General features: G+C 46.1%; 60 protein-coding genes (2 of these 60 running past the window's edge). 19 read left to right on the plus strand and 41 right to left on the minus strand.

Going from position 1 to position 57671, the window contains the following annotated elements; translation table 11 throughout:
* Positions 1 to 477 carry the 3' end of an NAD(P)/FAD-dependent oxidoreductase gene (locus tag ICN27_RS06475; protein WP_216269412.1) on the plus strand. 690 nt of this gene lie to the left of the window's left edge, so only the last 477 of its 1167 coding nucleotides appear in the window; its start codon lies off the left edge, out of view; the stop codon is at positions 475 to 477.
* Positions 478 to 566: 89 nt separating this feature from the next.
* Here the strand turns inward: ICN27_RS06475 and ICN27_RS06480 are convergent, their stop codons facing one another.
* From ICN27_RS06480 to ICN27_RS06505, 6 genes are all read right to left on the minus strand, one after another.
* Entirely contained in the window at positions 567 to 1160 is a 594-nt protein-coding gene (locus ICN27_RS06480) for a urate hydroxylase PuuD (RefSeq protein ID WP_215307628.1), read from the minus strand.
* A gap of 197 nt (positions 1161 to 1357) precedes the next feature.
* The gene (locus tag ICN27_RS06485) at positions 1358 to 2134 is read right to left on the minus strand and encodes a 3-hydroxybutyrate dehydrogenase (RefSeq protein WP_216269413.1); all 777 of its coding nucleotides are present in this window, start codon (positions 2132 to 2134) and stop codon (positions 1358 to 1360) included.
* A 131-nt stretch (positions 2135 to 2265) separates the two neighbouring features.
* The gene (locus ICN27_RS06490; protein ID WP_216269414.1) at positions 2266 to 4662 is read right to left on the minus strand and encodes a xanthine dehydrogenase family protein molybdopterin-binding subunit; all 2397 of its coding nucleotides are present in this window, start codon (positions 4660 to 4662) and stop codon (positions 2266 to 2268) included.
* A gap of 20 nt (positions 4663 to 4682) precedes the next feature.
* Positions 4683 to 5192, minus strand: coding sequence for a (2Fe-2S)-binding protein (locus tag ICN27_RS06495; RefSeq protein ID WP_215307634.1), 510 nt, complete (start codon positions 5190 to 5192; stop codon positions 4683 to 4685).
* A gap of 42 nt (positions 5193 to 5234) precedes the next feature.
* Entirely contained in the window at positions 5235 to 6089 is an 855-nt protein-coding gene (locus ICN27_RS06500; protein ID WP_216269415.1) for a xanthine dehydrogenase family protein subunit M, read from the minus strand.
* A gap of 40 nt (positions 6090 to 6129) precedes the next feature.
* Positions 6130 to 6606 carry a CoxG family protein gene (locus ICN27_RS06505; RefSeq protein ID WP_215307638.1) on the minus strand — a complete coding sequence of 159 codons (477 nt, stop codon included), beginning with the start codon at positions 6604 to 6606 and terminating at the stop codon, positions 6130 to 6132.
* Between the two features lie 111 nt (positions 6607 to 6717).
* Here ICN27_RS06505 and ICN27_RS06510 point away from each other — a divergent pair, with 111 nt between their 5' ends.
* The 8 genes from ICN27_RS06510 to ICN27_RS06545 all read left to right on the plus strand — a co-directional run bounded on the left by ICN27_RS06510 (position 6718) and on the right by ICN27_RS06545 (position 13887).
* The gene (locus tag ICN27_RS06510) at positions 6718 to 7422 is read left to right on the plus strand and encodes a TetR/AcrR family transcriptional regulator (RefSeq protein WP_216269416.1); all 705 of its coding nucleotides are present in this window, start codon (positions 6718 to 6720) and stop codon (positions 7420 to 7422) included.
* 1 nt (position 7423) lies between these two features.
* On the plus strand, positions 7424 to 7882 hold the full coding sequence (locus ICN27_RS06515) for a VOC family protein (RefSeq protein WP_215307640.1): 459 nt from the start codon (positions 7424 to 7426) through the stop codon (positions 7880 to 7882).
* A 6-nt stretch (positions 7883 to 7888) separates the two neighbouring features.
* Positions 7889 to 9130, plus strand: coding sequence for an FAD binding domain-containing protein (locus tag ICN27_RS06520; protein WP_216269417.1), 1242 nt, complete (start codon positions 7889 to 7891; stop codon positions 9128 to 9130).
* Between the two features lie 101 nt (positions 9131 to 9231).
* Positions 9232 to 10467: an ABC transporter substrate-binding protein gene (locus ICN27_RS06525; RefSeq protein WP_251370801.1), complete on the plus strand. Its 1236-nt coding sequence runs from the start codon at positions 9232 to 9234 to the stop codon at positions 10465 to 10467.
* A gap of 118 nt (positions 10468 to 10585) precedes the next feature.
* Positions 10586 to 11440: a branched-chain amino acid ABC transporter permease gene (locus ICN27_RS06530; protein WP_255535055.1), complete on the plus strand. Its 855-nt coding sequence runs from the start codon at positions 10586 to 10588 to the stop codon at positions 11438 to 11440.
* Between the two features lie 14 nt (positions 11441 to 11454).
* Positions 11455 to 12414, plus strand: a complete 960-nt coding sequence (locus tag ICN27_RS06535) for a branched-chain amino acid ABC transporter permease (protein WP_215307646.1) — start codon at positions 11455 to 11457, stop codon at positions 12412 to 12414.
* Complete coding sequence (locus tag ICN27_RS06540) at positions 12414 to 13169, plus strand: ABC transporter ATP-binding protein (RefSeq protein WP_215307648.1); 756 nt, start codon at positions 12414 to 12416, stop codon at positions 13167 to 13169. Before ICN27_RS06535 ends, ICN27_RS06540 begins: the two co-directional genes overlap by 1 nt.
* Before the next feature lie 13 nt (positions 13170 to 13182).
* On the plus strand, positions 13183 to 13887 hold the full coding sequence (locus ICN27_RS06545) for an ABC transporter ATP-binding protein (RefSeq protein WP_215307650.1): 705 nt from the start codon (positions 13183 to 13185) through the stop codon (positions 13885 to 13887).
* Between the two features lie 16 nt (positions 13888 to 13903).
* On the opposite strand, the gene ICN27_RS06550 is transcribed toward ICN27_RS06545, so the two are convergent.
* Positions 13904 to 14407 (minus strand): YqaA family protein, encoded by a 504-nt coding sequence (locus ICN27_RS06550; RefSeq protein WP_215307653.1) that lies wholly within the window; start codon positions 14405 to 14407, stop codon positions 13904 to 13906.
* A gap of 186 nt (positions 14408 to 14593) precedes the next feature.
* On the opposite strand from ICN27_RS06550, the gene ICN27_RS06555 reads away from it, so the two are divergent.
* Entirely contained in the window at positions 14594 to 15763 is a 1170-nt protein-coding gene (locus tag ICN27_RS06555) for an acyl-CoA dehydrogenase family protein (RefSeq protein ID WP_215307655.1), read from the plus strand.
* Between the two features lie 47 nt (positions 15764 to 15810).
* A complete protein-coding gene (locus tag ICN27_RS06560; protein WP_216269419.1) occupies positions 15811 to 16995 on the plus strand; it encodes a CaiB/BaiF CoA-transferase family protein in 1185 nt (394 codons plus the stop codon).
* Here ICN27_RS06560 and cls read toward each other — a convergent pair.
* The 3 genes from cls to ICN27_RS06575 are packed head-to-tail and all read right to left on the minus strand — an operon-like array spanning position 16992 to position 19413.
* The gene (gene cls / locus ICN27_RS06565) at positions 16992 to 18467 is read right to left on the minus strand and encodes a cardiolipin synthase (protein ID WP_215307659.1); all 1476 of its coding nucleotides are present in this window, start codon (positions 18465 to 18467) and stop codon (positions 16992 to 16994) included. The genes ICN27_RS06560 and cls overlap by 4 nt on opposite strands.
* Positions 18464 to 19213 (minus strand): endonuclease/exonuclease/phosphatase family protein, encoded by a 750-nt coding sequence (locus ICN27_RS06570; RefSeq protein ID WP_215307661.1) that lies wholly within the window; start codon positions 19211 to 19213, stop codon positions 18464 to 18466. Before ICN27_RS06570 ends, cls begins: the two co-directional genes overlap by 4 nt.
* Entirely contained in the window at positions 19213 to 19413 is a 201-nt protein-coding gene (locus ICN27_RS06575; RefSeq protein ID WP_215307663.1) for a hypothetical protein, read from the minus strand. The genes ICN27_RS06570 and ICN27_RS06575 overlap by 1 nt, the downstream gene beginning before the upstream one ends.
* A gap of 66 nt (positions 19414 to 19479) precedes the next feature.
* Between ICN27_RS06575 and ICN27_RS06580 the strand changes: the two genes are divergently transcribed.
* Both ICN27_RS06580 and ICN27_RS06585 read left to right on the plus strand, forming a co-directional pair.
* Positions 19480 to 20175, plus strand: a complete 696-nt coding sequence (locus ICN27_RS06580) for an ABC transporter permease (protein ID WP_216269420.1) — start codon at positions 19480 to 19482, stop codon at positions 20173 to 20175.
* Complete coding sequence (locus ICN27_RS06585; RefSeq protein WP_216269421.1) at positions 20168 to 20878, plus strand: energy-coupling factor ABC transporter ATP-binding protein; 711 nt, start codon at positions 20168 to 20170, stop codon at positions 20876 to 20878. Before ICN27_RS06580 ends, ICN27_RS06585 begins: the two co-directional genes overlap by 8 nt.
* On the opposite strand, the gene ICN27_RS06590 is transcribed toward ICN27_RS06585, so the two are convergent.
* From ICN27_RS06590 to ICN27_RS06645, 12 genes are all read right to left on the minus strand, one after another.
* Positions 20879 to 21148 carry a hypothetical protein gene (locus tag ICN27_RS06590; protein WP_216269422.1) on the minus strand — a complete coding sequence of 90 codons (270 nt, stop codon included), beginning with the start codon at positions 21146 to 21148 and terminating at the stop codon, positions 20879 to 20881.
* Positions 21149 to 21158: 10 nt separating this feature from the next.
* Positions 21159 to 22214: a formate dehydrogenase subunit gamma gene (locus ICN27_RS06595; RefSeq protein ID WP_215307671.1), complete on the minus strand. Its 1056-nt coding sequence runs from the start codon at positions 22212 to 22214 to the stop codon at positions 21159 to 21161.
* 47 nt (positions 22215 to 22261) lie between these two features.
* On the minus strand, positions 22262 to 22498 hold the full coding sequence (locus ICN27_RS06600) for a hypothetical protein (RefSeq protein ID WP_216269423.1): 237 nt from the start codon (positions 22496 to 22498) through the stop codon (positions 22262 to 22264).
* Positions 22495 to 23154, minus strand: a complete 660-nt coding sequence (fdh3B, locus tag ICN27_RS06605) for a formate dehydrogenase FDH3 subunit beta (protein ID WP_215304386.1) — start codon at positions 23152 to 23154, stop codon at positions 22495 to 22497. Before fdh3B ends, ICN27_RS06600 begins: the two co-directional genes overlap by 4 nt.
* A gap of 27 nt (positions 23155 to 23181) precedes the next feature.
* Entirely contained in the window at positions 23182 to 26166 is a 2985-nt protein-coding gene (locus ICN27_RS06610) for a formate dehydrogenase subunit alpha (protein WP_216269424.1), read from the minus strand.
* A gap of 62 nt (positions 26167 to 26228) precedes the next feature.
* Entirely contained in the window at positions 26229 to 26450 is a 222-nt protein-coding gene (locus ICN27_RS06615) for a formate dehydrogenase (protein ID WP_215307676.1), read from the minus strand.
* A gap of 132 nt (positions 26451 to 26582) precedes the next feature.
* Positions 26583 to 27227 (minus strand): molecular chaperone, encoded by a 645-nt coding sequence (locus ICN27_RS06620; protein ID WP_215307678.1) that lies wholly within the window; start codon positions 27225 to 27227, stop codon positions 26583 to 26585.
* Positions 27224 to 29314 carry a 4Fe-4S binding protein gene (locus tag ICN27_RS06625; protein WP_216269425.1) on the minus strand — a complete coding sequence of 697 codons (2091 nt, stop codon included), beginning with the start codon at positions 29312 to 29314 and terminating at the stop codon, positions 27224 to 27226. The genes ICN27_RS06620 and ICN27_RS06625 overlap by 4 nt, the downstream gene beginning before the upstream one ends.
* Positions 29315 to 29324: 10 nt before the next feature.
* The gene (locus ICN27_RS06630) at positions 29325 to 29876 is read right to left on the minus strand and encodes a DUF3306 domain-containing protein (protein WP_216269426.1); all 552 of its coding nucleotides are present in this window, start codon (positions 29874 to 29876) and stop codon (positions 29325 to 29327) included.
* Positions 29876 to 30415, minus strand: a complete 540-nt coding sequence (locus ICN27_RS06635; protein ID WP_216269427.1) for a DUF3305 domain-containing protein — start codon at positions 30413 to 30415, stop codon at positions 29876 to 29878. Before ICN27_RS06635 ends, ICN27_RS06630 begins: the two co-directional genes overlap by 1 nt.
* Positions 30416 to 30421: 6 nt before the next feature.
* Positions 30422 to 31510: an iron-sulfur cluster carrier protein ApbC gene (apbC, locus tag ICN27_RS06640; RefSeq protein WP_216269428.1), complete on the minus strand. Its 1089-nt coding sequence runs from the start codon at positions 31508 to 31510 to the stop codon at positions 30422 to 30424.
* Positions 31511 to 31642: 132 nt separating this feature from the next.
* Entirely contained in the window at positions 31643 to 31837 is a 195-nt protein-coding gene (locus tag ICN27_RS06645) for a heavy-metal-associated domain-containing protein (RefSeq protein ID WP_216269429.1), read from the minus strand.
* Positions 31838 to 31910: 73 nt separating this feature from the next.
* Between ICN27_RS06645 and ICN27_RS06650 the strand changes: the two genes are divergently transcribed.
* On the plus strand, positions 31911 to 34208 hold the full coding sequence (locus tag ICN27_RS06650; protein WP_216269430.1) for a cation-translocating P-type ATPase: 2298 nt from the start codon (positions 31911 to 31913) through the stop codon (positions 34206 to 34208).
* On the opposite strand, the gene ICN27_RS06655 is transcribed toward ICN27_RS06650, so the two are convergent.
* A complete protein-coding gene (locus tag ICN27_RS06655; protein ID WP_255535057.1) occupies positions 34201 to 35052 on the minus strand; it encodes a DUF3047 domain-containing protein in 852 nt (283 codons plus the stop codon). The two genes, ICN27_RS06650 and ICN27_RS06655, sit on opposite strands and share 8 nt — an antisense overlap.
* 3 nt (positions 35053 to 35055) lie before the next feature.
* Between ICN27_RS06655 and ICN27_RS06660 the strand changes: the two genes are divergently transcribed.
* Genes ICN27_RS06660 through ICN27_RS06680 form a run of 5 tightly spaced genes read left to right on the plus strand, consistent with a single transcriptional unit; the run spans position 35056 to position 40594 of the window.
* Positions 35056 to 36552, plus strand: coding sequence for a glycosyltransferase family 39 protein (locus ICN27_RS06660; protein WP_216269431.1), 1497 nt, complete (start codon positions 35056 to 35058; stop codon positions 36550 to 36552).
* A gap of 48 nt (positions 36553 to 36600) precedes the next feature.
* On the plus strand, positions 36601 to 37644 hold the full coding sequence (locus ICN27_RS06665) for a lysylphosphatidylglycerol synthase transmembrane domain-containing protein (RefSeq protein ID WP_216269432.1): 1044 nt from the start codon (positions 36601 to 36603) through the stop codon (positions 37642 to 37644).
* Between the two features lie 18 nt (positions 37645 to 37662).
* Complete coding sequence (locus tag ICN27_RS06670; RefSeq protein WP_216269433.1) at positions 37663 to 38922, plus strand: glycosyltransferase family 9 protein; 1260 nt, start codon at positions 37663 to 37665, stop codon at positions 38920 to 38922.
* A gap of 5 nt (positions 38923 to 38927) precedes the next feature.
* On the plus strand, positions 38928 to 39725 hold the full coding sequence (locus ICN27_RS06675; RefSeq protein WP_215307701.1) for a phosphatase PAP2 family protein: 798 nt from the start codon (positions 38928 to 38930) through the stop codon (positions 39723 to 39725).
* A 2-nt stretch (positions 39726 to 39727) separates the two neighbouring features.
* Entirely contained in the window at positions 39728 to 40594 is an 867-nt protein-coding gene (locus ICN27_RS06680) for a 23S rRNA (adenine(2030)-N(6))-methyltransferase RlmJ (RefSeq protein ID WP_216269434.1), read from the plus strand.
* A 27-nt stretch (positions 40595 to 40621) separates the two neighbouring features.
* Here the strand turns inward: ICN27_RS06680 and ICN27_RS06685 are convergent, their stop codons facing one another.
* The 18 genes from ICN27_RS06685 to bchM all read right to left on the minus strand — a co-directional run.
* Positions 40622 to 40993, minus strand: a complete 372-nt coding sequence (locus ICN27_RS06685) for a phosphate-starvation-inducible PsiE family protein (RefSeq protein WP_215307705.1) — start codon at positions 40991 to 40993, stop codon at positions 40622 to 40624.
* A 55-nt stretch (positions 40994 to 41048) separates the two neighbouring features.
* Entirely contained in the window at positions 41049 to 42017 is a 969-nt protein-coding gene (locus ICN27_RS06690) for a B12-binding domain-containing protein (RefSeq protein ID WP_216269435.1), read from the minus strand.
* Positions 42018 to 42141: 124 nt separating this feature from the next.
* Positions 42142 to 43389, minus strand: coding sequence for a Coenzyme F420 hydrogenase/dehydrogenase, beta subunit C-terminal domain (locus tag ICN27_RS06695; RefSeq protein WP_370624490.1), 1248 nt, complete (start codon positions 43387 to 43389; stop codon positions 42142 to 42144).
* Positions 43367 to 45250, minus strand: a complete 1884-nt coding sequence (gene dxs, locus ICN27_RS06700) for a 1-deoxy-D-xylulose-5-phosphate synthase (RefSeq protein WP_216269436.1) — start codon at positions 45248 to 45250, stop codon at positions 43367 to 43369. The genes ICN27_RS06695 and dxs overlap by 23 nt, the downstream gene beginning before the upstream one ends.
* Positions 45251 to 45256: 6 nt before the next feature.
* Complete coding sequence (gene hemA, locus ICN27_RS06705) at positions 45257 to 46558, minus strand: glutamyl-tRNA reductase (protein WP_216269437.1); 1302 nt, start codon at positions 46556 to 46558, stop codon at positions 45257 to 45259.
* 12 nt (positions 46559 to 46570) lie between these two features.
* Entirely contained in the window at positions 46571 to 47056 is a 486-nt protein-coding gene (locus ICN27_RS06710) for a TspO/MBR family protein (RefSeq protein WP_216269438.1), read from the minus strand.
* The gene (locus ICN27_RS06715) at positions 47053 to 48258 is read right to left on the minus strand and encodes a geranylgeranyl diphosphate reductase (protein ID WP_216269439.1); all 1206 of its coding nucleotides are present in this window, start codon (positions 48256 to 48258) and stop codon (positions 47053 to 47055) included. Before ICN27_RS06715 ends, ICN27_RS06710 begins: the two co-directional genes overlap by 4 nt.
* Positions 48259 to 48263: 5 nt before the next feature.
* Positions 48264 to 49592, minus strand: a complete 1329-nt coding sequence (locus ICN27_RS06720) for a BCD family MFS transporter (protein WP_216861254.1) — start codon at positions 49590 to 49592, stop codon at positions 48264 to 48266.
* 1 nt (position 49593) lies between these two features.
* Complete coding sequence (gene chlG / locus ICN27_RS06725) at positions 49594 to 50472, minus strand: chlorophyll synthase ChlG (RefSeq protein WP_216269440.1); 879 nt, start codon at positions 50470 to 50472, stop codon at positions 49594 to 49596.
* A 114-nt stretch (positions 50473 to 50586) separates the two neighbouring features.
* On the minus strand, positions 50587 to 51528 hold the full coding sequence (gene ispH, locus ICN27_RS06730) for a 4-hydroxy-3-methylbut-2-enyl diphosphate reductase (RefSeq protein ID WP_216269441.1): 942 nt from the start codon (positions 51526 to 51528) through the stop codon (positions 50587 to 50589).
* Between the two features lie 12 nt (positions 51529 to 51540).
* The gene (puhE, locus tag ICN27_RS06735) at positions 51541 to 52299 is read right to left on the minus strand and encodes a putative photosynthetic complex assembly protein PuhE (protein ID WP_216269442.1); all 759 of its coding nucleotides are present in this window, start codon (positions 52297 to 52299) and stop codon (positions 51541 to 51543) included.
* 6 nt (positions 52300 to 52305) lie between these two features.
* The gene (acsF, locus tag ICN27_RS06740) at positions 52306 to 53382 is read right to left on the minus strand and encodes a magnesium-protoporphyrin IX monomethyl ester (oxidative) cyclase (RefSeq protein WP_215307722.1); all 1077 of its coding nucleotides are present in this window, start codon (positions 53380 to 53382) and stop codon (positions 52306 to 52308) included.
* Positions 53379 to 53699 (minus strand): hypothetical protein, encoded by a 321-nt coding sequence (locus ICN27_RS06745; protein WP_216269443.1) that lies wholly within the window; start codon positions 53697 to 53699, stop codon positions 53379 to 53381. Before ICN27_RS06745 ends, acsF begins: the two co-directional genes overlap by 4 nt.
* Before the next feature lie 32 nt (positions 53700 to 53731).
* Complete coding sequence (gene puhC / locus ICN27_RS06750; protein ID WP_255535060.1) at positions 53732 to 54166, minus strand: photosynthetic complex assembly protein PuhC; 435 nt, start codon at positions 54164 to 54166, stop codon at positions 53732 to 53734.
* 8 nt (positions 54167 to 54174) lie between these two features.
* Positions 54175 to 54855 carry a photosynthetic complex putative assembly protein PuhB gene (gene puhB, locus ICN27_RS06755; protein ID WP_216269445.1) on the minus strand — a complete coding sequence of 227 codons (681 nt, stop codon included), beginning with the start codon at positions 54853 to 54855 and terminating at the stop codon, positions 54175 to 54177.
* Positions 54852 to 55616, minus strand: coding sequence for a photosynthetic reaction center subunit H (gene puhA / locus ICN27_RS06760; protein WP_215307730.1), 765 nt, complete (start codon positions 55614 to 55616; stop codon positions 54852 to 54854). The genes puhB and puhA overlap by 4 nt, the downstream gene beginning before the upstream one ends.
* Positions 55617 to 55639: 23 nt before the next feature.
* The gene (locus ICN27_RS06765) at positions 55640 to 57070 is read right to left on the minus strand and encodes a BCD family MFS transporter (RefSeq protein WP_216269446.1); all 1431 of its coding nucleotides are present in this window, start codon (positions 57068 to 57070) and stop codon (positions 55640 to 55642) included.
* A protein-coding gene (bchM, locus tag ICN27_RS06770) for a magnesium protoporphyrin IX methyltransferase (protein ID WP_216269447.1) crosses the window boundary here: on the minus strand, positions 57067 to 57671 show its 3' portion. The gene runs 97 nt beyond the window's last position; the window shows 605 of its 702 coding nt (coding positions 98–702); its start codon lies off the right edge, out of view; the stop codon is at positions 57067 to 57069. The genes ICN27_RS06765 and bchM overlap by 4 nt, the downstream gene beginning before the upstream one ends.

Below are 57671 nucleotides of genomic sequence, written 5' to 3' on the forward strand. Positions count from 1 at the left end.
AACGGAACAGTAATCAATAGTGATGCATTTCTATCTGCTGTCGGCTTAAGACCTCGCATAGATTTAGCTCAATCAGCCGGAATTGCAACAGGCGCAGGTATTACAGTTAATCGTCAATTAGAAACCAGCGCCAAGAATGTTTATGCAATTGGCGACTGTGCCGAAGTTGAGGGCTTGGTTCTGCCTTATGTGATGCCAATCATGCAGGCAGCACGAGCTTTAGCACCCAACCTACTTGGACAAGCGACTACCCTCAACTATCCCGCTATGCCAGTGATGGTGAAGACCCCCGCCCTCGCAACTATTGTTTCACCCCCAGCCAAAGGTGCAGTCGGACACTGGAAAATGAATACAGTAGAAGGCGGTCTTGAAGCGCGCTTTGAATCTAGTGACGGTAAGCTACTTGGGTTTGCCCTTCTGGGCACAGCTACTGCTCAACGTGGCGCACTGACAAAAGAGTTGCCGCCCATCTTGTAATCAAGATGGCTGATTACCATCTCTTAGCGCTCTGTACTAAAGCAAAAGGCCCGCTCAGCGGGCCTTTTAATGTATCTAAGAAGATAAGCTTATGAGGCAATCACAAACCATGTTGTGTTGTGTGACTGAGCGCTCATCAAAAATAGCATTGGGATAGAAAGCATTGTATTGAGACGGGAAGTCAACATTGCAATGCGTGCAGACTTTGCTTTGACGTCAGGCTCAACCGCAACAATGCCGAGGGCACGTTTTTGATTTGGCCAAATAATGAACCAAACGTTGAACGCCATAATCAAGGCAATCCACATACCTAAACCGATTGCACGGAAAGGTGCTTGCAAAGTAAATGCCTGATGCGCATATCCATTTAGTATGGATAAAATCAAACCGCTCAGTACAGTTACTAAAGCAGCCCATCGAAACCAAAAGAGCGCTGTTGGAGCGATTACTTTTCCGATTGCTGGCTTTTGCTCATCCGGAATCTTTGGCATGGATGGAATCTGCACGAAATTGAAATACCAAAGTAAGCCTATCCACATCACGCCAACCATCACGTGAATCCAGCGGAATAAGAATGGCAACTCAATCGAGCTCAGGTTCGCACCTAAGGCTAAGACAATCAATGCGAGTAGCACAAAGCCGGCTAAAACAGTGCGGCCTAATGAGGTAAAGATGGATGACATGAGAGCTTCCTAAAGAAAAAAGTAAATATATCAGGCAGGATTTCAGCAAAATTCTTGCTTGCAAAATCCAATTTCACAACATTATAAAACGTACTAATCTGTAGCTACAACAGCCACAATCGTCCTTACTATAGACGATTCCGAGGAATTTGTTCGGCATAAGGCAAACAAGAGGTGTCCAGTGACCCTTTTTAAGATTACTGAGCCGTCCAGCCACCATCCATATTCCAGGCTGCTCCACGTACTTCAGAAGCATCTGGACTGCAAAGGAAAATAGCTAATGCAGCCAATTGTTCTGGAGCCACGAATTCACCAGAAGGCTGCTTCTCAGACACCAAGGCTTTTTTAGCCTCTTCATTCGAGATCCCTTCACGCTCTGCTCGGGCATCTACTTGCTTTTGAACCAAGGGGGTCAAAACCCAACCCGGGCAAATCGCATTACAAGTAATCCCCGTTTTGGCATTCTCTAGAGCGGTTACTTTGGTTAGGCCAACGATGCCATGCTTAGCGGCAACATAAGCTGATTTTTGAACAGAACCAACCAAGCCATGCACGGAGGCGATATTGATGATGCGACCCCAGTTACGCTGCTTCATTCCAGGCAAGGCAAAGTGGGAGGTATAAAAAGCTGAGCTTAAGTTGATGGCAATAATGGACTCCCACTTATCTGCTGGAAAGTCTTCAATATTCGCTGTGTGCTGAATGCCTGCATTGTTTACTAATATATCTAGCGAACCAAAGCGTTTTTCGGTTTGCTTGATGAGATCTTCAATCTCGGCAGGCTTACTCATATCTGCGCCGTGATATTCCACCTCAACACCACAAGCTTTAATTGCTGCAATTACAGCATCCTTTTCACCAAAACCATTCACCATTATGTTGGCACCCTGCTTTGCCAAACCAATAGCCATTGCCAAACCAATACCACTGGTTGAGCCGGTGACAAGAGCTGTTTTACCTTTTAAATGGGACATATTTTTCTTCGCTATATCAAGTTAGTCGCACATCCCCAAGCAGGGGATGTGCGCATGGTCAAAACTGGATCTTACAGGATGCATCAGCCCCTTGGATACTGGTAATGCACCGCATATAAACAAGCTCTACATTAGACTTTTCCAAGGGCCTTGAGAATCTTTTCACAAGTAATGGGCTGATCAAACACTGCAGTGTTAAATGGTGCCAGAGCATCATTAATCGCATTTTGAACCGCCCCAGGGGCGCCAGCTGTACCAGCCTCACCAGCACCTTTTGCACCCAACTTAGATGACTGAGTTGGGGTCTCAACGTGAGCTACCTCAATATCCGGCATTTCATTGGCCATTGGCACTAAGTAATCAGCCATACTGCCATTTCGTAACAGGCCACTCTCGTCGTAGATACACTCCTCGAAAAGGACGCCACCGATACCCTGCACAATTGCACCACGCACTTGCTCGTCCACCAACATGGGATTCAACACACGACCGCAATCCTCAACTGCCCAGTGCTTTAAGAGCTTTACAAATCCAGTATCCGGATCGACTTCCACATAAGAAGCCTGAACGCCATTAGTAAAAATAAATGGATATTCTTTTTGAGTGTAATGACGTGTCACCATCAGGTCAGCCGAGAATCCTACTGGCAAAGTATCTGTACGGAAATAACCTATTCGCCCAATCTCACTAAACGGTAGGAGCTGCTCACCGCTTGCTTTATCTAAAACATGACCACGGCGAACAGATAACTCTTCAGGCGATCTACTCAAGATTGCACCAGCGAGCTTCAAGATATTCTCTTGAAGTGCTTGGCAAGCCAATAAGACTGCCTCACCACCCACTCCGGCACCACGTGAAGCCCAGGTACCACCTCCGTAAGGAGTCACATCGGTATCACCAGTAATGATGCGCACATCTTTAATCGACAGACCGACGGCATCAGCAGCAATTTGCGCATAAATACCTTCAGTACCTTGGCCCTGCTCACCAACACCGATCAATATCGATACAACGCCGCTTGGATCTAGACGCGCAGAGGCGCCATCCTGAGATGCGATACGCGCACCACCCACGCCATAGAATGCCGGACTTGGGTTAGTTAACTCGATTAATGTGGCAAAACCGATTCCACGATAGATACCTTTTTTACGCAACTCAGCCTGCTCTTTACGCAAAGCAGAATAGTCCATCATCTTTTCAATAGTTCGTAAGCATTGCTCGTGTGAAAGCACTTCCAACTTAATTCCGGAAATTCCCGAGCAAGGGTATGCATCATCAGGAATCACATTACGTTTACGAAACTCCAAAGGATCCATTTTTAGTTTTTGAGCGGCTAAATCAACCAAGCCCTCAGTCACGGCGCAGGCAATAGGGTGACCTACGCCACGATATTGGCAGGTAGGCGTTTTATTCTGAAACACCACATTCAGTTTGGCGCGGTAGTTCTGATGCTTATATGGCCCGCCAACCAAGTTCACCACCTGATTACCTTCGATTGCACTGGTTCTCGGAAACATAGAGTAAGGGCCAATCGCTGTGAGATCGTCGATCTCAAATGCCAAGATATCACCTTCTTTATTGGCTGCAATACGTCCTTTAATCCGATGCTCACGCGCATGAATATCACTCGTAAATGATTCAAGTCGATCTGCAACAAACTTGACTGGGCGCTCCAACATCATCGCTAGACCCACCGTTGCAAAATCATCAGGATACGCATGCACCTTAATACCAAAGGATCCGCCTACGTCTTTACAAATGACATGGACATCAGACTCTGACAAGCCAAACTGACGGCAATATAAATCTTGCATCATGTGCGGCGCTTGTTGCGAGTGATATACCGTGAGGCGACGATCGCCAGGATTGTAGTCAGCAATTTGGCAGCGAGGCTCTAAAGTAACGCCTGTATGTCGACCAAATCCAAAAGTAGCTTCAGCCACAATATCTGCGGTTGCAAATACTTCATCTACCTGGCCAACATCCAAAGTACGGGTAAAGCAAAGATTGTCGCCAAGCTCAGGATGAATTACCGGAGTATCTGCATCCAATGCCGTTTCCATTGAAACTACTGCAGGCAACTCCTCCCACTCAACATCAATGAACTGCAAAGCATCTTCTGCTTGTGCACGCGTCTCAGCAACTACAGCAACTACAGGCTCGCCTTGCCAGCAAGCCCTATCAATTGCTAATGCGTATTGAGGAGCGGATTTCATACCCGCAAGATGACCTAAGGTAGCAACCCATGGCTTACAAAGCTCAGCCATTTTCACGCCATCGACAATAGCTAGAACACCTGGCATCTTGCTAGCTTCTTCAGTATGAATTTTTCCAATTTTCATATGCGCTACTGGCGAACGCCAATAGACGACATGGCCCATCCTAGGCAATTGAATATCATCTACATAGGTACCCTGACCCTCGATAAGCCGACGGGACTGATGTCGAGGTTCGCTGCTACCGATATAGCGCTGGTCATTGGTTACCGGATCAAGCACCAATCCTTTGAGATCTACTGGCTTATTCATAATCAGTTTTCCCAATCTTCTTAAGCGAGAGCAACAACGGGTTTAATTTTTTCACCTTTGGCACGAGCCTCAAGCACAGCCATGATGGCGTCTACTATGGAATGGTAGCCAGTACAACGGCAGTAGTTTCCAGAGATCCATTCACGCACTTCTTCACGAGTAGATTTAGGTTGTTTTTCTACTAATTCGGCCGCAGCAAGCAACATCCCAGAAGAGCAGAAACCACATTGCATTGCGTTATGGCGCATAAAGGCTTCTTGAAGATCTGCCAATGCCCCACTCTTAGTTAATCCCTCGATTGTTTCCACTACACAGCCATTGGCTTGTACGGCCAGATATAAACAGCCGCGAATGATTTTCCCATCCACCTTCACGGTACAGGCGCCGCAAGCACCTTGCTCACAACCAAGATGCGGACCTTTGAGATGGAGATCTTCTCGCAAAAAATCTACCAAATGACGACGCGGCTCAATCTCCGCATTCACTATCGAGCCATTGACGGTCATCGTAATTTTTTTCTTTAAGCTCATTGAAATCTCCGAACTAGATTTATCTTTTTATGTATTGATTGCTCAAGCAATTAAGTGCTTTAGGCCACGCTCTAATAAAACACCAATCAGATGTTGCTTCGTTTGCGCACTGTTAGTGATATCTGCGATCGACTCAATCTCTTCCCTTGCGGCAGCAACTGCATTTGCAATTAATTCGTCATTAAGAGACTTACCATCTACCAAGGCTTGAGCCTTTGTCGCCATGATCGGCGTAGCACACACAGAGAAGAAGGTAAAAGTGCAATCGCTCAGAACATGACCCGCCTTATTCGCAACTAAAGCCACCCCAGCAATCGCATAGTCTCCGTGGCGACGAGCTAACTCATGGAAATAAAAAACTTGATTACCACTAGCAATAGGGATTTCTGTTGCTATAAGAATTTCATTAGGCTCTAAAGAAGTGGTGTAAAGATCAATGAAGAAGTCTTGCGCTGAAATTCGACGCTCTCCATCAGGGCCACCAATCAACATGGTTGCATTCAATGCCAGGCTACAGGCAGGCCATTCAGCCGCAGGATCTCCATAGGCTAGAGAGCCGCCCCAGGTCCCTAAATTACGGATCGCTCTGTGGGCAATATGCGGAGCTGCAGCCTTAAGAAGTGGTGCATGCTGCGCAATTAGTTTGGAGTCCTCAATCTCCGTATGGGTTACTAATGCACCAATACGTAATTGATCTCCGTTAACGGAAATACCTTTTAACTCATCCAAATTCGTAATGTCAATCAGCATGCTAGGCTCAGAAAGACGCAGGTTCAAGGTAGCTAAGAGCGTCTGCCCACCTGCAATCAATTGCGCATCTTCACCAGCTTCGGCCAACATAGCTAAAGCCTCACTGAGAGCCTTCGGTTTTGCATAATCAAATGCTGCTGCTTTCATTGTGTCTCCTCCACTACTTTTATATTGACATCGCCGCGCATTATTGGGCTTGCGGGTCTGACTCTAGTGGCGCTATTTCACCACCTAACTCTTTTGCAAATCGCTGGAAAAAGTCATCCGCAATCTTTTTAGCAGAGGCGCTAATAAGCCGCCCACCAATTTGACCAAGCTTGCCGCCAATAGAAGCCTCAGTCGTATAAGAAACCAGTGTCCCGCCCTCGGCAGCCTTCAACTCCACTCGTGAACGACCTTTTGCAAATCCCGCAGCACCACCAGAGCCCTCAAAGGCCATAGAACAGGATTGATCTGGAATGACATCACTCAAAAATAGCTTTCCTGAGAATCTGGCTCTGACGGGTCCAATTTTGAACATCACCTTGGCATGAATCTCCTCGGGGGAGATGCGACTAATTTCCTCGCAACCTGGAATGGACTTTGCCAGCACGTCAATATCATTCAAGCCCTTCCATACATCTGGGATTGGGGCTGCAATGAGCTGCTCGCCATTTAATTCCATTACATCTCCTTGGGGTTTGTACGAATAGAGTCTTATCTACCAATTGTTCAACAATGTACCATTATTTAACTTTTGGTCAATAAGGCCAAATTCGGATAAACCCTGATGACAATGAGTTTCGATCGAGATGGCAGTGCTAGAGGCAGTATCGCTACAGAAGTAGCTACATCCAGTACGCCTGCACGTCGCAGAATGAGTACTGCAGATCGTAAGCGTCAGATTCTGGATCGTGCTATCCAATACTTTGCAAAGCATGGAATGGATGGGCAACTCAGGAACCTCACAAAGGGATTGGGTGTTACCCACACCCTGCTTTACCACTACTTCCCTACCAAGGATGCTTTAATCAAAGCAGTCTATGAAGATGTCTTCGAGTCACGCTGGAAGCCGGAGTGGGAGCAGCTACTCGACAATAAGACGCTCTCTCCCGAAGAAAAATTTAATGCTTTCTATCTCGACTACTCAAACACAGTACTGACCTACGATTTTGTACGTATTTTAATTTTCTCAGGGCTGAGCGATCATTCCATTAGTGACCGCTTCTTTGAATTATTGCGTGATCGTCTATTGCCGCGCCTGATTCGAGAAACCCGTAAACACTGTGGTCGTAGCTCGCGTAGCAAGCCTTCCCAGCGAGAATTAGAATTTTTGATGGGCCTGCATGGCGGCATCTTTTATATTGGTATGCGACGTTGGATATACGGGCAAGCCATTTATGACTCCGGCAACCCCCATACCGAGCAAGAAATTATTCAAGATCGAGTTAGCTCTTACCTCGCTTCAGCAAAAACTTTATTTAATACTGGTAAAAAATAAAATGACGAACTTAAGCTTAAATCACTTCTCTATTCGTAGCCTAGAGATTGAACAAACTACCAAGTTTTACTGCGATGTCTTTGGATTCACAGTTGGACCCAGGCCTGATTTTCCTTTCCCGGGTGTGTGGCTATACAACGGTGATCAAAACGATTGGGCTAACGCAGTTGTTCATCTCATCGCAATTGATAAGAACAATCCTAATGGCTTAAAACAATATCTTGGGGAACGAGATCCTAGCTCACTCTTTGGCTCTGGCGCAGTAGATCATATCGCCTTCTTTGCCAAGGGATTGGAGGCCAAACTTGCATTACTAGAGAAGTTGGGCATACCTTGCAGACAACGCACCGTACCCGCCATTAAATTACACCAAGTCTTTATGGATGATCCTAATGGTGTTGTGGTTGAGTTGAACTACCCTGCTGCAGAAAAGGCGGCACTAGATGCCAAGGCTGCGTAAGTAAAGATGGCCAAAATACTTGTCATCGGCGGATCACTTGGGGGCTTATTTGCCGCCAATATATTGCTGCGCCAAGGGCATGATGTCACTTTATTAGAAAAAGCAATTGGCTCCCTAGATGGTCGAGGCGCCGGAATCGTGACCCATGACGCTCTTGCAGATGCTTTAAGTGAAGCTGGTATTCAAGTTGATGATAGCCTAGGGGTTGCTGTATCGAAGCGAGTTACCTTGGGGGTTGATGGCGAGAACCTCGGTGAAATGCCACTCCCACAAATCCTGACCTCATGGAGCCGCTTATATCACCTATTAAAAGAGAATTTTCCAAGCGAGCGTTACCTACAAGGCAAGAATGTCAAAGTGGTGACACAGGACTCTAATAGCGTTCAGGTAAGTTGTGAAGATGGCAGCACTTATCAGGCAGAGCTTCTGATTGCATCAGATGGTATACGCTCCACAGTCAGATCCCAAGTAGCACCAAACATCCAACCTGAATACGCAGGATATATTGCGTGGCGTGGCGTTTGTGATGAAAGTAATTTATCAAATTACACCTTAGATACTCTATTTAATTATTTTGGATTCTGCTTACCTAATGGCGAACAGATGCTTGGCTATCCAGTTGCAGGGCCTGGCAATGACACCAGACCAGGCAAGCGTCGCTATAACTTTGTTTGGTATCGCCCGGCATCCGAGGATGATGAGCTAGTCAAGTTGCTGACTGATGCGGATGGCCACTATTATCCGACTGGCATCCCACCGCTAAAAGTCTCATGGAAGCATATTGCCGAAATGCGCACAGTTGCGCGCGATATTCTGGCGCCACAATATGCCGAAATTTTAGAAAAAACACCCTCACCTTTTTTGCAAACGATTTATGACGTCCGTTCGGAGCAAATCGTCTTTGGAAGAATTGCCTTAATGGGGGATGCCGCTTTTGTTGGCAGACCTCATGTGGGCATGGGAGTTACCAAAGCAGGTGATGAGGCCATGGTAATCGCACGTCACATTGCAGCCTTAGGGGCAACTCCTGCAGCACTTGAAGCGTACAGCAAGGAGCGTCTTGAATTTGGGCAACAGGTTGTTGCAAGAGCGCAATACTTAGGGCGCTACATGCAAGCACAAGGTAGCAAAGGCAGCAGAAATAACGATAGCCTGCGTAGAAATGCAGATACCGTCATGGCAGAAACAGCCATCGATATCAGTACTTTGTTGGCGGCTGGAAAAGCAGTGCCAGAGTCACATGAATGAAAACCCGCTGTAGATTTTAGTATTACTAGAAGCATTCAGTTAAGATTTATGCAATACGCAGTAGTCCCATTAATTAACTGTTTTAAATGGAGGAGACAACCATGAAACAAAAAGTAACGAATCAAACAAGAAGAAAAATGTTGATCGGCGGAGCTGCTGCTGCCAGCACTCCACTGTGGATGAATGTAGCCAGCGCCCAGGCTGAACCAATTAAGATTGGTTTTCCAACACCACTAACTGGGCCATTTTCTGCAGAGGCACAAGATCAAGTTAAAGCAGCTGAATTAGCCATTAAAGAATTTAATGACGCCGGTGGCTTTAATGGACGCAAAGCCGAACTTTTAGTTCGTGACGACAAACTCAACCCAGGTGAAGCTGCAACGCGCACTCTCGAGTTAATTGAAAAAGATAAAGTGAATTTTGTTGTGGGTTCACTATCGGCCGCAACTCAACTCTCTATCAATGCCGTTTGTAAAGAGCGTAAAGTTCTCTTCAATTCAATTAGCCAATCTGATGCGATTAACGAAGCAAAAGACTGGAGTGTTTACACATTCCACGAGGCACTCAATCCAACGATGACAGCAGGTGCAGTGGCGCGCTATGCCATCCCCCGTTTCGGCAAGAAGATCGTATTCCTGACCGCCGACTATGCTTATGGCCATGAGATGGTGCGCGCTTTTGAGCGTGCAGGCAAGGAAATGGGTGCCACTACATTGGCCGATATTCGTCATCCCTTGGGCGCATCTGATTACTCTGCATTCTTGCCGCGCATTAAAGCCTTAAATCCCGACATCTTGGTACTTTGCAACTTTGGTCGCGACCTCGTGAATGCAGCTAAACAATGTACTGACTTTGGTCTAAAGTCCAGCATGAAAATTGTGACCCCAGTCCTGCTCTACACTGCGCGCCTTGCTGGTGGACCAGAAGCATTTGAGGGTATCGTCGGCGGCACTTCTTATTACTGGGGACTTGAGGATCGCATCCCTACAGCCAAGACCTTTAATGACGCATTCCGTAAGATGTACAACGGTTCAGTACCGTCAGACTACGGCGCACTAGGTTACGCCGGGGTAAAAACAGTTCTCGCTGCTGTGAAGAATGCTAAATCCACCGATACAAATAAGGTAATCACAGCACTAGAGAATCTCAAGTACGACTTTTATAAAGGTCCTGAGTACTATCGCAAGTGTGACCACCAAGCAGTGCAAACGGTCATCATTGTGGAATCCAAATCTAAGAATATGAAGGATAAGTATGACGTCTTTAATATTCTGACGATTGAACCGACTACCGAGAAGAATATGCGTAGTTGCGCAGAGTTAGGCCACAAGGCTTAAATCTGAAATTCCAGGGCAGATCATCTGATTTGCCCTGAGCACCTCCCCTGATAGCAATGGCTGCAGGGGAGTTTTTCTGAGTATATATATGACCGGTCTTACATTTGAACTTCTCTGCATGCAGCTACTCACAGGAATTGCCCTGGGTAGCATCTACGCTCTTCTAGCACTGGGTTTGTGCCTGATTTTTGGCATGCTCAATGTAGTGAACTTTGCACACGGCGCCTTCTTCATGGTTGGCGCATTTATGGGCGTCTATTTTTTAGGCATAACGGGAAACTTTTGGTTCAGCTTAATTCTCACGCCGCTTGCCACTGGAGCCCTCGGATTATTAACCGAGCGATTCTTAGTGCGCCCCCTATACGGTCGCGGTATTGACTACCCGCTACTCCTCACCTTTGGATTGTCTTATGTCCTGATTGAGGCAATGCGCGTTACTTTTGGCATAGAAGGTTTGCCTTCCGTTACGCCTGATGGATTGAAGGGTACTTTAGATGTTGGCATTGGCTTCTTTCCAAAATATCGCCTGTTCCTGATTGCGGCTACCGTTGTCATTATTTTTGCAGTCTGGTTTTTCATTCAAAAGACTCGCTACGGCCTCATCATCAAAGCAGGCGCCGCTGACCAAGAGATCGTCAAGGTACTTGGCGTAGACATTGCTAAGGTGTGGTTAATGGTATTTGGACTAGGCTGTGCGATCGCCGGCCTCTCTGGAATATTGGCCTCACCTACTCGCTCGGTGAATCCAGAAATGGGCATTCCGATCTTGGCAGAGTCCTTTGTTGTGACGGTTGTGGGTGGCATGGGCTCAGCAGTCGGCGCGGTTGTCGCAGGCCTCTTGGTTGGCGTGGTTTACAGCATGACCTCCCTATTCTTTCCAGACCTTGCAGAGCTTTCGATTTTTGTGCTGATGGCAGTAGTACTCTTAATTCGCCCGCAAGGTTTATTTGGCAAAGCGGGGGCGATGGGTTAACCCTCCGAATATTTATGAAATCATTTTTCCAACTCGTTGAACGCCATCGCGTGCTAGCAAGCAGCCTTTTCTTGATGGTTTTTCCTTTCATCATGCCGTACGAAGCGCTTGCTATCAATATCTTGATCTTTGGCTTATTCGCCATGGGATTCAATCTCTTGTTTGGCTACATGGGACTACTATCCTTCGGACATGCAGCCTTCCTTGGTATTGGTAGCTATCTCACTGGTATTGGCATCGTCCATTACTCCATGCCTTGGGGCGCAGCAATATTGGTAGGCGTCATTGGTGCGGCTATCGGCGGACTGATTATGGGCTTTCTAGCCATTCGCACCAGAGGCATTTACTTCTCCATGGTGACACTCGCATTGGGTCAAATTGTGTTTTATTGCTTTTACAAGGCTGAGGGTTTGACTGGTGGGGAGAATGGCTTAAGAGGGGTACGAGTTGACACCTTTAATATTCTCGGCTTCCCAGTTGATTTTTTAAACCCCTTGGTGAAGTACTACATCATTCTCTTTTTTGTAGTCATCGCAATTTGGCTCATATCCCGAATCTTGAGCTCACCTCTGGGCGCCGTGATGGAGGCGATTCGCGAGAATGAAAAACGTGCCGCAGCCTGTGGCTTTGATGTCGCCCGCACCAAACTATTGGTTTTTGTGTTGTCAGCTGCAATCTGCGGTTTAGCGGGTTCATTGCGCGCTCTACACCTTTCTATTGTTCCAATAGACTCACTCCACTACCTCCAATCTGGACAAGCGGTAATGATGAGCATCTTAGGTGGTATGGGCACTTTCTTTGGGCCATTCATTGGCGCAGCTGTCATGCTCTATTTAGAGGATGTGGTTACTACCTTTACCAAGCATTGGATGGCCGTTATCGGACTGATATTTATGTTCTTCGTTTTGTTCTTCCCTAAAGGAATTTGGGGAAGCATCTTGAGCAAGCTAAACCTCAATCAGGATTTGAAATAATGAGTAGCTCAAATCAAACCCCCATTCTAGAAGCTCGTAATGTCAGTAAGAGCTTTGGGAAATTTAAAGCCTTACAGAATGTCTCAACCACATTTATGCCCGGCTCCCTTACAGCAATCATTGGACCTAATGGCGCAGGCAAAAGTACCTTCTTTAATGTTCTTAGTGGCGCATTTCCACCGTCTAGCGGCCAAATCTTATTTAATGGCAAAGATATTACCGGCATGCAGCAATATGAGTTTGCCCGTATCGGCATCTCTAAGAGCTTTCAGATTACCAATGTATTTAAGCAACTCACCGTTCATGAAAATGTGCGCGTTGCCGCCCAAATGGAAACGGCGCGTTATAACTTTTTACGTAATGCACAAAGTTATCCAGAGCCCATTGAGCTTGCAGACCAGTTGTTACGTCGCGTTAACTTAGAGCATCTCAGAAATAAAAAGACGGGGGACTTAGCCCACGGTCAACAACGCGCTTTAGAAATTGCGATGGCGCTCGCATGCAACCCTAGCCTTCTTTTACTGGATGAGCCAACCGCAGGCATGTCTCCTGAGGAAACGCTCGTCATGATGGATCTCATTCGCACGCTTGCAAATGAAAGAACGGTGATTTTGGTTGAGCATAAGATGAAACTCATCATGGGTTTATGCAAACGCATCATTGTTTTACATCATGGTGAGTTTTTAGCTGAAGGCACTCCAGAAGAAATTCAGAATAATGCAGAGGTACGACGTGTGTACCTAGGTCAAGGTTAAAGAAGGTGTATATATGTTGCGTGTAGAAAATTTAAATGCCTGGTACGACCGCAGCCACGTTCTGCAAGGCGTCTCCTTAGAAGTCAATAGCGGTGAAATCGTTACCTTAATGGGCCGTAATGGTGCTGGCAAGACTACTACCCTGCGCTCCTTAATGGGTCTGCTGTCAAAGAGGGAAGGTAAAGCTTCTATTGATGGCACCTCTTTTTTAGATCTCGCGGCGCATGAGCGCTACCACTTAGGCTTAGCTTATGTCCCCGAAGATAGGCGGATTGTTCCAGGATTAACCGTCAAAGAAAACTTAGAGCTGGGTGTGATTGCCAAGAAAAGTCGTGGCGATATGAATGCCCTGGTTGATGAAATCGCAGAAACCTTTCCTCGCCTGAAGGAGCGATTGCATCAGGATGGTACTTCGATGTCTGGTGGAGAACAGCAGATGCTAGCGATTGCTCGCGCCATGATTGCCAAGCCAAAAGTAATCTTGTTGGATGAACCATCAGAAGGGATCATGCCAGTCTTGGTTGAAGAAATGTTTGAACTATTTGCCAAACTAAAGCAGCAGGGTTTAACTATTCTGCTTGTGGAGCAAAATGTTCAGCAAGCACTTAAGATTTCCGATAGAGCTTATATTTTGGATCAAGGTGAAATTGTTTTCCACGACACCGCTCAAAATCTGTTGAATAACGACGAGATTCAGCAAAAATACTGCGCTGTTTAATCTTTCAAATCCCCGCTTAAATTAGACCTAGCCAATGTCCTAATTGGTGCCAAACGCTGGTGGGCACCAAAGTTAACAACCAGGTCATCGTGAGATAGCGTAGTAACTTACCAATAAACATATAGATTAAGCATGGGCCCCAAGCCAGCCTGAGCCACCCTGCCGCCAAACACAAGGGGTCGCCAAAGCCAGGCAACCAGGATAACAAGAGCATCTTTGGCCCCCGCTCTTCGAGCCAGCGCTGCATTCTGCCATTACTGGGTCCTTTGAGGGACTCAAAGCTATTACGGCTTATTAGTCCGAGCCACCAGTCAAGCATACCCCCCAATGTATTGCCGATCGTGGCAACCATAATGGCGATCCAATATAAATGGGGATTAACTGAGACGTAGCCAAACAGTATGGGCTCAGAGCCGACAGGCAGTAAAGTTGCGGAGATAAAAGCGCTGATAAATACCGCTGGCAAACCAATCGATGGCATCCCAAAGAAGTCAAAGAATTGACTGAGCATTTGCTCCATTACGCCAGAACTCCGGACGGTTTAGAAAGTAAGTACTTGGTCATCTATCAAGTATGCCCCAATAGACACTCAGGTCGGCCGCGGCCCTTAGGAATGAGGTCTTTTTTGACCTGCCCTGAATTCTGAATTCTTGCTTAAACTGTAGGTCTTAGCATTAATTAACCTCCCCCTACTTTAGATAGCCATATGAATCACCCCATCCCCAAGCCAGACCAATATCAAGATATGCGTGAAGCTTTGCGCGACCTCTGTAGCAGCTTTGACTCTGCTTACTGGCAAAAGGTAGATCATGAGCGTGACTATCCAGAGGCGTTTGTAGATGCCATGGCCCAAGCGGGCTGGTTAGCGGCATTAATTCCTGAGGAGTATGGTGGCTCTGGATTGGGTTTGGCTGAGGCTTCAGTCATCATGGAGGAGATTAATTTCTCCGGTGGCAACGCTGGCTCTTGCCATGGACAGATGTACAACATGGGCACCTTGCTACGCCATGGCTCTGACCTACAGAAGAAACTCTACCTCCCAAAAATCGCAACCGGTGAATTACGCCTTCAGAGTATGGCGGTGACCGAACCCAGCACAGGCACGGATACCACCAAACTCAAAACTACTGCCGTCAAAAAAGGTGATAAGTACATTGTGAATGGTCAGAAGGTTTGGATCTCCCGCATTCAGCACTCTGATTTGATGATTCTGCTAGCGCGCACTACGCCATTAGCAGAGGTCAAGAAAAAATCAGAGGGCATGTCGATCTTTATCGTCAACCTGAAAGATGCTATTGGCAATGGCATGGCAATTCAGCCGATTGCTAATATGGTCAATCATGAAACCAATGAAGTCTTCTTTGATAACTTAGAAATTCCAGCTGAGAATCTCATTGGCGAAGAAGGCAAAGGCTTTAAGTACATCTTAGATGGCCTCAATGCCGAGCGCGTCCTCATTGCAGCTGAGTGCATTGGTGATGCTTATTGGTTTGTAGATAAATCACGGCGTTATGCCAATGACCGTGTGGTATTTGATCGCCCTATTGGCAAGAACCAAGGCATTCAGTTCCCTATTGCCGACTCGTTTATTGAGACCGAGGCAGCTAACTTGATGCGCTTTAAAGCATGCGAACTGTTTGACAATAATCAAGCTTGCGGTGCAGAGTCGAATATGGCTAAGTACTTGGCTGCAAAAGCCTCTTGGGAAGCGGCCAATGTTTGTCTACAAACGCATGGTGGCTTTGGTTTTGCGAATGAATATGATGTTGAACGCAAGTTCCGCGAGACCCGTCTCTATCAAGTTGCGCCTATCTCTACGAACTTGATCTACTCTTATGTGGCAGAGCACATTTTGGGTCTGCCACGCTCCTTTTGATGTGCTAGATCTTTTGATTGATTGAGTTTTTTTAGACAAGTAATGACATGAGTATTCGCCCCTTAGATGGCATCACTGTAGTTTCCCTAGAACACGCTATTGCCGCCCCTTTTTGCACGCGCCAATTAGCTGATTTAGGTGCGCGTGTTATTAAGGTTGAGAGGCCTGGTGCCGGAGACTTTGCCCGCGCCTATGATGAGCGCGTCAATGGCATGTCCTCTCACTTTACTTGGGTCAACCGCTCCAAAGAAAGTTTGACCTTAGATCTCAAGCAAGAATCTGCGCTAGCAGCACTGAAGATGCTACTCAAAACAGCTGACGTCCTAGTACAAAATTTGGCGCCTGGTGCCGCAGCACGCATGGGACTGACTGCAGAGCTCTTGCAAAAAGACAATCCGGGTTTGATTTTGTGCGACATCTCAGGTTATGGAAATAACGGCCCTTATCGTGACAAAAAGGCTTATGACCTGTTGATTCAAAGTGAAGCTGGGTTCTTATCTGTTACCGGCACACCAGAAACTCCTAGTAAAGCAGGTAACTCGATTGCTGATATTGCTGCAGGCATGTATGCGTACACCAATGTACTGGCGGCACTATTACAGCGGGGTAAGACTGGCAAGGGATCTACGATTGATGTTTCTATGCTCGAGTCTTTGGGTGAATGGATGAGTTATCCACTCTATTACGCTTATGAGGGTGCAACACCCCCTCCTCGCAATGGTGCATCTCATGCCACGATCTATCCTTATGGGCCATTTAAAGCTGGTGATGGCGGCACTATCATGCTGGGATTACAAAATGATCGTGAGTGGGTTTTATTCTGTGAAGTGGTACTTGAAAATCTAGCCCTCGCCAAAGATGAGCGCTTTGATAAAAACTTCAAACGTAATGAAAAGCGCGATGAATTACTTTCGATCATTGATGCGTGTTTTAGCAAACTCACTACCGAGCAGGTCATAGCAAAACTGGATCAAGCTCAAATCGCCAATGCCCGACTAAACGATATGCAGGGTTTATGGAATCACGATCAACTCAAAGCTCGCGAGCGCTGGGTACAAGTCGGTTCACCGGTAGGTCCCATTCCCGCAATGCTTCCGCCTGGTAGCAATAACAGCTTCGACTACCGCATGGATGCCATTCCTGCGGTGGGGCAGCATACCGAAGCAATCTTATCTGAACTTGGTATTGCTGCAAGTGAGATTGAGGTAATGCGCAGCCAAGGGGCGATTTAAAGTAGAGGTGATGCTAAGTGTGCCGCGTTCTCTAGTAAGACGCGCCAACGTGGTCGCTTAGCCCAACTTACCGGATCAACTAAATCCGATTGGGCTAAGTAGGATTCAATCAGGGTCTCTAGCTTGGCACAAAACTCATTGTTGTAGACAATTAAACTGATCTCAAAATTGAGGCGCAAGCTGCGCTGATCAAAATTGACTGATCCAAAAATCGCCACTTGCTGATCTATTAGCAAACTCTTGGTATGCAATAAACCACCATGAAATTCAGCGATATTGACACCCGCATCCATCAGGTCAGCATAAAAGCTATGGCTACTCCAGGCGACTAAGGCTGAATCGTTCAATTTAGGAACAATTAAAGTGACCTTCACACCACGACCAGCTGCTGCCATCAACGCCTGAATCAAGCCATCATCTGGACCAAAGTAAGGCGTGGTGATGATGAGCTCTTTGCGTGCATCCATGATGGCGGAGAGCAATACCTGATACAAGATGTCATCGCGATATACCGGACCGGAAGAAAACTCTTGGGCAAGTACTCGCCCCTCAATCGGAGTGGGAGTGGGAGCCACAGCATTAAAGTGGGTAATCTTCGGATTGTCGACACTCCAGTCAAAAGAGAATGTCAGCTCAAACTGAGATGCAACCGGGCCTTCAATTCTGACCATGGCATCCACCCACTCCCCCACACCGGAGTCTTGCTTAAAACTGCGTGGATCGACCATATTCATACTGCCAGTCCAAACCACGGTGTTATCGATCACAAATATTTTTCGATGTAGCCGGAGATCCGCACGACGAAATTGAAAGCGTCCAATTTGAATTGGCAATGCCTCAGTGACTTGAATGCCAGCATTTCTAAAGCGATTAGGCCAGCTGGATTTAAACCAATCTTTACTTCCCAATGAATCTAGTAACACCTTACAGGCTACACCCCGTTTAGCCGCCGCAATTAAGGCCTCGCCAACGCGATCAGCATCACCACCTAAGGCCCAAATATAAAACTCCAAATGCAGTGATTTTTTTGCCTGGTTAATTTCGTCAATGAAATGCTGCAAAATCTCAAGTGAGCTGGTAAACAACTCTATCTTGTTACCAGCAATCACGGGGGATCCGTTTTTGGATTCAGCTAATAAGCTAAGAGCCCTGCCTTCGATAGGTAGTTGTAGCTTATCAGCTTGATAGTGCTTGCGCATTTCTGCTGTGATGGCCGCATATTCCTTATCCATCCGAATAATTTTTCTCGTGAGTTTACGACCTACAGGGCGCTCACCAATCAGGATGTAGAGACTGATACCTAGAAGCGGAAACAAGACCACAATCAAAAACCATGCAATCGCAACACCGACTGGTCTTCTGACGGAAATTAATCTAAATCCAAACAGAATCACAATGACCGCATGAACTATGGGGACCCAAATTAAAGAGAATCCAAAAATAGATCCTAATAAATAATTTAATATGCTCATATGATTTCCAGTTCAGCAGTAATACCTAGATGATCTGAGAGCTTCAACCATTCATGCAAAACTGCTGCCGAATGAATCTTCAAGCCTCGTACATAAATTCGGTCCATTGAAAGCATGGGCTTCACACTGGGAAAGGTTTTTGCAGGAGCACCTGTAAGTACCTCAAAAACCTCTTGAAAACCAGCGGCACGCATCGGGGCGCTAACACGATTACGCCAATCGTTAAAGTCACCCGCCACAATAGTGGGTCCACCCTCTGCAAGAAAATCAATGTAGCGAATAATTTCATCTAATTGACGCTCTCGCCCCCTCTCAAATAAAGCTAGATGCACACAAAAACAATGGATCGGCGTTGAATTTCCTTCTAGCTGGGCAACGCTATGGAGCAAGCCTCGCCTCTCGAATCGATAGGCAGAGATGTCGTAGTTTTCACCTTTACGCAATGGCCTCTTTGAAAGGATTGCGTTGCCATGATGGCCGTCTGGATACTCAACATTTTTACCGTAGTGCCAATCATGCCAAAAGTCTTCGGATAAAAAATGGGTAAGCTCTGTTAGTGGCCATTGGCTAAATCTCCTAATCCGCCCACGATGCTCTTGTTGCAGCTCTTGTAAAAATAGCAAGTCTGGATGATGACTGCGCATTTTTTGACGCAACTCATAAATAGTGGATTTTCTGTGCAAGGGTGATAGCCCCTTGTGGACATTCATAGTCATGATGCTAAAGCGACCTAGCACTTGTGTCATCAAAACTGTCCTGCAGCACGCTGCCGTCGCACGCGTGCTAAATAGATTTCACCCTCGACTAAATCCTGACACTGCATACATTTATTACAAATGGATGCCTGCTCGCGTAAGTCATCAATCGAGTCAATTGGATGAGTATCGAGATATTCGCGCAGATCAACATCGAGAACCTCATTACAGAGGCAAATGACTTCGGCCATGAGTTCAAAAAGGGGAAATTGTTTGCATTCATGCTATTTTGCCATCCCCTTGCTAGAATCTAGCCCATGTTGACGACCTTTCAAGATGCTTTCAGACTACTTTTGCATTTAGATGCAGGGGTCATTGGCATTGTGCTGGTCTCACTTCAGGTCAGCTTGAGCGCATTGATCCTCGGCACCATACTAGGACTACCAGTTGGTGCCCTATTGGCCACAGAGGAATTTAAGGGTAAACAAACAATTACACTGATCTTAAACACCCTCATGGGCGTTCCAACTGTGATTATTGGTGTCATTGTGTATCTACTGCTATCGAGGACAGGGCCTTTAGGAGTATGGGGGTGGCTATTTACACCCAAGGGCATGATCCTGGCCCAAACACTGCTCACAACCCCCCTAATTGCCGCCCTGAGCCGCCAAATCCTAGAGGATTCTTGGAGAATTCATCGGGATGCTTTCATGGCACTTCGCTTACCCAGGCTTTCCGCCCTGAAATGGCTTTTATGGGACTGCCGCTTCTCCCTCACCATTGCCATCCTTGCTGGACTCGCTAGAGCGATATCCGAAGTGGGGGCCGTCATGATCGTCGGCGGTAATATCGATCAATCTACTCGTACCATGACAACAGCAATTGCCCTAGAAACTAGCAAAGGCGATCTCCCCTTAGCACTTGCTTTGGGTATTGTTTTGCTTGGCATTGTTTTGTTGGCAAACCTCTTTACATTTGTAGTTCGCCAAATTGCGGAGCGTCGCTATGGTTAATCATTCTGAACAATTCCAGCAATTTATTGAGTTCAAAGACGTCATTGTCAAAAGTGATGGACGCATTATCTTAGATATCCCTCATGCAATGATTCCTGCAGATCGAATTTGCGCTTGCATTGGACCTAATGGCGCTGGCAAAACAACCCTCCTCAAATTAATAGATGGCTTAATCAAGCCAGACTCGGGCACCGTTAATCACTCAAGCGGCCCCATTAAATCATCTCTGGTATTGCATCACACGCCGATGATTAAAGCCTCAGCACGAACGAACATGTCGATGGTGAAAGACTCAGATCCCTCAATTTCTTCTATTGCTATTGATACGGTGATGGAGCAGATCGGCTTAAGTCACCTTGCCAATAGTCCTGCGCACAAACTTTCGGCAGGTGAAAGACAAAAACTTTGCTTAGGTCGAGTTATTTTGCAAAAACCCAACTTGATACTGCTTGATGAACCTACGGCTAATTTAGATCCGAACACCACAGAACAAGTCGAAGAGATCATTCGCCAATTTAAGTGCCAAGGCTCTGATGTCATCTTTACATCCCACCAACTTGCACAGGTACAAAGAATTGCGGAATACATCATCTTCATTGATCAGGGCCAGATAAAAGAAAAGGGACCCGTAGGTCCCTTCTTTGCCAATCCCCAGACACAAGCAGCTAAACGCTACTTACATCAAGAATTACTCGTTGACTAATTACTTGGCTGCTGGTGCCGCAGCTACAGGAGCAACAAACGGTGGCGGAGCTACACAAGCTGCGGGAGCTGGTGTACCAGCAACCCTGAAGCGATCAGCCACTCTATTTTGAGCTTGACATAGCTGGAACGCGCCCATTCTGTCGCCATAGGCAGTCTTGGCTTTTGCCAAAGCTGCAGCCTCTTGAGCCTCAGGTGTCAACGGAGGCAAGGCAGCAAATACAGCTGTGCTTGCGAGTGAACAGAATGTGAGAGCGATGATTTTTTTCATAGCCATATCCTTATTTGTTAACTTTGTCGTACCAGAGCTCATGGTGCTCTTTAGCCCAAGTAGCATCAACATAGCCAGTCATCATGCCGTCCGATGAGCCTTGCATGCCGATAGAACCAATGTAAATGTGGCCCATTGCCATTGCAGTCATCAAGATAGAGGCAGAGCTGTGAACAATGTTGGCTAACTGCATAGTGCCACGGAGATACTGCACGTCCATGAACGGTACGATCATATCGAGCACGAATCCTGAAGCTGAGATAGTTAAGCCTAATACAACCATACCAAACCAGAACCAGATTTTTTCACCCATATTGAAGAAACCTGCAGGTGGGTGCTTACCGGTCAATGCACCGCCAAGCGTCATCAACCAGGTAAGGTCGCCCTTGCCAGGAATATTGCGAGTGGCAAACAGCAAGAAGAAAATCACAACGCTCAAAGTAAACAATGGGCCAGAGTAGTTATGAATATTCTTGCAAATCATCAAGAATGATCCGTAAGCCGCACCACCCATCAAAGGCATTGCAAAGTACTTACCCCACAAAATCAACATACCGGTTAAGGCTAAGCCGATAAAACTGGCAGCCATTACCCAGTGCGTGAAGCGCTCAAAACCATTGAAACGCTTGATTTTTTGACCCGACATAGGAGCGTGAAGCTTGATTGGACCCTTGACCAAGAACAGAGCAGCAATACCAAAGAAGGCAATTGCTAGAATCCAAGCACCGTAAACAGTGATGACACCATTACGAATCAAACGCCACTGTTGACCAGCACGCTGAATCAACACACTAGACTCTTTATCAGGAATACTGACATAGTTATAAGGGTCGCTGTTTGCGGTATCCCAAATAGCGCCTTCCTTAGGCGCTGTATTTGCGGGTTGCGATTGCGCTTGGGTACCCTTTGAAATCTCGTTGAGATTCTTTGGGAAATCAATTCCGCTTGGGCTAGGCAGAGGCGGCATTGCTGCACGTTCTGCCAAGGCAACGCCACTTAAAAGACTTAGCGAGACACCAAGAGCTAAAGCCCAGGAGCGACTGACACTAATAAATGATCGATTCATACAAATATCCTTAAACGTTTTCGTTTTATTTATTGTTGTTTAACTGATCACTTAGCGCGTGAATATTCAGATTGACCCTGATTGCGCTTGTTAATCGCTTCTGTCCAACTAGCTTGATCTCCAGGCTTCCATCCCTTAGTCATAAACCCATTGTCAGCACCCATATATGGTGCGACATCTGGACGCTTAGCTGCATAGGCTGCAACTTCAGGTGGTTCAGAGCAAGCGGATAACAGCGTACCTGCTGCCAGACCAATGGCGAGAATTTTGAAATTCAATTTCATGATTTCGCTCCTGGAATTTTGGCAGCTGGTGTTGGGGCTGGGGCTGGTGAGCCAGCAGGGCCATAAGCAGTTGACCAACCGAAGATGTCATTGCTTGGATATCTACCATTCGCTTCGCGCACAGAAACGCGTTTGGCGTAAATACTAGAAATCACGTCGCCATCTCCGCCAATCAATGCTTTGGTAGAACACATCTCTGCGCATAAAGGCAACTTACCTTCAGCTAAGCGGTTACGGCCATATTTTTCAAACTCAGCAACGCTACCGTTAGCTTCTGGGCCGCCACTACAGAATGTGCACTTGTCCATTTTGCTGCGAACACCGAAGGCGCCCTTGCTCAAGAACTGAGGTGCGCCAAATGGGCATGCAAATGAGCAGTAACCGCAACCGATACAGATATCTTTGTCATGCAAAACCACACCTTCGTCGGTACGGTAGAAGCAATCCACTGGGCAGACAGCCATACAAGGCGCATCTGAACAATGCATACATGCAACTGAAATAGACTTTTCTTTGCCGACAATACCGTCGTTAACCGTAACAACACGGCGACGAGTAATACCCCAAGGCACTTCGTTGTCGTTTTTACAAGCAGTAACACAGCCATTGCACTCAATGCATCGTTCTGTATCACATATAAATTTCATTCTTGCCATTGTGTTCTCCTGACTTTATTTTTTAACTTAGGCAAATTTTTCGATTTGGCACATGGTGGTTTTGGTTTCTTGCATCATCGTTACCTGATCGTAGCCATAGGTTGTAGCAGTATTCACCGCCTCACCTAACACTACTGGGGCAGCGCCCTCTGGGTAATATTTGCGCAAGTCGTTACCCTGCCACCAGCCAGCAAAGTGGAATGGTACAAAGGCTGTGTCTTGGTCAACCCGCTCAGTAACCATTGCGCGCACCTTGATCTTGGCACCCGTTGGAGACTTAACCCAGACGTAGTCCCAATTCTTAATGCCACGAGCTTCTGCAGCCTTAGGATTGATCTCCACAAAGTTCTCTTGCTGCAACTCTGCCAACCATGGGTTAGAACGAGTTTCGTCTCCCCCACCCTCGTACTCAACCAAACGACCAGAAGTCAGAACGATTGGGAACTTTTCATAAAGCTTGTCGCTCAAGTTCTTGTCTTGAAGCGTTTTGTACAGAGTTGGCAGGCGCCAGAAATTCTTCTTATCCGCAGATGTTGGGTACTTACGCATCATTGGCTCATTAGTACTGTAGAGCGCCTCGCGGTGTGTTGGTATGGCATCTGGGAAGTTCCATACCACTGCACGTGCTTTCGCATTGCCAAATGGATGGCAACCGTTTTTCATTACCACACGCTGAATACCGCCAGAGAGGTCAGTCTTCCAGTTTTTACCTTCAGCAAGCTTTTGCTCTTCTTCAGTTAATTGATTCCACCAGCCGAGTTTTTTCACAAGTACGTGATCAAACTCTGGATAGCCAGTGGTGATCGCTGAGCCCTTAGAGCAAGAACCGTCTTCGGCCAACAAATTCTTACCGTCTTTTTCCACACCGAAGTTGGCACGGAAGTTACCGCCACCTTCCATCACACTCTTACTAGTGTCATAGAGGTTTGGTGATCCTGGATGCTTAATTGCGGCAGTACCGTAGCAAGGCCAAGGCAAACCGTAGTAATCACCTGTTGTGTCATAGCCAGTTACTGGATCAACACCGCCACGTGACTTCAATGTCTTCGGATCAAATACTCCCGCCATTCTCATGTGCGCTTTCAAACGCTCAGGGGTTTGACCGGTGTAACCAATTGTCCAGACAGAGCGATTAATTTCGCGCAAGATATCTTCGATCTGCGGCTCTTTCCACTGCTTGCCAGCAAACTTCGAATTGAGCATCTTGTAATTCTTGGAGAGCTCTTCACCGAAACCAAGGCGATCAGCAAACGCTTGCATGATCACATGGTCAGGAACAGACTCAAACAATGGGTCGATCACTTTCTCGCGCCACTGCAATGAGCGGTTTGAGGCAGTAGCTGAACCCGTAGTTTCAAACTGAGTTGTCGCTGGCAATAAGTAAACATTACGATTTTTGTTTACAGACTGGCCTTCAGCTGGAGGCATTGCTGCCATAGCCGCAGTCGCACTTGGATAAGGATCAACCACCACCAACAAATCCAATTTGTCCATCGCACGCTTCATGTCCAAACCGCGTGTTTGTGAGTTTGGCGCATGACCCCAGAAGAACAAACCTTTGACATTGGTCTGCTGATCAATCATGTCATTCTTCTCAAGTACCGCATCAACCCAACGAGAAACCGTAGTACCAGATTTCTCCATCATATCAGGAGCGTAGCGACCTTTGATCCACTCGTAGTCAACACCCCAAACTGTTGCGTAGTGTTTCCATGAGCCTGCTGCCAAACCATAGTAACCAGGCAAGGAATCTGGATTAGGACCTACGTCGGTTGCACCTTGAACGTTATCGTGACCGCGGAAAATATTTGCGCCACCGCCGGACTTACCGATGTTGCCCAAAGCTAATTGCAGAATGCAAGATGCGCGCACCATGGCGTTACCAATGGTGTGTTGTGTTTGACCCATACACCAAACTAAAGTGCTTGGGCGATTCTTCGCCATCGTTTCAGCAACTTTGTACATCTGCGCTTCTGGAACGCCACAAGCCTCTTCTACATTCTTTGGAGTCCACTTCTCCATCACTTCTTTGCGGATCTCGTCCATACCGTAAACACGGTCATTGATGTACTTCTTATCTTCCCAGCCATTATTGAAGATGTGATAAAGAACACCGAACAAGAATGGAATATCAGTGCCCGAACGAATGCGAACGTACTGATCAGACTTCGCTGCAGTACGGGTGTAGCGTGGATCAACTACGATCACCTTGCAACCATTTTCTTTTGCATGCAATAAGCTGAGCATAGACACTGGGTGCGCTTCTGCAGCGTTAGAGCCAATGTACAAAGCCGCCTTGGAGTTCATCATGTCGTTGTAGCTATTAGTCATCGCACCATAGCCCCAGGTGTTAGCAACACCGGCAACTGTTGTGGAGTGACAAATACGTGCTTGATGGTCTGTGTTGTTGGTTCCAAAGAAAGAAACCCACTTACGCATTAGGTAAGCTTGCTCGTTATTGTGTTTTGAAGAACCAATAAAGAAGAGTGAATCTGGACTGTACTTGCTACGCAAATCTTTCATCTGCGCAGTGATTTCAGTCAAAGCCTGATCCCAAGAAATACGTTGGTATTTACCGTCAACCAACTTCATTGGGTAACGTAAACGGAAATCACCGTGGCCATGCTCGCGTAAAGATGCACCCTTAGCGCAGTAAGCACCCAAGTTAATCGGGGAATCAAATGCGGAGTCTTGACGAACCCAAACACCATTCTCAACGGTAGCGTCAGTCGCGCAACCTACGGAGCAGTGGGTACAAATGGTTCTCTTAACCTCGATCTTGCCCTTGCCGTCCAGCATTGCTTTGCTTTGCTCAGCAGATGCCTTTTGTACCAGCGTTAATTGGCTTGCCGCGATACCAGCACCAACACCTACTCCGGAGCGCTTGAGGAAGGTACGGCGATCCATCGTTCGCACGGCGGACTGAAGTCCCCGTGACAAGCTACCGATGAGGCGTGATGCAGGTGTAGAGCGACCGCTCTGTGGGGTATTGGATTTACGAGTCAGACTCATATGTTGTCCCTGAGAAATATTTTTATTTAATTATTTGGAAATGACTTCTTTAGCAACTTGATTTAAAGCATGGTGGTTTCGTAATACTTACGAATGTGCGCTGTGAGTTGATAGCCATCATCTTTACCCTGCACTGTGCTGCCAATTTCTTGAATCACTGCTTTGCCAAGCGGAGTTTGGGAGGCTATGGCTACGGCACCAACAGTGGCACCCGCTCCGATGAAAAACTTCCTACGGGAAGGCTTGTTTTCTTCGTTTACTACGGCTGTAGATTTGGTGCTCATCGCATGCTCCTCTTTAGTGCAAATTTGATATGCATCAAGTGTAATTGGTAATTGCATTTTTGACATATTAGAGTTACAAAAAAATGATTCTAGGGGGGTAAACCCTAGTCTTTGTGTAATGCACTACAAGATTTAAATCATGTCGAAGCTTTGTCCTTCAATCGCAAGAAACTCCCGAGTCAAGGCAGCTACTGGATGGTAGAGATGCATCTCTGGGATATCTTCTATTGCATCGCAGAGTTCGTCATACCAAGGGCGAATATGGCTATTGAAAAAAACCCTTTGGTTTGTAAGGTTTGAAATCTCTACGTCATCCCCTGCAATGAGGTACCTCATGACCTCACATAAGGCTGAAATATGGTCCTCAGTTTCTGTAACTTCTTCCGCAGATTCCAAACCAAAAGTCTGAAGAGATCGACGGATCTCGACTAAAGGTTTTTCATTTAAATGGCCAGCCATGTAAAAAGAGCCATTCAGAATAATGTTGGGTCGCCCCACGCTAATGAAGTTCAGGTCAAACTCCTCGTGCCAGGCCTGAGCGGGATTATTTTTAGCAACCTCAACTACGCTATGCCAAACCTTCGCCAGCGGAGCATCTTCTGCCTGAATCTCTTCTCCATCAGGAATGGAGGCGGCAATTTGATTCAGTAATTCCTGATCTGGCGCTTGATGAAAAAGTCGGGCAATCAAACCATATAGGTCAGCACGAGCCAGATCCTCTGGCAAACCCTCATCCCCAACCGTGGTTACGGTACCTTCTTGTGTCTTTTCACTCATTGTTCTTTATTCACCATGTCAACTACACGACAATCACTGCACATCTTGAGCCTCTCTAATGCGGCGCCAGCAAATGCCCCATGAGCACCCAACTTGGAGAGCATCAAATCGACCATCTTGGAGGTTCCAAAAACCTTTCCACAGCTAATACAGTGAAAGGGTTTGGTTTCATTCAGCTCAACCTTTTCCTTGCGCTGCTCCACTGAAAGCAAGCGTGGCGATAAGGCTAAGGCGTGCTCGGGGCAGGTTTGAACGCAGATACCACATTGAACGCAGTGCTTTTCGATAAAAGAAAGCTTCGGCTCATCCAGGTTATCCAATAGCGCGCCCTCAGGGCAACTGCCTACACAAGACATGCAGAGTGTGCAAGCGTCCTTATTTATATTGAGTCCGCCTAAGAAGGATGACTTTGGCAAGACTGCTCCAGCTTCTGGAAGTGGTGTTTTGGCTTGCTTTTGCAAATGCTCCAACACCATCTCTATGGTTTCGCGCTTCTGATTGCCCAAACCAAAACTGGCAGGCGAACAAATGGCTGGCAGAGCACCGCGCTGACGAAGCTTGCCCATTGCAGACGATACCGTTTCCAGATCCCCTAGGGAGTCGATTTGTATTAATGAGAATCGGGCATCAAATCCATAAGCAGCCAGAATGGCGTTCCCTAAATCGATTTGCGTCTCTAGTGCGGCGCGATAAGCAGGGTCCTCATCTCCAGTCAGCAATAGAATCACTTCGCCAAAACCATAACTGAGGGCACCCAGCCATAAATCCAACCCGGTAGAAGCAATATGCTCAATGCCATAAGGCAATACAAAAGATGGCAATCCTTCAAACTGCTTTGGCCTCAAGTGCGCCATACGTCCCAGAGAATCTAAAGCTTGGCTTCCAGCTTGAAGTGTATGCAATAGCAAAGCAGGTGCTTGCGCTTGTTTAGTCTTGGCACTCTCGAGGGCAAAGACATTGGCGAGAGTTTTAATCTCTTTACCTTGATGGGGCACGCTTGGGTAGTTGTAGCGCATTGCGCCGGATGGGCAGACTGTCGAGCAAGCTCCACAACCCATACACAAATTTGGATTGACTTCTACAGTACCCTGTCCATTCTTAAACACAGAAGATATAGCGCCTGTAGAGCAAACATCGATACAAGCATTGCACCCAACTTTGCCATTACGGCCATGCGCACAAATCTTTTCGTTATAGACAAAGTACTTTGGCTTTTCAAACTCACCAACCAAACCTAATAGTTGGGTGGCAACCAATGCTTGCTCTAAGGGATCATTTCCGGGAGCAAAGTAACCTTTTGGCGTCTGACTCATGCGCATCTGCGGATCAACACGCAGATCCATAATCAAATCAAACTCAGCACTGCGCTGACGCTCTACTCGATCAAAATTGATCGCACCGATACCAGCACAGGCCGTAATACATGCACGATGAGATTTGCATTTATCTAGATCAATCTGAAATGCGTCATCAATTGCGCCTTCAGGGCAAACCTCAACGCAGGCCCCACAGCGGGTACACATCTCTGGATCAATGGGGTTTTGCAAATCCCAATCTACCGTGAAATTCCCTAGATAACCATCTAGCTTAGTAGGGCTACCGGTATAAATCGGAAAGTTTCTGGCGATGGGTAGTGCACCCGGTTCGGTACATAAAACAGAGACTTCAAGAGAATCGCTCAGCTTTTCGGCCCAAGGTAAAGCTTGCTTACCAGGACCAACAATCAGTAAGCGCCCTTGGCTTTCATAATTAACGACCGGCACGGGCTCTGCTTGCGGCATCTCAGCTAAAGCTAAGAGCGCGGCGATCTTTGGGGTGGAAGCTTTAGCTTCTTGTGTCCAACCTGCTACCTCACGAATATTGACGAAACGCAATGGCGCAACCAAAGGCTTGGCTGATTGTTCGGCTAGCTCACTAAATAATGCGCTTTCTTGAGTGCACGCAATCACGATGGCATCGCTACCATCAAATGCCTTCATCACTGAACCCACTTCCTGCCTACATAAGGAGGTGTGCATGGTGAGGCCCAAGGCCTTGCCATCCAAGGGCATAGTTCCGTTGCAATTACAGACTAATTTTTGACTCATTGATTTCTTCTTAACTGGTTTTTTTATCCACGGGCAAGGGGTCTTTATCCCCTACTTCCTGAATAGTCGTTGGTGTGGATGTTAAATCAGTCTGAGCACTTAGGGGTAAAGCCTGTTCTACTGGCTCAGGCGGCACCTTGGCAACAGTTTTCGTATCGTCAGCTTCCTCGTCGCCATCCTTGCGGAAAATGTTGAGCATGTCCGATTGCACCATGCGCTTGAGCATTTCCAAGGGAATGGGGTCAGGTTTGGAGTAGTCATCAATGTAAATGTCCAGGCCATCCATGATGTTGAAGTGCGGGTCCGAGAACATCTTCTTCATGGCAGCTTGCTGAACTGCTGGATCTACATCTGGCTTCATAAAGGCAGAAAAGTCAGGTGCAAAACGATCGATCTTCTCGACATCGTCCAAAGTTGCTGGTGGGGGTGTGTCTGCAGAAGCTTGCTGCACTTCAGGCTTAGCTGTTAACGCTTGCGTGGTCTGCTCGACTGGTTTTTTTTCAGGCTCTAACTGCTCACCAGCCTTCAGACGTGACCAACGGCCCAGAAATCCGCCGGCCATTAATCTTCTACCCCACGATTAGCGCCTTTGAAAGACTCAGGGCGATGTCGCTTCTTGGGCTCAGGACGGTAATGCTCATTGACATACTCTTGCAACCAAGAGGCATGCTCTGAAGAAAGTGGCACGCTATCCACTGACTCGCCACCATCCAATAAACGCCCTGCTTCGTTATAGCTGACGCAAATGCGGTGCGGAACTGCAATCGACGTTTCCGATTTAGCTAGCTCAATAGACTGGGCATCAATATAGCGCTCAATATCTTCTTCTAGGCGCCACATTACAAACCAACACGGTTCAGTAGCTGAAAGATTAAGGTAGTAGCCCTCACCCTCATCTGGGAAGAGCTTGAGTTCGTAGCCAGTAAATAACCAAGACTCACCTTGTTCATCGCGCCCTAAAAACTGCCCCACGAATTTGTTCTCGACACTGGGTATATTGGTGAACTGCCCAAAATCCGGCAATACCTCATGAGGTACCCACCGATATGAAATCCACGGGTTATCAACAAACTGCTTGCGCATGATCACAGCAAAACGCATAAGGCCTTAGGTGTTTTGAACCACAATGTTTGGAAATTTATTACTCATATCCTTAGACAGTGCTGCCACTTTGATGGCGACTCGTCTTGCAATCGTTTTATAAATTTCGCTGATAGCGCCATCAGGATCTGCGACTACGGTTGGACGACCCGCATCCGCCTGCTCGCGTATCGATAAGTTCAGGGGCAATGAACCCAAAAAGTCTGCGCCATATTCTTGGCACATCTTTTGGCCACCGCCAGTACCAAACACATGCTCTTCATGACCGCAACTTGGGCAGACATACGTACTCATATTTTCGATGATGCCCACAATCGGCACCCCAACCTTCTCAAACATCTTCAGACCCTTGCGCGCATCCAGCAATGCAATGTCTTGTGGTGTAGTCACAATCACCGCACCTGTAACAGGCACCTTCTGAGCAAGCGTTAGTTGAATATCGCCGGTACCAGGAGGCATATCCACAATCAAATAATCGAGATCGCGCCAACGGGTTTGACGCAGTAGTTGCTCTAAGGCAGAGGTCACCATAGGGCCACGCCAAACCATAGGGGCATCGTTATCGATCAAAAAACCAATTGAGCTCGCTTGAAGGCCATGACCTTCCATTGGCTCCATGGTGTTTTCTTCAATGGATTCTGGTCTACCGGTAATACCCAACATCATCGGCTGGCTTGGTCCATAGATATCCGCATCCAACATGCCTACTTGAGCACCTTCAGCGGCCAAAGCTAAAGCAATATTCACGGCGGTAGTCGACTTTCCGACCCCACCCTTGCCACTGGCTACAGCAATAATGTTTTTTACATTAGGCAATAGTTTGACGCCACGCTGAACAGAATGGGCAACGATTTGACTGCTCACATTGACGCTGACGTTTTTAACATCAGGTAATTCACGGAGCACGGCAATCACCGATTTACGAATCACATCAAATTGACTTTTTGCTGGATAACCCAAAACAATATCCAAACTAACATCACCGCCATCAACGCGTAAATTTTTCACACTCTTCGATGTTACAAAATCAATTTGGGTATTAGGGTCAATCAGACCTTTTAGTGCAGCTTGCACAGTCTCTACAGTAAGCGACAAAACTCTCTCCTATTCAGTGGAGCAGGCTTTTGTGAAGCCGGCTCTACCTTTTTTATTAAGTCCAATGATGAAAAATCAAATAGTGCGTAGATTAACCGCACATACAAAAAATTGCTAAAGCCAAATTAAGGGTTAATGTGAAACTGGAAATCCAGCCTCTGTTATGAGCCCCGAGGCTAATTCTGGGGAGAGGGTCGTTTCTAATGTGACCAACTGTGTCGCCAGGTCCACCTGAACCTGAGCCTGGGGATCTTGGGCTTGCACAGCACGAGTGACAGCGTTGACGCAACCACCACAAGTCATTCCTGAAACCTTGAGCGTAAACATGGCCACCCTTTCAAAACAGTCAAAATACAGTAGTTAATGGCTTTTTTTCACCATGCGGTAGATTATCTTCTACATGAGCACTACAGAATCCCCTAATTCAGAGTTTTATACCCTCGACATCGGCGGGATGACCTGTGCTTCCTGTGTTAGCCGAGTAGAAAAGGCTTTAGACAAGATTCCTGGGGTAGAGGCAGCAAGCGTCAATTTAGCGACCGAGCAGGCAAGAATTCGCGTTCGGCGGGGTTCCTCAAGCCTAGGGGACATCATCGCGCTTGTTAAAAAGACAGGCTACGAAGCTAAAGAAAGTTCCATTCGAGGTAATCCGGATCAGAAGATTGGCAAGCCATTTTGGGCTGCCGATGGTTTAGGCCGCGTGGTTCTGAGTTTTGCACTGTCAGCACCCCTCTTCTTGCCGATGTTCTTTATGCCTTTTGGTAATCATTGGTCTTTATCAGGATGGTGGCAGCTCGCTTTGGCAACACCAGTCCAATTCATTTTGGGATGGCGTTTCTATGTCGCAGGCTATAAATCCTTAATGGCTGGCGCGGGCAATATGGACTTATTGGTTGCCTTAGGTACTAGCGCTGCTTATGGGCTCAGTCTGTATATCTTGCTCACTTCAAACCATGCACATGAACTTTACTTCGAGGGATCTGCAGTCATCATCTGTATGGTCTTATTAGGCAAATGGTTGGAGGCACGAGCCAAGCAACAAACCAGTGAAGCGATTCGCGCCCTGCAAAAACTCTGGCCAGAGCATGCCAAAGTTTTCAACGCGGATGTTGAGCTACAGGGGAATGCAGGTATTAGCGCCGATCAATATCGCGACTTACCGCTAGAACAAGTGCTACCTGGCGATCAAGTCTTCATACTTCCCGGTGAACGCATTCCGGTAGATGGCGTCATTATTTTGGGTAGCAGCCACGTTGATGAATCCCTGCTCACCGGCGAAAGCGAGCCCGTTAAGAAATCAATTGAATCAAAAGTCATTGGGGGCGCCTTAAATGGTGAAGGTGCACTAGTAGTAATGGCGCAAGCTGTTGGTGTTGAAAGCGTACTCTCACAAATCATTCACTTGGTAGAGGAGGCGCAAACACAAAAAGCGCCGATTCAAAAGTTAGTTGATCAGGTGAGCGCGATATTTGTGCCTACCGTCATTGTGCTTGCGCTCTTAACTGGCCTAGGCAACTGGCTTTACTTAGACTCCGTTTCCACTGCTATCTTGCGCGCCGTATCGGTCTTAGTGATCGCTTGTCCTTGCGCGCTTGGCTTAGCTACTCCAGCTGCAATCATGGCAGGTACTGGCATAGCCGCACGTTTCGGCATTTTAATTAAGGATCCGCAAGTATTAGAGTTGGCGCATAAGCTCAATATCGTTGCCTTTGATAAGACCGGCACATTAACGATAGGCAAGCCACGCATGCTCGCACTACTAGCTTTAGATACATCACTTGCCGATGCCGATCAGATCCTCGCCACTGCTGCAGGCTTGCAATTGGGAAGTGAACATCCTTTGGCAAAAGCATTACTAGTTTCATCCAAGGAAAAAGGTATCGCGCCGATTACCACCTCGTTTAGTAAAGGCTTGCCTGGTATTGGGATTGAAGGTATTCCGAGTAGCGGTCCTTTTGCAGGTCAAACACTGCGTTTACAAAGCGTAGCTTCGCTTGAAGCTAGTCCTCAATACGCTATGGTGTTGCAAAAAGCACAGGCGTATTTTGAACAGGGTCAAACTGTTTCTGTGCTGATGAGCTCAGGTAGAGAAACTAATGGCGCACCTTCACTAATTGCTGTCATTGCTTTTGGAGATGAACTGAAAGTAAATGCAAAATCAGCGGTCGACGCATTGCATACATTACATATTCGGACGGTGATGCTATCGGGCGATAATGTATCCGCCGCTACTCGCGTGGGAAAAATAATCGGTATTGATGAAGTCTTTGCACAAATTATGCCGAGCGATAAAGCGCAAATGATTCATCAGCTACAAAATCCACCTGCAGCTCAGAAACAGTATGTTGCAATGATTGGTGATGGCGTCAATGATGCGCCAGCATTGGCGATGGCGGATGTGGGCATGGCGATGTCTACCGGGACTGATATAGCCATGCAAGCCGCTGGAATCACGCTAATGCGTGGCGACCCTACTTTGGTTGCTGATGCAATTGATATTTCCAAAAAAACTTGGAATAAGATTGCCCAAAATTTATTTTGGGCGTTTGCGTTTAATACGATTGGTATACCGATGGCAGCCTTAGGCTATCTATCACCCATGTTGGCTGGGAGTGCAATGGCGCTCTCCAGTTTTTGCGTGTTGAGTAATGCCCTACTCTTAAAGCGCTGGCGCCCCAATAACCTATCAGCTATTTAGAATTCTTACGCAGTAACTCAATATCGCCGTACAGGGCACGGGTTTCTGATTTTGTATTGTCGGTATCCGTCAGCAGTGCAATACCAATGACATTACCTGGCACCTCTCCATAAGCCAACTTGTAGTCCGCCGCTAAATCCCGCTCATGCTTGCGCCACTCGCCCAGACTATCCCAACCAGAATCCACCACAATCATCTTTACACGCGAAGTATGAGCATTGTTCAAAACTGTATTGACTGAATTCTTACCCGACCAGATGTACATCACTGTGGCGTAAGGCATTTCTTGACCACTAATCAAGTTGGCCATCTCAAAGGTGAGTTTTTCTTTGAGGGGAAGTTTGGATTTGTTGCCATCAAAGGCTACTAAGATACGCAGTGGTGCATCGTCATGCTGACTATCTGCATTGTCTGCCTGGGGTATTGCACCTACTGCCTTCCACTCCCATTGCAACCATAAGTTCTGTGCTGAGCGGGGACGAAGTTTTACCGCGAGACCAGATGCTGATGTTTTAGAGTTAGCAGCCAGCACCGTACGACCTTGGTATTTCTCCAGTCGGTAAATGGTGTTCTTTTTATAGGGTGCGATGCGATAGAAATGCCAACCATCTGGCATGCCATCACGCGGCTTCTCAGCAGAGAACTTGGGTAAATCCTCTTGAGCTGGTAATTGATCCGCATTAAATGCCTGCCCTGCCTCATTCTCAATAGAGTTTCCAGTCAAACCTGCACAGCCTCCTAAAGAGATGGCTAGGATGATTAAAAGCAAATGGGATCGAAAACAGGTTTTACTTGGCATAGCATCAATTGTCCCAAAGAATGACTTACTTAAGTCTAAAATCATGACATGCGTCACCAATCACCTTCAAGCTGGGCTGTCATCAGCATTTGCATTGCTACGCTAGTACATTTTGCACTTGGTTTTTCGATCGAGTTTTCCGTCGATGAAGCGCACTACGCTTTATATGCAAAACATCTTGCCTGGAGTTATTTTGATCATCCACCACTAGTTGGCTGGATCCAGTGGCCGCTCGTGAGCCTGACTTCATCCGAAGGAATCATTCGCTTGATTCCGGAGTTGCTCTGGGTACTCTCCGCTTTCTTGGTATATCGAGTGACCCTAGAAATTCACCACTTGATACAAGGGCGTAATGCGGGTTATCTAACTACAGCACTTCCCTCCGCAAACCTGTGTGGACTGATGGCTGTCTTGGCCATCATCGTAGCGCCATTGCCCCACGTTTTAGCAATCGGTCTCTTGCCCGACACCCTGCTTGCCCCCTTAAGTTTGGGCTTGATGTTAATGGCCTTGCGTTGGAGCAGAAAAGATCACTTCACTATTGAGGACTGGATCATTACTGGCTTAATACTTGGCTTAGCAGGTCTAAGTAAGTACACCGCTGCATTTACTGCATTTGCTTTGCTCTTCGTATTTTTAGCTTCACCCAAAAAAGTCTGGATTACTAAAGCTGGTTTTTGGCTTGCAGCAGCAATTGCCTTGATTGTGATTAGCCCCGTACTCTATTGGAATTGGGTCAACGATTGGATCTCATTCAAATATCAAATTGCTCATGGCAGTGGTGGCACTTGGGCTTGGCGAAGAGTCGGGACCTTTTTAGGTATTCAGATTATCTGCTTTGGGCCCCTCTTACTTTTGGGTGCCTATACTTTTCTGAAGGATTGCCTCCACTCACAGAAGTTGGTTCTGATTGCCCTGCTCAGTTTCTTCGCAATTCCCTTTGTGATTTTTGCTGCACTATCTGGAGGCGGTGGCCTGCCCCACTGGACTACCCCTGCCTGGTTTTGTCTGGCACCATTTGCCGGTATCGGTCTAGCTAAAGCATGGGCCATACAACATCGTGTGGCAATTCGGATATTGCTTCTTGGGCAGTTATTGATTTGCTTGCTTGGTTTTGGTTTTGTTTTGGCTGGAGGCCTTACTAACTCAGCTGTGAAATCAAACCCTATTGCCGACCTCTATGGCTGGAAGCTTGCTGGCCAAAAAGCTGCTCAATTAGCGCAGGCGACAAACGTCAATGGGATAGCAGTGCAAAACTGGACGTTAGGCAGTCGTACTGCCTGGTACGCCCAAGATCTTCCGGTTTTTGTACTAGACCAAAGACAGGATCAGTTTGACCTTTGGTTCGGACAATTGCCGGTCGGCGCAAACGTCTTACTAATTAACTGGTCGGGAATGGCTTTTAGCCCACCCGTAGGTGGAAATCGGGCCTTTGAAGTCTGTGAACCACTGGACCAGCTAGAAATTATTCGATTTGGGCAAGTTTTATCTAAATTTGACTACAGCCTCTGCCGAAACTGGCGAGATGCTGGCGCAGTGCGTTAATTCCCCAAATTCAAGACCTTAGGAGCCGTAGGCATTATCCTTATGCCTATGAGTGCACAACCCCAAGCCACCCCCAAAGCCACATCTGGGTGGAAAGTAATCCTGAAGCGAGCTTGGCCCACCATTCGCGTTTTATTGTCGGTCGCTCTTCTTTGGAAGGCTACCAGCGGAATTGATTGGCACGCCATATTAGATTCAGATATTCAGATGCAGCCATGGTGGTTTTTGGCGGCTGGATTAACCATGATCTCAGCGTTTATCTGTGGCGGACTACGCTGGGGATTTTTGATGCGCAAGGTTGGCTTTCAAGGCAGCCTCGCCAATTTTGTCTCACTCTACTTTGCTGGCGGACTCATTAATCAAGGCTTACCCAGTACGCTAGGTGGCGATAGTTATCGCGCCATTACCGCAACCCACTTAAATAGTAGTGGTAAGTTGATTGAGGCAAAGGAACTGAATGAAGAGCTGCATCATTCAGTTGACCTAGAGCACGCAACCCCTAAACTGCGCCTGAGTTTTTCCATGGTATTGGTGGATCGCTTACTGGGCTTAGCGGGAAATAATTTACTGGGCGGACTTGGCCTCATTCTGGGTGGCGCGACCTTAGCCGCTTGGGGCACTGATTTAGGTTATGCAGTCATCGGCATGATGGTGGTAGCGGGCTTATTGCTTGCGGCTATTTTGGCATGGGGACCTAGCTGTCATTTGTTGCAAAAATTACTAGACCGTGTACAAATGAATCATGCCCTGCCGGGTATTAAGCTCGCTTTTTCTTGGCCCATGAATGTGGCTCAAGCTGCATTTGCAATTGGTATTCACTCTCTCACTATTTTGACGCTGCTCTTCTGCCTCAAGGCTTATGGAGTTGATGCGCCGATTGAAGCCCTCATGATTGGCCTACCTGCCTTGAGTCTTTTATTGATGCTACCCATCAGCATCTCTGGCTGGGGCTTGCGTGAAGCTACACTCTCTTCTGTACTGGCATTGTGGGGCGTGAGTCCGTCCATGACAGTATTAGCATCCATTAGTTATGGTGCCATTACCGTCCTATCGGTATTACCTGGCGCTTACTTTTTATTAAAACGGAAATAATTCTTTTAGAGCCCCACTATGAGTATTAGCGTCAACACCATGCGTGCAATTGACCACTGGGTCGGCGTACCACTTTGCGCAATAGCAAGCCCAGTAGTTGCTTTGATTGATGGCGTGAAGAATATCTTTTCTCGCAGCCCAGAAGCACCCCGCAAATTACTCTTTATTGAGTTATCCGAAATGGGTAGCGCAATCTTAGTGGATCCTGCCATGCGTAATGCACAAGCTCGTGGCGCTGAATTATTTTTCCTGATCTTTAAAAATAATCGTGCCAGCCTGACTTTGTTAAACACAGTAAAACCTGAGAATGTCTTTACGATTGATTCCTCTAGCCTAGGCGGCTTAATTAAAGATACGCTTCAATTTTTACTAGTAGCCCGCAAGCACCGTATCGATACCGTCATTGACTTGGAATTATTTTCTCGTTTTACCGCCCTGTTAACTGGCTTGTGTGGTGCACGCCGTCGTGTGGGTTATCACATCTTTCATGGTGAAGGTTTATGGCGCGGATTTATGCTGACACGTAAAGTTCATTACAACCCGCATATTCATATTACTAAGAATTTTCTCTCTCTGATTCATGCGGCATTTGCTCAAGAAATTGAAGTTCCATTCAGCAAAATACATATTGCAGATTCAGAAGTTCATTTAGAGCAAGCGGTAATTGATCCAGCAGTATTAAGCAAAGTTCGTGAGCGCATTGAGAAACTGAGCGCAACATTTAACATTGCGTTTAAGCAAGGCGAGCAACGCCTCATTTTGGTCAACCCCAACGCTAGTGATCTGTTGCCACAAAGGCGCTGGGCTCAACAGCGTTTTTCTGAGCTGATTCAGGGATTAAATCAACGCTATCCAAATGATCTTATTCTGATCACTGGCTCCCCAGCTGAATTTGCCTATGTTGAAAAAGTTCGCGCAGTTGCCAATGTTAAAAATGCCCTGAACTTTGCAGGCCAGGTGAGCTTTGCAGAATTACCACCGCTCTACACCCTGTCTGATGTGATGGTAACGAATGATTCTGGGCCTGGCCACTTCTCTGCCGTCACTTCATTGCGGACAGTTGTCCTCTTCGGACCAGAAACGCCAGCGCTTTATGGCTCTATTGGTAAATCAATTGCCATTACAGCCAATCTGGCATGTTCACCGTGCGTTAGTGCAGCCAATCATCGCAAAACACCGTGCCATGACAATGTCTGCATGCAAGCCATTACGGTTGCTCAGGTACTAGAAAAGATGGTGCATCAATTAAATGAAGCCGACCAAGAGCGAGGACGTTAAGTCGCATGGCTGAGCAGCACAAATCGGCTTTAGCAATTGCATCAATTTGGGTTTGGTGTATCCCGCTTCTGCCGCTAAGTCTAGCAATCGCCATTTACTTTGGTGAATTACAAACCCCAACATTTTTATTTATTAATCGGTATACCCAGTTACTTCCAGATACTTTATGGGCATGGCTCACTTTTATTGGTAATGGCTGGGGCATCTTTGCACTGTGCTTCCCCCTCTTGCTATTAGCGCCTCGATTACTGAGTGCCGGACTTTTGGCATCCTTGATTGGCGGCGCTATCAGTCAAATCATCAAGCCTTTTTTAGCCCTTCCTCGTCCTGCTGGGGTACTTGCTTTAGAAGACTTTTATCGCATCGGCGAACCTCTATTGCAAAAAGCGATGCCCTCCGGTCATACCCTGACTGCTTTTGCGGTAGTTTCTGGAATCTACTTTGCTAGCGATCGAGATAAAAGAGCCTCTTTGTGGTGGATCTTCCTCATTGCCGGTTTTGCGGGCATCTCTCGCAATGCGCTGGGTGCTCACTGGCTTACTGATGTTCTAGCAGGTTGCGCTATTGGACTGTGGTCTGGAATGCTAGGTGCAATATTGGCTAGGCTTATTCCGGAGAAACAGATGGCGCCTAATCAGATCGGGCCGCGCTTACTTGCTCTGGGCGGACTTGTAACTATCTATATTCTCCTGACGCAAACCTTAGATTCAGAGCTTAATCAGTCATTGCAATATGCATGTGTGACATTAATTGGCATTACTTTAGCTTTGTTTATTAAAGCGCAAAAACCCAAGGCCATATAAAGATGTTTAGTTATCGCCACGCTTTTCATGCGGGCAGTCATGCTGATATTCTGAAGCATCTCGTGATGATTCATTTAGTTGAATATCTACAAGAAAAGCCTGGAGCTTTGACGATTGTTGATACGCATGCTGGTGCTGGTATCTATAGTCTGACCGGTGGCTTTGCCACTGTCAGCAAAGAAGCTGATCAAGGAATTTATCGCTTGGCTAAATTTGCTGAGGGTAATTCGATAAGTTCTGGGATAGCTAGTTATCTCGAACACATTCGTTCCGAAAATAATACTAATGAGATTGCCGTCTATCCCGGCTCTCCATTTATCCTGGCGCATTTGCTGAGAGCACAAGATCGACTGAAGCTCTTTGAGTTACACCCCAAAGAAATTGATATCCTGCGCCACAATATCAGCCAACTCAAGCAATCAAAACAAGTCGACATTTATGCGGAAGATAGCTTTACAAGACTGAAAGGCTTAATGCCACCACCTAGTAGGCGTGGGCTGGTATTAATTGATCCCTCTTATGAGGATAAGCAGGACTATCGTTATCTCGAAACGGCGATGGAAGAGTCTTTACATCGTTTCGCTACTGGATGTTACGCAATCTGGTATCCATGCCTCTCCAGAAGAGAATCAGCCTCCCTGCCGGATCATATGAAAAAGATTGCTGCAAGCCATAAACGTTCTTGGTTGCAAGTTGAGCTGCGGGTTGAGAATGCTCCAAAGGAGCGCCGACTGCAGGCTAGCGGCATGTTCATCATCAATCCACCGTGGACTCTAGAAAAGCAGCTATCTGAAAGCTTGCCCATTCTTGTTAAGGCGCTTGGACAAGATAGCGGGGCATTATTTTTATTAAAGAGTTTTGAGGCCTAAGCTATCAGCCGGCATCAATTAAGAGATTTATACCTCTGTATCTTTAGTGCTCATGGCTTTTTTAATAATGATCGCTGAAAGAGCTAGCAACAATACCGCCCCACTCTCATATATCAAGTCAACCGTACTAATTCCCTTGCCCTGCAAAATAATGAGCCTGCAGAGGGCTGTAATGGCAATGAAGATTGGAATAGTGATTGGGATCTTGTTGTACTTATAAAAAGCTGCCACCATACCTAGTACCTCGGCATAAATGAACATCAACAATAGATCGGTTAAGGCAATTTTTCCGTTTAGAAGAACGGCATACATCTCTATACCGACACTAAAAATAGTAAAAAATGCAATAAGAATTAAGATTCCTTTTTCGGCTGCAGTAATCCAATCGTAAATTTTCATACTATGAGTACCTTAGTCATCGATATCAGAAAAATGTATCCACACTAAACTACAGCTAGCGTAATCGCTCAACATAATAAGTCGCCTTTTCCAAGGCATCTGCTGCATCAAACCCAACCATATCAGCACCCAATTCATCTACCAACTCTGGGCATTGATTGAAGACAGGGCTGCCAACAATCAGGCCAACACGTGGGTTTTTTGATTTGAGCTTAATCTCTTGAATCAGGTCTTTTAACTGTGGGAACTGCTCGCGAACACTTGCAGAAAGGCCGATCACATCAAACCACTCCGTCTGCGCCATGGAAACAATGTCCTCTTGAGTGGCGGCCAACTCACCCCATATTCTCCAGCCGGCTTTGGCGAAGAACTCAGAGACCATAAATAAGCCTAAGTTATGTTGTGAGCCTGGCAAAGGAACAAGCATGATGCTAGATCCGGTTTTATTTTGCTCTGCATACTGCTGAAAAATGGGGCTTAAGTCATACATGAGCTGCTTGATACGCCAAAGTGCAATCGTGACGTCGGTAAAACTAGACTCATCTTCCTCCCACATTTCGCCCAATTTTCTAGCGACAGGGGTCAATAAGAGCAGATAGATATTTTCCAGACTAACGCCAGAAGCATGGATATCTTTGACGTACTTCACAGAGGTTTTCGCATCCTCTTGCAACACTAATAGTGTTAACTCATTCACCGATTGTTGCGGAATAAGGTCGACAGGAGGAGCCTTTAAAGCAGAGGAAATCGATGTCTCGAGATGCTGCTCAACTATCAACGGCAAGATATTATTTTCAATCGTCTTGACTAGCGACTCAAGATATTCCTCTTCCGTACAGGCTTTTTCTAATGGATGTGGAGTATCGTTTTTTTCAAATGTAGCTTTTGAGGGTGCATTTGAAACCAAGCAGTCCTCCCAAATACTATCGGACTTACTGGGAGTGGAGCTCCGGTTAGGGCTGGAGTCGTCTTGGCTAGATCTCTTTTTAGATTTAGCGATGCTCACTAGTCTGGATAAATTCATGAACATCACTTGATCTGGTCACAGTCTCAAGTCATTACTTGAGATCGCCGTGACTGCCTAAGAGCCTATAAATGGGAATGTTTACTTTATAGGCTCATTTTTAGGGATACTCAAATGAAATATCTTAAGTACTTTCCCTAGACGCCCTTTTTTCATCACTAGAAGGTCGTATTTCATATTTTTCAAGTAGAACCCAGGTGGCTTTAGGCACCATGTTTTTTATTTTGTGCGGAGCAACATTACGTAAATGAATCACCGATTCAATTGCCTTCATCTCTACCCTTGCTTTAGCAAACTCGAGCCCGCGAGGCCCAAATCTCGGCATTACCCAGGCAAAAATACTTCGCATGAAGTTTGGCATCCGCTGTAATGGCAAGCCACCTGCAGCAAGCTCCACATTTTTCATAAAGCCTTTAACAGGACCTAAACGATTGCCAGCGGAACTCACTGGCTCAAGCGATAGCTCGGTAGAAAGGAGATTTACGAGCTCTTGACCTTTTGGGTTTCGAACAATAATCCATTGCTCTCCCGTGCCTGCCATATACCCCACCGTGATATCCGATAGGGAGTTGACGTAATCAACGCAGGTTTTACAAGTCGTTGGGAAAAAATCTGCGGGCAAAGTGCTAAGAGGTAACTTTAAAAAAGGGATCTCTTGCACTTCACCATTTTTAAATCTCAATTCAACATGGTAGTCGGCTCTAAATTCTAAATACGTAATATCTTCGGGATTGGGACTCAGCAGGCCTAAAAACTGATGGAAGTTTTCTGTTGTTGTGTTGTCAGAGCAAGGAGATCCAATGATGAGTAACTTCTCAAATCCAAGCTCTTTTTCTAATGCTCTTGCAGCGTAGACTTGGCACGGTATTCCCACCATCGCTACTTTTTTATATCCTAACTCTCTTGCCTGCTCAAGATGCTGAATGATAGGTGCATAGCCCATCTTCATACCTCGACACTGAGCCATATCCTCTGCTTTAGTGACGATGACTGGGCTTGGCTTCCAGCGATCCTTGGGGTCAGAACGCATGGTAATAACAGCATCTATTTCCCCTCTCTCCAACAGAACCTCACATAGCCTACTAATAATCCCTGTCCATTGCGCACCAGGCAATGGGTTAATTAGTCGAGCCCTAAACATGTGGAGATAGGCGCCAAAAAATACCTCATCCGAGTTTTCTAGCTTCCGCTCTCTCCCATGAACTGATAGTTCGTATTTTGGGTAATCAGGTTGAATAAATTGACAAGCAGTAGCGCAGCGCTTGGGAGCTGAGGTGCGTGACACTCCACAATCAGTGCATAAGTCCCGATAGGGAAGATCTTGAGTTAAATCATTTCCTACCAATGCTTTATCCAAATCTAGAAATAACACTCTGCTTTATCTTTTGAGCGGAGAGTCCGTAATGATCTAATAGCAGATTGACATCGCCGTGCTCTACATACTCATCAGGCAATCCAAGTTGGAGGGTTTCTATTTGAATATTCTTGTTAGACAACACCTCAAGGCAAGCACTTCCAGCACCCCCCTGAATTGCGCTATCTTCAATCAAGACCAGAGCGTCGTGAGACTGGGCAATAGTCAGAAGTAACTCTTCATCAAGCGGCTTAACAAAGCGCATGTCTACTACAGTCGCATTAATCTCTTCTGCTACGTCTAAGGCGGAATATAAGATTGGTCCAAAGCAGATGAAAGCGATTTTTTTCTTTGGAGGCGCTTCATGACTAATGCTGCGGACTATTCTGCCCTTACCGATGGGTAGCGTTTCTAATGAGGATTCAATTGGAGTTCCAACCCCGGAACCACGCGGGTAGCGTACAGCTGCTGGGCCATTATGCCTATAAGCAGTGCTTAACATTACACGGCATTCTTGCTCATTCGAGGGGGTCATCAGAACTAAGTTTGGCAGGCAACGTAAGAAGGCAACATCAAATGCACCAGCATGCGTTGCACCATCTGCACCAACAATTCCAGCGCGATCAATCGCAAAAACAATCGGGAGATTCTGCAAGGTGACATCGTGTATTAGCTGATCATAGCCGCGCTGTAAAAAGGTGGAGTAAATCGCAACTACTGGCTTTAAGCCTTCACAGGCAATTCCAGCGGCAAAGGTAACAGCATGCTGTTCTGCAATTCCAACGTCATGGTAGCGATCTGGGAAGCGCACCTCAAACTCATTTAATCCAGAACCCTCACGCATGGCTGGCGTAATCGCAATCAGTCGCTCATCAGCAGCCCCCATATCGCACAACCATTCACCAAATACTTGAGTAAACGTTTTCTTACTGGCTTTACCTGCTTGAATTCCTATACTCGCATCAAATTTACCTGGTCCATGATAAAGAATGGGATCCTCTTCCGCCCTAGAATAACCTTTACCTTTTTTCGTAATGATATGAAGAAACTGGGGCCCCTCAGTTTGAGCAAGATGTTTGATGTTTTCTAGAGTAGGAATTAATACATCTAAATTATGTCCATCAATCGGGCCGTAGTAATCAAATCCAAATTCCTCAAAGATCGTGGCTGGACCAACCATGCCTTTTGCATGACCCTCGAGTCTTTTTGCAAACTCTCGTATTGGGGGAGCAACAGATAGCACCTTATCGATACCTCTTTTGGTTGCCGCATACATCGAGCCTGAAATGAGTTTGACTAAATATCGATTGAGTGCTCCAACTGCTGGTGAAATCGACATCTCATTGTCATTGAGTATGACTATCAAAGGCACTTTTTTATTGACGCCAGCATTGTTCATGGCTTCAAACGCCATACCAGCACTCATAGCGCCATCACCAATAATAGCCACCACGCTGCGCTTTTCATTTTTAGTCTTCGCTGCTACAGCCATTCCCAGTGCAGCTGAAATACTCGTTGAAGAATGTGCAGTTCCGAAAGCGTCATACTCGCTCTCGCTTCGCTTTGGAAATCCTGAGATGCCACCGTATTGACGCAGAGTAGACATTCCCTCACGTCGCCCCGTCAATACTTTATGGGCATAGCTTTGATGGCCTACATCCCAAATCATTCGGTCATGAGGGGTATCAAATACGTAATGCAGGGCAATAGCTAGCTCTACCGTTCCAAGATTAGAAGATAAATGTCCGCCAGTACTAGAAACAGAATTGAGAATAAAGCTGCGTAATTCTTGAGCTATTTGAGGGAGCTGATTAGATTCATAGGCCCTCAAATCAGCAGGGCTAGTAATCGTCTCGAGAAGATTGGTGACCTTGAGCATAGTAATTTACTTTGACGTATAGATTGTCGAAATAATCTTTTTGAAATCTTCCAGATTTTCATGGCTAGAATTCTGAAGCGCACAAATTGGGGCGTGCATAAATTTGTTGGCTAGTGCGCTAGCCATTTGAGAAAGAACAATCATTGGATCCTCTCCTTTGGCAATTCTTCTGCCTGCTTTTTCCAGTTCAATTTTTTGATACCGCTCACCCACATCCTGAATGGATTTAATGATGGGCACTACTGCTCTTTTTTCTAGGGCTTGATAAAACTCAATCACTCCCTTTTCAATGATTTTCTCTGCCTCATGAACAGATTCTGTGCGATTGGCTTTGCCTGCACTCACAATCTCGCCCAGGTCATCGATAGAATATAAATAGGCATCTTTAACACTCTTAATCTCAGACTCAAAGTCTCTTGGAACTGCTAGGTCTATTAAGACCATGGGGCGAAACTGTCTTGCCTTCAAGGCCGTTTTAACCATACCTAGACCGATAATGGGCAATGAACTTGCTGTGCAAGATACCACTACATCGTATTCATGTAGATGCTGGGCTAACTCGTGCAAGGGGAATGCTTCAGTGACTAAATTTTGATCAGCGAAGGCTTTAATTAATTCACTACCCCTATCCACCGTGCGATTAGAAATCGCAATCTTTTTGGGCTTCTTGCCCGCAAAATGACTTGCACAAAGACCAATCATTTCTCCTGCGCCGATGAACAGCACATTACATCCATTGATATCGCCAAAAATACGCTGAACCAGTTTGATTGAGGCGCCAGCCATTGATACTGAGTGAGCACCAATTTGTGTGTTGCCACGAACCACTTTAGCTACAGAGAAAGTCTTATCAAATAATGGCTTTAGATATGCGCCAACAGTTCCTACTTGATTAGCACAGTCAATTGCCTTCTTCATTTGCCCCAGAATTTGGGTCTCTCCCAGCACCATAGAATCTAGCCCACTACCCACCCTAAAGGCATGCTTGACAGCATCTGCTGATGTTGCAGAGTAAATATAGGGTCGCAGTGCATTACCTTGAACATTATTTTGCGCTGCTAACCAATCGAAAGCTCTTTTTTCAAAGTCGTTATCTGCGTACTCAATATCATTTGCAGCACAATAAATCTCCATACGGTTGCAAGTCGATAGAATTGCCACTTCAGGGCTACTGTTTGAATTTTTCCCCTGCAAGTACTTACGCAAATCAATCAATGAGTCCTGCAAAATCTCAGGAGCTACAGCAACACTCTCTCGAATATCTATCGGAGCAGTGTGATGATTGACACCAAGATTGAGTAGTTTCATGCTGGCCATGATTTAATAAGCCCCCGGATTGAGAACCAGGGTCTCCCAGTTCAAACACATCGCGATAGTGACCCAAATCAAATAGGGCAACATTAAAAAGGCAGCCAATTTACGAATTGGCCACATGACCGCCATGATTCCTAAGACTGATAGCCACAGAAAACCAGCTTCTATCAGAGACCAATCTGGGTGGTGCATGCGAAAGTAGAAGATGCTCCAGAGGATATTTAAGAAGCTATTGAGCACAAATAGCCCAACCAAAGAAATTCTCTGCGACCTTGTTGGGCGATTGTTAAAAGCAATCATCCAAGCCGCTGCCGATAGTATGAAAATAATGGTCCAGATCAAACCAAACGCCCAATCTGGCGGTTTCCATGCAGGCTGCTTTAATGAGAAATACCAAGGCCCGATTTCTGTCGCCAATCCACCCGCAACAGAAGTAATGATCATCCATGCGGCAATCATCAGCAGGTACTTGCGTTCAAAGAAAATTCTCATGCCTTAGCTAATCCCAATAAATGCCCCATATCTTTAAAGAAGATCTTGATATGAGCTAAAGGCTTTTTGCGCACGAGTTTTTTATTCATATAAGACTCGAAGGTCAGCTTCTGAACATCCTTGTCTTCACACATTTTGACAAAACTCTCGCGACGCTTGTCAGTTGTGTACCAGAAATACTGCATGATCCCTAAAACCCAGAAAGTCATGCGATGCTCTTTCATAAAGCGCTTTCTAGCCAACTGCAACTTTGCGGGATCATTGCTCTCTACAAATTCATATACAGCCTCACCTGCTAACTGACCACCTAGCATGGCGTAATAAATCCCCTCGCCAGATGCTGGCGCGACCACGCCTGCTGCATCACCAGCCAACACAACCTGCTGTCCATCATCCCATTTTTTAAGAGGCTTCATTGGTAAAGGTGCGCCCTCATGGCGGATGAGTTCTGCACCCTCAAGACCCACATCTGAGCGCAGCTTAGCTACGGCATTCCTCAAGGAGAAGCCTTTGTCAGCACTGCCAGTACCAATACTGATCGTATCCCCGTGAGGAAATACCCAGCCATAAAAATCGGGTGAGATCGGCTTTTGATACACCACATCACATCGGGTGGAATCAAAATGATGTGGCGTGTTTGGAGGTGTTTTAATAATTTCGTGATACGCAAAGACGTAATTGGCTTCAGCACAACCCTTTACTCCAGCACTTCTGCCCACTTGAGACTTAGCACCATCAGCACCAATCACTGCTTTAGTAAGAACGCTTTTAATGGCACCAGAATCACCATCACGCGCACCTCTTGTGCGGTAATGAATACGAGCAAGTGGACCTTCACGTGTCAGGCTTTCAAAAAGGCCATCTTCTCGAGTCGCTCCAGCAGCGACAGCGCGCTTGCGCAGCCATTCATCGAATTGTGCTCGATCGACCATGCCAACAAAACCATTCTCAATCGGAATGTCAACCGCTTTGCCAACAGGCGAAACCATACGTGCTGATTTTGCCTTGGCAACTAAGAGCTCATCGGGAATCTCAAAGTCTTTGATTAAGCGCGGAGGAATAGCTCCACCGCAGGGTTTCACCCTGCCTCGCTTATCCAGCAATAAAACTTGCTTTCCTTTTTTAGCCAGTGTTTGGGCTGCCGTAGCTCCTGCTGGACCGCCGCCAATCACCACCGCATCATAAATAAATTCTGTTCCCATTCGCTTTACCTCGTTTGACTCATAGTGCTATTTTTTCTCTCAACTAGAGAGGCCATATATGCTGAAACAACGAACAACAGTGCTTCGATAAAAAAGACGCTGGAGTATGCAAAAGCAGGGTTGGTAAAAATGGATCTTGCTAAATCACTAGCTCCAGCACCAATTAATCCACCCAAGCCAAAGGCAATAGCTTGCGCACCACCCCAAAGCCCGATGCGCACACCCTCTTTGCCGGCTCCACCCACTACTGCTAATCGCATCATGGAGGCAATCGCCGCAATTGAAAAAGCGCCGTTTGCTAATCCAAGCAGAAATACATTAGGCTTTAATGGCCAATCACCTTCTAGCAAACCAGCGAGCACCAATCCGAACATGGCCAATGCGGATGCGAGACAACCGTAAATCATCCATGAACGTAGCGAGCCAAAATATTTGCGTAATCGACTCGATCCACAGACGGCGACTAATAACATTCCGGTCAAAACACCAGCATGCTGAATACCTGAGAGGCTAGTTGTCTCACCCAAGGTGTATTTAAAAACCATTCCTGCAAATGGTTCCAGAATTAAATCCTGCGCACTAAATGCCAGCATCGATAAAAAGATAAAGATCGTAAATCGTTTGGTATCTGGATCAGCCAAGATATCGCTCAAGGCTTTTTTGAAGGAGACTTTTTTATCTATATTTGCTCTACTATTTTGTAGATCATGACCTTCTAGTTTGAACAGAGCTACAAAAGAAAGTGCCATAGCAGCAAGAGAAATGATGCCGGAGATCAAGATCACTTTTTCTGGTTCATACGGATCTAAAAATTTTCCAGCAATCCCGCTTGTCATAGCAAAGCCAAAAATCATCATGAGCCATACCGTTGTAGCAGCAGCTGCTCTACGCTCGTCGCTCACACCCTTAGCTAGTAGAGCTAACAGGGATGTACCGCTCATACTGACGCCAACACCAATAAAGAAGAAAGCAATAATGGCGGAGGCAATCCCTAAGAGAAGATGCACTCCCATTAATGCTGTCGCGATAGCAGCACCAAAACCACCCATCGCCAATAATGTGATGCCACCTAATATCCAAGGCGTTTTCTTAGCCCCACTATCGGACTCAAAGCCCATTCTTGGACGAATGACTTGCACAAAATAATGAATCGCCACTAAGAAGCCTGGGAGACTCGCTGGCAAGGCTAGCTCGACCACCATGATTCGATTTAGAGTTGATGTGGTCATCACCACAATGGCTCCGATACAAGCTTGAACAAGCCCAATACGTACGATACTCAACCATCCGAATGTCGAGAGATTTAATAGTGGTTGACTGATTGCTATGCTCATATTAGCCATCCATTCCTGTTACTGCAAAAGCAGAAACCATCATTCCGGTAACTAAGACAGGCACTCCAAAGCCACTATAAAAAAGTGCTTTCTCTATGGGCCGCTTTAAAAAACCTCTTAATAAAATTACTTGCACCACGATCAGTAGACCGATGACTAAGGCATATATTTCCTTATTCCAAGATAGCAGCAGGCATAGCACCACTACCTGCGGAATCAACATGAATGCAGCTGCAACTTGCGCCGCTCTTTTGGCTCCGAGTTGAACGGGTAAGGAGCGCACACCCATTTGCCGATCACCCTCAATCGCTTTAAAGTCATTTAAAGTCATGATGCCGTGAGCACTTGCGCTGTAAAGGCCGGCAAGTATTAGCGATGGTTTATTTGGCATTAGGCCACCTGATAGCAAGGTGGCACCCGTGACCCATGCCAAACCTTCGTAACTAATTCCGCACGCAAGATTACCAAGCCAACCGTTATTTTTAAAGCGGATCGGTGGCATGCTGTAGAGCCAGGCAAGCACTAAGGCTAATAAGGTTGCGGCGAATCCAATCGGACCCAAGTAACTTCCAACCCAGATAGAAATCAAAGACCATATGATTGCGATGTATAAGCCCCAACGACCAGGTATGCGACCAGAAGGTATTGGCCGCATAGGTTCATTGATCGCATCTACGTGTCGATCAAACCAATCATTGACCGCCTGACTAGAAGCACAAACTAGCGGACCAGTGAGAGCCAATCCGACAAGAAAAATCGGTAAATTGTCAGCAATTTTTTCACTGCCAGTGATAGAGCCACAAGCAAAGGCCCACATTGGCGGGAACCAAGTGATGGGCTTTAAAAGCGTCAAAATTGCTTTAGGATCAGGCAGATTCATGTAAATGATTTTGTCATTGACATTTAAAAGTGTCAATTAAATTTGACACTTTTATCGCCTGTTTTTACAAGTGAAAACCCTTATAGAACAGCACTTAGGAGAAAAAAGAGAGGTTTAGGCTGCCCTGAGAAGCTCTTTTGGGAGAGAAAAATTCACCGCTTCTTCAATTCCCTGGAGTGGTGAAACAGTTCCACTGGAAAATAGGCCAATAGCTTCGACGATTTGCGCTGTTAATGCCTCTGGGGCAGAAGCCCCTGCTGTTACGCCAATATTGCGAACCCCTTCAAACCACTCGCCTTGAAGTTGAGATGGGTCATCTACTAAATACGCGGGTACATGCATGCTTTCAGCAAGCTCTTGGAGCCGCTTAGAGTTAGAGCTATTTGGACTGCCCACCACTACCACTAGATCTACCTGAGGAACCATTGCTTTGACGGCATCCTGACGATTCTGAGTGGCATAGCAAATGTCTTGGCGTTTTGGTGCATGAATATTCGGGAACTTTTCCACCAATGCTTGAGTGATTTCTTGTGTTTCATCAACCGATAAGGTTGTTTGAGTGACATAAGCTACTGGCACATTTTCTTCAAAGTACAGCTGGGCAACATCTTGTACGCTCTCAATGAGATAGATCGAAGAATCAATCTGACCCATCGTACCCTCAACTTCCGGGTGACCACGATGTCCAATCATGATGATTTGATATCCACGCTCTTTTAAGCGGACCACTTCAGCATGCACCTTGGCTACCAAAGGGCAAGTCGCATCAAATACCTTGAATTGACGATTATCCGCCTCAATTCTGACGGCCTGTGAAACCCCATGCGCACTAAAAATCAGAATGGCGCCCTGAGGAGCATGCTCCAATTGATTAATGAAGACTACACCACGAGATTCGAAATCTTTAACAACATAGGCGTTGTGAATGATTTCATGCCGAACATATATTGGGGCACCATAAATTCTGAGCGCCTCCTCAACTATCAAAATAGCCCTTTCAACTCCGGCACAAAAACCGCGGGGTTGAGCTAAGAAAATAGTTTTTTTTGAAAGCATATTCGAATCAAATTAGTGATTTTTTTTGTAGCCCCACTTCCAAAGTAATTCACTTGGAAAGGGCAGAATTAAAAAGAGGTGCTCTAATAAACCAAGGGCTAACAGGGTTCCTAGCAAAGCATACGAGGCCCTATCGAAGGGCGAAGAATCCAATCCTGCACTTGACCAGATCGGGATCAATATCATCACCGAGACTAAAACAGAAAATGGCATCAGGAAGTTCATTGCCCTACGTCTGAAGTAGGTGACTAAGTACTGTAGGTGCTGTGGCAAGAAAGACTCATTAAAATTAAGGACGCCCAAAAAGATATTGATCTTCGTACTCTGGCGCATTCCCCATAGGATGACAAAGGTCCAAAATCCAGTTTGATTCACTGAATCTAAATTAATGAAAAAAAGAATCATTCCTAAGCTCAGCAATGCCAGCTCGTGATAATTGATCGTCTGAAATGCATACCATGCTCTGGTCATGGGGCTCAGCCCACTAGGACATTCTGAACGTCGTGATCCAGTGATGTAGCCCAAAAGAAAGGCCAGCTCTTGCCATCCCCAAATGATGATGGCACAAGTGAATGAACAGTAAGCACCAGCAATAGTCGCCTGCTGACTGGAGATAGACAAGCCCCAAAAGGCAAGCAATAAAACGCCAACCGAGACTACAAATATGGATTTAAAAAAACGCTTTGGAAGGCTATGCACCTTCAAAATAAGCCCTGTGCTAAACCACCATATAAAAACGGTGAATATCAGCGGGCTTATCCAAAAATACATAGTGAATTACCAAACAGGTGCCATACGAATATCACTCGGTAATTCATTTGGCACTACTGGCAACATATAAAGACGTAAGAAGGTAGCAGTAGCCGCAATTGCTAGAGCACCTCGTTTGATAGCTGAAAAGACACCACCAACCTGCTTCAAATGATCTACTTCATCTGAAATTTTTCTCAGCTTTTCAAAACACTCCCAAATTCTTGGATCATCTAAATTGATAGTGAAAGGGAAAACCTGCTTAGTGATATCAGAAGTAATTTCTAGTACCTTGCGGTCATAGTCTGTTGGTGATACCCCAAGCGCTTTATGAAACTCAGGCCTGGAATGATCACGCACATACATCGTTGCGTATACCGCCAATAAGAAGAATCGAATCCACAGTCGATTACCACCACTGAGCAACTTCGGAGTGGAACGCATTAATAAAGCAAAGGCCTCACCATGACGGAATTCATCATTACACCATTTCTCAAACCAGAGAAAAATCGGATGAAAGCGCAATTCTGGTTTGTTTTGAATAATTCGATAAATCGTGATGTAGCGGGCATAGCCGATTTTTTCAGATAAGTAGGTTGCATAAAAAATAAACTTTGGTTTAAAGAAGGTATATTTTTTAGTTCTTGCCAAAAATCCTAGATCAACCCCAATACCAAAATCTTTGAGCCACTGATTAATAAAACCGGCGTGTCTACTCTCATCACGAGCCATGTATGAGAACAGGTCTTTTAGGTCGGGATTCTTGATCGACTTTTTAATCTCTGAATAGAGAACACAACCTGAGAATTCTGAAGTAATTGAACTAATTAAGAAATCTAAAAACTCTTGATACAAGCCCTCTGGCAAGTGGGAGTAGTCCTTAGACATATCATCAGGACGCTGAAAGTGAGCCTGATTAATATCGGAATCAAATTCTTGCATGAGCTTATCCCACTCGGGCTTTACTGAGCTGATATCAAAACGATCCATCTCATCAAAATCAGTGGTGTAAAACCGAGGACTTAGGATCGTACTCTCTAGTGCGCGATCGGTTGATTCATTAATGGGGCGAAGCGCTTCCATGGTGGGGGCATTAGCACTCATACTTCAATACCTTTAGTCACAATAAGGGGTTGGGTGTGCACTACTGGGCGCACTCTGGGATATTTTTTCGCTTGACTGAATCGAGTAGTAGAAAAGCTGACCTCGTATAACAAGGTAATTTCGAGTCTTGCAGTGAGATATACCCACAAACGCGATAACCAGCCAGCCTTAGAGACAGTTGCTGTTCTTTGATAGCTCAAGACCTCACCAAACGGTAACTCTACAATCGGATCATGGACGAGTACCTGATCTCCTGGGCCGACTTGAACGCCGTCAAGATCCACATGAGCATATAGATACTCTGAAGTATTGGACATATCTACAGAACATTTAACCAGCTGTTTAGACATCATTGCCCCGCGCTATTTAAAAATGCAGCAAACTGCGCTGCGTTATCTCGACCAAATGACTCCAAATCAATGCGATTGCCTGTTGCTAGATCTACCAAAGTCAATCTACCATCAGAACGACTAATTAATTCAAATGCATCATCGCTGGTAATTTGGCGAATGCGACGTTCACGAGCCAATGCTCGTAAAATCCCCCTTACAAAACCAGCCTGACCCTCTACTTGTGCAATCATTCTCCCATTAGAAGCTGATATAACCCCTACTGAGCCATCAGGGAGATCCCTAAAAAACAATGTTTTTTTCGCGATCACACTGGCGTCTACCTGCGTTTCCGCTTTACCAGACTGAACTGCATTGGCAACTACGAACACTACTCCCACCAAAACCATGACCACAAATACTGCAATATAGTTTTGAATGCGGATAGGATTCATGCGCAAAATCATGCTACCTCTGCCCCTGAGTAAGGTGTATTTACCATCGATGGATTGCGTTGAGCAGCTTGAACTGATCGAGCAATGACATTGTTCTGGGTAGCCCAAGCATCAACCAAAATTTTGGCAACTTCGGAGCAGTTTTTAATGCACCGGAGAGTAGGCTGAGGGCTGGCCCAATGTGATGGTCTGGAATGCGGCCATAAGTGAAATATCGCAATTTTTGTATCTTTACTTAACTTCAGAGAAATATCTCCCGTACCCTGCTTGGTGACACAGCAATCTGCCGACTCAATCATCTTGAGCGGGAAATTAAAAGTCATATTCAACACAATTCCAATACGCATGACTACGCGCTTATTGGTGATGGTGTAGACCGCAGTTGATGCCATCAAATAAGCAAGCAGAGCAACTAGGGATAAACCAATGGCTGAAAAAATCGTAATCCTTAAGGAGGAGAAAAATATCGCACTGAGGGACTCTCCATCAGTAACGCCAGTAACAATCTGATAGAGCAAGATCAAGCCAAAATAAATCAAGAGCCCTTTGAGGTGAAACACTCGCAGAAGCATCGCCTTTACATCAGGCGAGCCCTGCCACAAAATACGCTCGCCCTCAGGCAACTTTTCAGGAAGTCCTAGCTCTGGTTCAAATTCATGCTCTGGACTACTAGGAATGTTCAGGCTCATATTAACGGCTCCTGACGATCGGGAGTGGCATATAAAGTGCCGGCACCAAAGTACGCCATGATCTTCTCTTCTTCCAGCAAGGTGATTTCCTCTGGATTTTTTGTTTTTGGCACAGCTGCAAACTGATCTGCAAGAATTGACTTCACCCGAATGTCTTGCTTGCCAATACGTGAAAAATTCACTGGCAATAGGACTGTCGCACCCTTTGCGTCAACCTCTAGGTAGCGAATCATCATTTCCATATGGTCAACCCAGACGTCTTTCACAACGCCGGCTTTATGACCATCTGCACCAATAACACTCAAGCCAATCGGATTAATATCCTGCTTTGCAATTGCGAAATCATTTAACTTTCTCAGTGGACGAATTCGCGCATGACCCTCTAGATCATAATCAACATGATCAGCACGGTTAGCATAGGAACCTGGCCCAACTCCTGCTAATAATGGATTGCCAATTGGGGCAATAGGCGCACCATTCCAAGGATGAATTGGCTCCGCTGATAGGCGCTCAGTTTCAGGCGGGGTTTCTAAGGGAGCGTAATAAGTTTTGCCAAATTCTGTGACAAATTTTTTCACCCTTGGCATGCCAAGAATTCCGTCTTCGCGTCGAACCTTACCGAAGCGCTCAGTTTCCAGTGGAAATCCTTCTCGTTTACTTTCCAATGTTAGGTATATAACAAGACCCACAAAAAAAAGTAGGAATAGATAGAACACCACTTGAGCGACATCTATATATTGTGTAATTGCACCAGTACCCATTTTTTCTCTCCTTCTTTAATAAACTAGCTTGGAAAATCAGCTAGGCCAAACTTACTCATTTTTGAAATATCCAGGTTTCGCTTTTGGGCTACTAGTGGACCTAACGCGATCAAAGTAATAAACAACAAATAAATCTCAATGTGATAAACAAAGCTATACCCAGTAGCGGGACTCATTAACGTAGAACCAATCACTCCACCCATCGCTAAATCGGAGATGAGATCACGAATGACACCTCCCAGTGACATGCCAATTCCAGAACATGTTGCTGTTACCGCTCCCCAAGCACCAATGACCATCCCAGTTTTATTCTCCTGATCCATGCTCATCGCTATAGTGAGCGTACTGACTGCAAACAAGCCGCCACTAAAACCAATCAGCAGAGCACCGAATCTAAAGAGGTTTGGTGAGCCCAAGGGCTCTGAAAATATCACCATGGTGAAGGCAATCAAGCCAAGTAGCAGGCCAATTGCAGAAATTCTGTAGGCGTTATAGCCTTTGCTTAACCAGCGTGCAGATAGCGTAAATGCCAGTAAAGATCCGCAGGCAATCAGCGCGGTCAAAAAGCTGGTGGCAGATACATCCAATAAAAGTATTTCTCCGCCATACGGCTCCAAGATAATGTCTTGCATGCTAAAGGCAGTGGTTCCAAGACCCAGCATGATGAGGAAGCGGCGAACCTGTGGCGCCTTAATGAACTCGCTCCAGCTTTGTGAGAATTTTGGCTGGACAATAGATGGTGCAGTATTTTTAGGCTGTCTTGCCTCTTGCTTCCATAAAGCAAACAGATTGAGTAGCAAGGTAATGAGTGCAACTCCCTGAATCACCTTAATTAGCTGAATCGGACTAAATGGATCTAGAAAGACACTAAACATCACGCCACTTAAGACCATGCCAAAGAGCAGCATCACATACATCATTGCTACAACACGTGGTCGATTTTTAGCATCTGCCAGATCGGTAGCAAGAGCTAAGCCAGCAGTTTGGGTAGTTTGCATTCCTGCGCCGACCAGTAAAAAAGCCAACGCACTACCAAGGTAGCTAAACCAAGCTGGCCAGTGAGTATCTCCAGACAAGATAATGAGCGCAAAAGGCATGATGGCTAGGCCACCAAACTGCAACCAGGTTCCGATCCAGATATAAGGGACTCTTCTCCAACCCAATATGGATCGATGGGTGTCTGACTTATGTCCAATCAAGGCTCTAAATGGTGCAAAGATGAGTGGGAGGGCAACCATTAAGGCCACCATCCAGGCATCCATGTGCAGTTCAACAATCATGACACGGTTTAAGGTGCCAACCAATAAGGCTGTGGCCATACCTACCGAAACTTGGAACAAAGATAGCCTTAAGAGGCGGCTCAGAGGTAAATCTGGGGTCGCCACGTCAGCAAAAGGCAGAAAGCGAGGATCAATCCTCGTCCATGTCTTAGCCATCTTTGACAGATTGATCATGATACTTTTTCAATCTCCATGAGTTGTGACTTATAAAAACCACTGGAAACTAATTGGGTATGGGGAATCTTCCAATCCACAAACCAGGGTGATTGATCTATTAACTTGCTTAGTTTATTTTGGCTTATAGGCTCTATAAAAGGTGCCCGATCTTTTCTAGGAAAGAGACGGCCAACACGAATCATGATTTCCAGCGGCAAGGTACTTGGCGCAAAAGTAAATACAATCTTATTTTTAACTCGTGGGGCCAACTTTTCCAGCACAACTAACATATCAGTCGCGCAATAATGGATCATCGAATCCATGCCCACAACGTAATCAAATTCACCTAAGCTGTCATCAAGCATATCGCCAGATCTAAAGTCAATATTTTGACGATCAGCTGGAGCAATCCTTTCTCTAGCCAGCTCAATGAGATTGGGCGATAAGTCAATCGCAACAATACTCGCCCCTTTTTTCGCTAACTCGAGGGCCAAAGCGCCGGTGCCGCAGCCCGCATCCAAAATCCGCTTGCCAGCCAATGACTCTGGTAAGCGAGCAATTAGATTTGAGCGCATTTGATCACGCCCTGCCCTGACTGTTGCCCTGATTCCGCTAACTG

Origin of the sequence: Polynucleobacter sp. Nonnen-W13 (assembly GCF_018881735.1) — a bacterium.
Classification (GTDB): domain Bacteria; phylum Pseudomonadota; class Gammaproteobacteria; order Burkholderiales; family Burkholderiaceae; genus Polynucleobacter.

Bases quoted from the DNA above. Each gene is read 5' to 3' on its own strand.
- ICN27_RS06655 (WP_255535057.1), bottom strand. From the start codon at position 35,052: ATGATTTTAGACTTAAGTAAGTCATTCTTTGGGACAATTGATGCTATG.
- acsF (WP_215307722.1), bottom strand. From the start codon at position 53,382: ATGAGTGCTAATGCCCCCACCATGGAAGCGCTTCGCCCCATTAATGAA.
- fdh3B (WP_215304386.1), bottom strand. From the start codon at position 23,154: ATGGCAAGAATGAAATTTATATGTGATACAGAACGATGCATTGAGTGC.
- ICN27_RS06560 (WP_216269419.1), top strand. From the start codon at position 15,811: ATGAGTATTCGCCCCTTAGATGGCATCACTGTAGTTTCCCTAGAACAC.
- ICN27_RS06510 (WP_216269416.1), top strand. From the start codon at position 6,718: ATGAGTTTCGATCGAGATGGCAGTGCTAGAGGCAGTATCGCTACAGAA.
- ICN27_RS06530 (WP_255535055.1), top strand. From the start codon at position 10,586: ATGCAGCTACTCACAGGAATTGCCCTGGGTAGCATCTACGCTCTTCTA.
- ICN27_RS06545 (WP_215307650.1), top strand. From the start codon at position 13,183: ATGTTGCGTGTAGAAAATTTAAATGCCTGGTACGACCGCAGCCACGTT.
- ICN27_RS06520 (WP_216269417.1), top strand. From the start codon at position 7,889: ATGGCCAAAATACTTGTCATCGGCGGATCACTTGGGGGCTTATTTGCC.
- ispH (WP_216269441.1), bottom strand. From the start codon at position 51,528: ATGCTTTCAAAAAAAACTATTTTCTTAGCTCAACCCCGCGGTTTTTGT.
- puhA (WP_215307730.1), bottom strand. From the start codon at position 55,616: ATGGGTACTGGTGCAATTACACAATATATAGATGTCGCTCAAGTGGTG.
- chlG (WP_216269440.1), bottom strand. From the start codon at position 50,472: ATGAATCTGCCTGATCCTAAAGCAATTTTGACGCTTTTAAAGCCCATC.
- ICN27_RS06540 (WP_215307648.1), top strand. From the start codon at position 12,414: ATGAGTAGCTCAAATCAAACCCCCATTCTAGAAGCTCGTAATGTCAGT.
- ICN27_RS06635 (WP_216269427.1), bottom strand. From the start codon at position 30,415: ATGCGTTTTGCTGTGATCATGCGCAAGCAGTTTGTTGATAACCCGTGG.
- ICN27_RS06620 (WP_215307678.1), bottom strand. From the start codon at position 27,227: ATGAGTGAAAAGACACAAGAAGGTACCGTAACCACGGTTGGGGATGAG.
- ICN27_RS06765 (WP_216269446.1), bottom strand. From the start codon at position 57,070: ATGATCAATCTGTCAAAGATGGCTAAGACATGGACGAGGATTGATCCT.
- ICN27_RS06690 (WP_216269435.1), bottom strand. From the start codon at position 42,017: ATGAATTTATCCAGACTAGTGAGCATCGCTAAATCTAAAAAGAGATCT.
- cls (WP_215307659.1), bottom strand. From the start codon at position 18,467: ATGAGCATATTAAATTATTTATTAGGATCTATTTTTGGATTCTCTTTA.
- ICN27_RS06675 (WP_215307701.1), top strand. From the start codon at position 38,928: ATGGCTGAGCAGCACAAATCGGCTTTAGCAATTGCATCAATTTGGGTT.
- ICN27_RS06575 (WP_215307663.1), bottom strand. From the start codon at position 19,413: ATGGCCGAAGTCATTTGCCTCTGTAATGAGGTTCTCGATGTTGATCTG.
- ICN27_RS06745 (WP_216269443.1), bottom strand. From the start codon at position 53,699: ATGTCCAATACTTCAGAGTATCTATATGCTCATGTGGATCTTGACGGC.
- ICN27_RS06515 (WP_215307640.1), top strand. From the start codon at position 7,424: ATGACGAACTTAAGCTTAAATCACTTCTCTATTCGTAGCCTAGAGATT.
- ICN27_RS06680 (WP_216269434.1), top strand. From the start codon at position 39,728: ATGTTTAGTTATCGCCACGCTTTTCATGCGGGCAGTCATGCTGATATT.
- ICN27_RS06625 (WP_216269425.1), bottom strand. From the start codon at position 29,314: ATGAGTCAAAAATTAGTCTGTAATTGCAACGGAACTATGCCCTTGGAT.
- ICN27_RS06590 (WP_216269422.1), bottom strand. From the start codon at position 21,148: ATGAAAAAAATCATCGCTCTCACATTCTGTTCACTCGCAAGCACAGCT.
- puhC (WP_255535060.1), bottom strand. From the start codon at position 54,166: ATGAATCCTATCCGCATTCAAAACTATATTGCAGTATTTGTGGTCATG.
- ICN27_RS06600 (WP_216269423.1), bottom strand. From the start codon at position 22,498: ATGAAATTGAATTTCAAAATTCTCGCCATTGGTCTGGCAGCAGGTACG.
- ICN27_RS06650 (WP_216269430.1), top strand. From the start codon at position 31,911: ATGAGCACTACAGAATCCCCTAATTCAGAGTTTTATACCCTCGACATC.
- ICN27_RS06480 (WP_215307628.1), bottom strand. From the start codon at position 1,160: ATGTCATCCATCTTTACCTCATTAGGCCGCACTGTTTTAGCCGGCTTT.
- ICN27_RS06685 (WP_215307705.1), bottom strand. From the start codon at position 40,993: ATGAAAATTTACGATTGGATTACTGCAGCCGAAAAAGGAATCTTAATT.
- ICN27_RS06570 (WP_215307661.1), bottom strand. From the start codon at position 19,213: ATGACACAAGTGCTAGGTCGCTTTAGCATCATGACTATGAATGTCCAC.
- ICN27_RS06715 (WP_216269439.1), bottom strand. From the start codon at position 48,258: ATGGGAACAGAATTTATTTATGATGCGGTGGTGATTGGCGGCGGTCCA.
- ICN27_RS06585 (WP_216269421.1), top strand. From the start codon at position 20,168: ATGGTTAATCATTCTGAACAATTCCAGCAATTTATTGAGTTCAAAGAC.
- ICN27_RS06535 (WP_215307646.1), top strand. From the start codon at position 11,455: ATGAAATCATTTTTCCAACTCGTTGAACGCCATCGCGTGCTAGCAAGC.
- puhE (WP_216269442.1), bottom strand. From the start codon at position 52,299: ATGTATTTTTGGATAAGCCCGCTGATATTCACCGTTTTTATATGGTGG.
- ICN27_RS06610 (WP_216269424.1), bottom strand. From the start codon at position 26,166: ATGAGTCTGACTCGTAAATCCAATACCCCACAGAGCGGTCGCTCTACA.
- ICN27_RS06595 (WP_215307671.1), bottom strand. From the start codon at position 22,214: ATGAATCGATCATTTATTAGTGTCAGTCGCTCCTGGGCTTTAGCTCTT.
- ICN27_RS06670 (WP_216269433.1), top strand. From the start codon at position 37,663: ATGAGTATTAGCGTCAACACCATGCGTGCAATTGACCACTGGGTCGGC.
- ICN27_RS06710 (WP_216269438.1), bottom strand. From the start codon at position 47,056: ATGAGAATTTTCTTTGAACGCAAGTACCTGCTGATGATTGCCGCATGG.
- hemA (WP_216269437.1), bottom strand. From the start codon at position 46,558: ATGAAACTACTCAATCTTGGTGTCAATCATCACACTGCTCCGATAGAT.
- ICN27_RS06555 (WP_215307655.1), top strand. From the start codon at position 14,594: ATGAATCACCCCATCCCCAAGCCAGACCAATATCAAGATATGCGTGAA.
- ICN27_RS06500 (WP_216269415.1), bottom strand. From the start codon at position 6,089: ATGAAAGCAGCAGCATTTGATTATGCAAAACCGAAGGCTCTCAGTGAG.
- ICN27_RS06495 (WP_215307634.1), bottom strand. From the start codon at position 5,192: ATGAGCTTAAAGAAAAAAATTACGATGACCGTCAATGGCTCGATAGTG.
- ICN27_RS06665 (WP_216269432.1), top strand. From the start codon at position 36,601: ATGAGTGCACAACCCCAAGCCACCCCCAAAGCCACATCTGGGTGGAAA.
- ICN27_RS06525 (WP_251370801.1), top strand. From the start codon at position 9,232: ATGAAACAAAAAGTAACGAATCAAACAAGAAGAAAAATGTTGATCGGC.
- puhB (WP_216269445.1), bottom strand. From the start codon at position 54,855: ATGAGCCTGAACATTCCTAGTAGTCCAGAGCATGAATTTGAACCAGAG.
- ICN27_RS06580 (WP_216269420.1), top strand. From the start codon at position 19,480: ATGTTGACGACCTTTCAAGATGCTTTCAGACTACTTTTGCATTTAGAT.
- ICN27_RS06660 (WP_216269431.1), top strand. From the start codon at position 35,056: ATGCGTCACCAATCACCTTCAAGCTGGGCTGTCATCAGCATTTGCATT.
- ICN27_RS06490 (WP_216269414.1), bottom strand. From the start codon at position 4,662: ATGAATAAGCCAGTAGATCTCAAAGGATTGGTGCTTGATCCGGTAACC.
- ICN27_RS06550 (WP_215307653.1), bottom strand. From the start codon at position 14,407: ATGGAGCAAATGCTCAGTCAATTCTTTGACTTCTTTGGGATGCCATCG.
- ICN27_RS06630 (WP_216269426.1), bottom strand. From the start codon at position 29,876: ATGGCCGGCGGATTTCTGGGCCGTTGGTCACGTCTGAAGGCTGGTGAG.
- ICN27_RS06505 (WP_215307638.1), bottom strand. From the start codon at position 6,606: ATGGAATTAAATGGCGAGCAGCTCATTGCAGCCCCAATCCCAGATGTA.
- dxs (WP_216269436.1), bottom strand. From the start codon at position 45,250: ATGCTCAAGGTCACCAATCTTCTCGAGACGATTACTAGCCCTGCTGAT.
- ICN27_RS06720 (WP_216861254.1), bottom strand. From the start codon at position 49,592: ATGAGCATAGCAATCAGTCAACCACTATTAAATCTCTCGACATTCGGA.
- ICN27_RS06615 (WP_215307676.1), bottom strand. From the start codon at position 26,450: ATGAGCACCAAATCTACAGCCGTAGTAAACGAAGAAAACAAGCCTTCC.
- ICN27_RS06485 (WP_216269413.1), bottom strand. From the start codon at position 2,134: ATGTCCCATTTAAAAGGTAAAACAGCTCTTGTCACCGGCTCAACCAGT.
- ICN27_RS06645 (WP_216269429.1), bottom strand. From the start codon at position 31,837: ATGTTTACGCTCAAGGTTTCAGGAATGACTTGTGGTGGTTGCGTCAAC.